Origin of the sequence: Actinoplanes sandaracinus (genome assembly GCF_030009775.1) — a bacterium.
Taxonomy (GTDB): Bacteria; Actinomycetota; Actinomycetes; order Mycobacteriales; family Micromonosporaceae; genus Actinoplanes; species Actinoplanes sandaracinus.
Genome location: NZ_JASCTH010000024.1, coordinates 115,344 through 170,269, shown reverse-complemented (window position 1 = coordinate 170,269; position 54,926 = coordinate 115,344). Strand labels below are relative to the sequence as shown.

At 71.3% G+C, this 54,926-nt stretch carries 59 protein-coding genes, 1 pseudogene and 1 riboswitch (1 of these 61 only partly in view); of the genes and pseudogenes, 38 read left to right on the top strand and 22 right to left on the bottom strand.

Annotation, left to right across the window (positions count from 1 at the left end; genetic code table 11):
• The 3 genes from QLQ12_RS32280 to QLQ12_RS32270 form a co-directional block, all read left to right on the top strand.
• Nucleotides 1–719, top strand: partial view of a chemotaxis protein CheA gene (locus QLQ12_RS32280; RefSeq protein ID WP_282764307.1) — the 3' portion only. It extends 859 nt beyond the left edge of the window; 719 of the gene's 1,578 nt are visible here — the last part of the coding sequence; its start codon lies beyond the left edge, outside the window; the stop codon is at nt 717–719.
• An 82-nt stretch (nt 720–801) separates the two neighbouring features.
• Complete coding sequence (locus tag QLQ12_RS32275) at nt 802–1,380, top strand: HhH-GPD-type base excision DNA repair protein (RefSeq protein WP_282764306.1); 579 nt, start codon at nt 802–804, stop codon at nt 1,378–1,380.
• A 55-nt stretch (nt 1,381–1,435) separates the two neighbouring features.
• Nucleotides 1,436–1,828 carry a DUF3099 domain-containing protein gene (locus QLQ12_RS32270; RefSeq protein WP_282764305.1) on the top strand — a complete coding sequence of 131 codons (393 nt, stop codon included), beginning with the start codon at nt 1,436–1,438 and terminating at the stop codon, nt 1,826–1,828.
• Nucleotides 1,829–1,830: 2 nt separating this feature from the next.
• On the opposite strand, the gene QLQ12_RS32265 is transcribed toward QLQ12_RS32270, so the two are convergent.
• Both QLQ12_RS32265 and QLQ12_RS32260 read right to left on the bottom strand, forming a co-directional pair.
• A complete protein-coding gene (locus tag QLQ12_RS32265) occupies nt 1,831–2,712 on the bottom strand; it encodes a carbohydrate kinase family protein (RefSeq protein WP_282764304.1) in 882 nt (293 codons plus the stop codon).
• 25 nt (nt 2,713–2,737) lie between these two features.
• Nucleotides 2,738–3,688, bottom strand: coding sequence for a pseudouridine-5'-phosphate glycosidase (locus QLQ12_RS32260; RefSeq protein ID WP_282764303.1), 951 nt, complete (start codon nt 3,686–3,688; stop codon nt 2,738–2,740).
• 196 nt (nt 3,689–3,884) lie between these two features.
• On the opposite strand from QLQ12_RS32260, the gene QLQ12_RS32255 reads away from it, so the two are divergent.
• The 5 genes from QLQ12_RS32255 to QLQ12_RS32235 all read left to right on the top strand — a co-directional run bounded on the left by QLQ12_RS32255 (nt 3,885) and on the right by QLQ12_RS32235 (nt 7,364).
• Nucleotides 3,885–4,103 (top strand): DUF3039 domain-containing protein, encoded by a 219-nt coding sequence (locus tag QLQ12_RS32255; RefSeq protein WP_282764302.1) that lies wholly within the window; start codon nt 3,885–3,887, stop codon nt 4,101–4,103.
• A 7-nt stretch (nt 4,104–4,110) separates the two neighbouring features.
• The gene (locus tag QLQ12_RS32250) at nt 4,111–4,725 is read left to right on the top strand and encodes a trimeric intracellular cation channel family protein (protein ID WP_282764301.1); all 615 of its coding nucleotides are present in this window, start codon (nt 4,111–4,113) and stop codon (nt 4,723–4,725) included.
• Nucleotides 4,726–4,819: 94 nt separating this feature from the next.
• Entirely contained in the window at nt 4,820–6,550 is a 1,731-nt protein-coding gene (locus tag QLQ12_RS32245) for a DEAD/DEAH box helicase (protein WP_282764300.1), read from the top strand.
• Between the two features lie 77 nt (nt 6,551–6,627).
• On the top strand, nt 6,628–7,125 hold the full coding sequence (locus QLQ12_RS32240; RefSeq protein ID WP_282764299.1) for a hypothetical protein: 498 nt from the start codon (nt 6,628–6,630) through the stop codon (nt 7,123–7,125).
• A complete protein-coding gene (locus QLQ12_RS32235; protein WP_282764298.1) occupies nt 7,125–7,364 on the top strand; it encodes a helix-turn-helix transcriptional regulator in 240 nt (79 codons plus the stop codon). The genes QLQ12_RS32240 and QLQ12_RS32235 overlap by 1 nt, the downstream gene beginning before the upstream one ends.
• A gap of 74 nt (nt 7,365–7,438) precedes the next feature.
• Here the strand turns inward: QLQ12_RS32235 and QLQ12_RS32230 are convergent, their stop codons facing one another.
• Entirely contained in the window at nt 7,439–7,678 is a 240-nt protein-coding gene (locus QLQ12_RS32230) for a DUF7455 domain-containing protein (protein ID WP_282764325.1), read from the bottom strand.
• Nucleotides 7,679–7,948: 270 nt separating this feature from the next.
• Entirely contained in the window at nt 7,949–9,478 is a 1,530-nt protein-coding gene (locus QLQ12_RS32225; RefSeq protein ID WP_282764297.1) for an RNA polymerase sigma factor, read from the bottom strand.
• A 270-nt stretch (nt 9,479–9,748) separates the two neighbouring features.
• Between QLQ12_RS32225 and QLQ12_RS32220 the strand changes: the two genes are divergently transcribed.
• Nucleotides 9,749–10,555, top strand: coding sequence for an inositol monophosphatase family protein (locus tag QLQ12_RS32220; RefSeq protein WP_282764324.1), 807 nt, complete (start codon nt 9,749–9,751; stop codon nt 10,553–10,555).
• 17 nt (nt 10,556–10,572) lie between these two features.
• Here the strand turns inward: QLQ12_RS32220 and QLQ12_RS32215 are convergent, their stop codons facing one another.
• Complete coding sequence (locus QLQ12_RS32215) at nt 10,573–11,139, bottom strand: LytR C-terminal domain-containing protein (RefSeq protein WP_282764296.1); 567 nt, start codon at nt 11,137–11,139, stop codon at nt 10,573–10,575.
• Between the two features lie 346 nt (nt 11,140–11,485).
• On the opposite strand from QLQ12_RS32215, the gene QLQ12_RS32210 reads away from it, so the two are divergent.
• Nucleotides 11,486–11,782: a DUF4193 domain-containing protein gene (locus tag QLQ12_RS32210; protein WP_014446959.1), complete on the top strand. Its 297-nt coding sequence runs from the start codon at nt 11,486–11,488 to the stop codon at nt 11,780–11,782.
• Between the two features lie 148 nt (nt 11,783–11,930).
• On the top strand, nt 11,931–12,776 hold the full coding sequence (locus tag QLQ12_RS32205) for a hypothetical protein (protein ID WP_282764294.1): 846 nt from the start codon (nt 11,931–11,933) through the stop codon (nt 12,774–12,776).
• Here the strand turns inward: QLQ12_RS32205 and QLQ12_RS32200 are convergent.
• A complete protein-coding gene (locus QLQ12_RS32200) occupies nt 12,739–13,239 on the bottom strand; it encodes a DUF3093 domain-containing protein (RefSeq protein WP_282764293.1) in 501 nt (166 codons plus the stop codon). The two genes, QLQ12_RS32205 and QLQ12_RS32200, sit on opposite strands and share 38 nt — an antisense overlap.
• A 91-nt stretch (nt 13,240–13,330) precedes the next feature.
• On the opposite strand from QLQ12_RS32200, the gene dut reads away from it, so the two are divergent.
• The 4 genes from dut (at nt 13,331) to QLQ12_RS32180 (ending at nt 15,766) form a co-directional block, all read left to right on the top strand.
• Nucleotides 13,331–13,783, top strand: coding sequence for a dUTP diphosphatase (dut, locus tag QLQ12_RS32195; RefSeq protein ID WP_282764292.1), 453 nt, complete (start codon nt 13,331–13,333; stop codon nt 13,781–13,783).
• 27 nt (nt 13,784–13,810) lie between these two features.
• Nucleotides 13,811–14,485, top strand: a complete 675-nt coding sequence (locus QLQ12_RS32190) for a DUF3710 domain-containing protein (RefSeq protein WP_282764291.1) — start codon at nt 13,811–13,813, stop codon at nt 14,483–14,485.
• Nucleotides 14,486–14,573: 88 nt separating this feature from the next.
• Nucleotides 14,574–14,951 (top strand): OB-fold nucleic acid binding domain-containing protein, encoded by a 378-nt coding sequence (locus QLQ12_RS32185; RefSeq protein WP_282764290.1) that lies wholly within the window; start codon nt 14,574–14,576, stop codon nt 14,949–14,951.
• Nucleotides 14,948–15,766: a DUF3159 domain-containing protein gene (locus QLQ12_RS32180; protein WP_282764289.1), complete on the top strand. Its 819-nt coding sequence runs from the start codon at nt 14,948–14,950 to the stop codon at nt 15,764–15,766. Before QLQ12_RS32185 ends, QLQ12_RS32180 begins: the two co-directional genes overlap by 4 nt.
• Here QLQ12_RS32180 and QLQ12_RS32175 read toward each other — a convergent pair.
• Both QLQ12_RS32175 and QLQ12_RS32170 read right to left on the bottom strand, forming a co-directional pair.
• Entirely contained in the window at nt 15,734–16,414 is a 681-nt protein-coding gene (locus QLQ12_RS32175) for a potassium channel family protein (protein ID WP_282764288.1), read from the bottom strand. The two genes, QLQ12_RS32180 and QLQ12_RS32175, sit on opposite strands and share 33 nt — an antisense overlap.
• A gap of 3 nt (nt 16,415–16,417) precedes the next feature.
• Nucleotides 16,418–17,083, bottom strand: a complete 666-nt coding sequence (locus QLQ12_RS32170) for a potassium channel family protein (protein WP_282764287.1) — start codon at nt 17,081–17,083, stop codon at nt 16,418–16,420.
• 113 nt (nt 17,084–17,196) lie between these two features.
• On the opposite strand from QLQ12_RS32170, the gene QLQ12_RS32165 reads away from it, so the two are divergent.
• Nucleotides 17,197–19,224: an APC family permease gene (locus QLQ12_RS32165; protein ID WP_282764286.1), complete on the top strand. Its 2,028-nt coding sequence runs from the start codon at nt 17,197–17,199 to the stop codon at nt 19,222–19,224.
• A gap of 92 nt (nt 19,225–19,316) precedes the next feature.
• The gene (locus tag QLQ12_RS32160) at nt 19,317–20,768 is read left to right on the top strand and encodes a class I SAM-dependent RNA methyltransferase (RefSeq protein ID WP_328518329.1); all 1,452 of its coding nucleotides are present in this window, start codon (nt 19,317–19,319) and stop codon (nt 20,766–20,768) included.
• Nucleotides 20,769–20,933: 165 nt separating this feature from the next.
• Here the strand turns inward: QLQ12_RS32160 and QLQ12_RS32155 are convergent, their stop codons facing one another.
• The gene (locus QLQ12_RS32155; RefSeq protein WP_282764285.1) at nt 20,934–21,794 is read right to left on the bottom strand and encodes a bifunctional 5,10-methylenetetrahydrofolate dehydrogenase/5,10-methenyltetrahydrofolate cyclohydrolase; all 861 of its coding nucleotides are present in this window, start codon (nt 21,792–21,794) and stop codon (nt 20,934–20,936) included.
• Nucleotides 21,795–21,808: 14 nt separating this feature from the next.
• Nucleotides 21,809–21,891, bottom strand: a riboswitch (ZMP/ZTP riboswitch).
• Nucleotides 21,892–22,034: 143 nt separating this feature from the next.
• Here QLQ12_RS32155 and dxs point away from each other — a divergent pair.
• The 6 genes from dxs to QLQ12_RS32125 are packed head-to-tail and all read left to right on the top strand — an operon-like array spanning nt 22,035 to nt 30,007.
• Entirely contained in the window at nt 22,035–23,945 is a 1,911-nt protein-coding gene (gene dxs / locus QLQ12_RS32150) for a 1-deoxy-D-xylulose-5-phosphate synthase (RefSeq protein WP_282764284.1), read from the top strand.
• A 41-nt stretch (nt 23,946–23,986) separates the two neighbouring features.
• Entirely contained in the window at nt 23,987–25,300 is a 1,314-nt protein-coding gene (locus QLQ12_RS32145; RefSeq protein WP_282764282.1) for an outer membrane protein assembly factor BamB family protein, read from the top strand.
• A gap of 19 nt (nt 25,301–25,319) precedes the next feature.
• Nucleotides 25,320–26,684 (top strand): outer membrane protein assembly factor BamB family protein, encoded by a 1,365-nt coding sequence (locus QLQ12_RS32140; protein WP_282764281.1) that lies wholly within the window; start codon nt 25,320–25,322, stop codon nt 26,682–26,684.
• Between the two features lie 53 nt (nt 26,685–26,737).
• Nucleotides 26,738–28,057 carry an outer membrane protein assembly factor BamB family protein gene (locus tag QLQ12_RS32135; protein ID WP_282764280.1) on the top strand — a complete coding sequence of 440 codons (1,320 nt, stop codon included), beginning with the start codon at nt 26,738–26,740 and terminating at the stop codon, nt 28,055–28,057.
• A 58-nt stretch (nt 28,058–28,115) separates the two neighbouring features.
• The gene (locus tag QLQ12_RS32130; protein WP_282764279.1) at nt 28,116–28,790 is read left to right on the top strand and encodes a response regulator transcription factor; all 675 of its coding nucleotides are present in this window, start codon (nt 28,116–28,118) and stop codon (nt 28,788–28,790) included.
• 41 nt (nt 28,791–28,831) lie between these two features.
• Nucleotides 28,832–30,007 (top strand): sensor histidine kinase, encoded by a 1,176-nt coding sequence (locus QLQ12_RS32125; RefSeq protein WP_282764321.1) that lies wholly within the window; start codon nt 28,832–28,834, stop codon nt 30,005–30,007.
• Nucleotides 30,008–30,048: 41 nt separating this feature from the next.
• Here the strand turns inward: QLQ12_RS32125 and QLQ12_RS32120 are convergent, their stop codons facing one another.
• The 4 genes from QLQ12_RS32120 to QLQ12_RS32105 form a co-directional block, all read right to left on the bottom strand.
• The gene (locus tag QLQ12_RS32120) at nt 30,049–30,696 is read right to left on the bottom strand and encodes a hypothetical protein (RefSeq protein ID WP_282764278.1); all 648 of its coding nucleotides are present in this window, start codon (nt 30,694–30,696) and stop codon (nt 30,049–30,051) included.
• Between the two features lie 353 nt (nt 30,697–31,049).
• A complete protein-coding gene (locus tag QLQ12_RS32115) occupies nt 31,050–33,110 on the bottom strand; it encodes a 3-hydroxyacyl-CoA dehydrogenase NAD-binding domain-containing protein (protein ID WP_282764276.1) in 2,061 nt (686 codons plus the stop codon).
• Nucleotides 33,107–34,300: a thiolase family protein gene (locus QLQ12_RS32110; protein ID WP_282764275.1), complete on the bottom strand. Its 1,194-nt coding sequence runs from the start codon at nt 34,298–34,300 to the stop codon at nt 33,107–33,109. The genes QLQ12_RS32115 and QLQ12_RS32110 overlap by 4 nt, the downstream gene beginning before the upstream one ends.
• Before the next feature lie 317 nt (nt 34,301–34,617).
• Nucleotides 34,618–35,931 carry a ribonuclease D gene (locus QLQ12_RS32105; protein ID WP_282764274.1) on the bottom strand — a complete coding sequence of 438 codons (1,314 nt, stop codon included), beginning with the start codon at nt 35,929–35,931 and terminating at the stop codon, nt 34,618–34,620.
• Between the two features lie 146 nt (nt 35,932–36,077).
• Here QLQ12_RS32105 and QLQ12_RS32100 point away from each other — a divergent pair, with 146 nt between their 5' ends.
• Complete coding sequence (locus QLQ12_RS32100) at nt 36,078–37,115, top strand: S1C family serine protease (RefSeq protein WP_282764273.1); 1,038 nt, start codon at nt 36,078–36,080, stop codon at nt 37,113–37,115.
• Between the two features lie 19 nt (nt 37,116–37,134).
• Here the strand turns inward: QLQ12_RS32100 and QLQ12_RS32095 are convergent, their stop codons facing one another.
• Entirely contained in the window at nt 37,135–37,707 is a 573-nt protein-coding gene (locus QLQ12_RS32095) for a DUF3000 domain-containing protein (protein ID WP_282764272.1), read from the bottom strand.
• Between the two features lie 81 nt (nt 37,708–37,788).
• Between QLQ12_RS32095 and hemE the strand changes: the two genes are divergently transcribed.
• The 3 genes from hemE (at nt 37,789) to hemQ (ending at nt 40,965) form a co-directional block, all read left to right on the top strand.
• Entirely contained in the window at nt 37,789–38,823 is a 1,035-nt protein-coding gene (gene hemE, locus QLQ12_RS32090) for a uroporphyrinogen decarboxylase (protein WP_282764271.1), read from the top strand.
• Nucleotides 38,824–38,887: 64 nt separating this feature from the next.
• On the top strand, nt 38,888–40,267 hold the full coding sequence (hemG, locus tag QLQ12_RS32085; protein ID WP_282764270.1) for a protoporphyrinogen oxidase: 1,380 nt from the start codon (nt 38,888–38,890) through the stop codon (nt 40,265–40,267).
• Nucleotides 40,264–40,965, top strand: a complete 702-nt coding sequence (gene hemQ, locus QLQ12_RS32080; protein WP_282764269.1) for a hydrogen peroxide-dependent heme synthase — start codon at nt 40,264–40,266, stop codon at nt 40,963–40,965. The genes hemG and hemQ overlap by 4 nt, the downstream gene beginning before the upstream one ends.
• Before the next feature lie 4 nt (nt 40,966–40,969).
• On the opposite strand, the gene QLQ12_RS32075 is transcribed toward hemQ, so the two are convergent.
• Nucleotides 40,970–41,419, bottom strand: a complete 450-nt coding sequence (locus tag QLQ12_RS32075) for a GNAT family N-acetyltransferase (RefSeq protein WP_282764267.1) — start codon at nt 41,417–41,419, stop codon at nt 40,970–40,972.
• Nucleotides 41,420–41,482: 63 nt separating this feature from the next.
• Between QLQ12_RS32075 and QLQ12_RS32070 the strand changes: the two genes are divergently transcribed.
• From QLQ12_RS32070 to QLQ12_RS32055, 4 genes are read left to right on the top strand one after another with little or no spacing between them, the layout of a single operon-like run.
• Nucleotides 41,483–41,758: an isoamylase early set domain-containing protein gene (locus QLQ12_RS32070; RefSeq protein ID WP_282764266.1), complete on the top strand. Its 276-nt coding sequence runs from the start codon at nt 41,483–41,485 to the stop codon at nt 41,756–41,758.
• Nucleotides 41,759–41,796: 38 nt separating this feature from the next.
• Nucleotides 41,797–42,399, top strand: coding sequence for an NAD(P)H:quinone oxidoreductase (gene wrbA, locus QLQ12_RS32065; protein WP_282764265.1), 603 nt, complete (start codon nt 41,797–41,799; stop codon nt 42,397–42,399).
• 9 nt (nt 42,400–42,408) lie between these two features.
• Nucleotides 42,409–43,206, top strand: a complete 798-nt coding sequence (locus QLQ12_RS32060) for a thymidylate synthase (protein WP_282764264.1) — start codon at nt 42,409–42,411, stop codon at nt 43,204–43,206.
• On the top strand, nt 43,203–43,676 hold the full coding sequence (locus tag QLQ12_RS32055; protein WP_282764263.1) for a dihydrofolate reductase: 474 nt from the start codon (nt 43,203–43,205) through the stop codon (nt 43,674–43,676). The genes QLQ12_RS32060 and QLQ12_RS32055 overlap by 4 nt, the downstream gene beginning before the upstream one ends.
• Here QLQ12_RS32055 and msrB read toward each other — a convergent pair.
• Entirely contained in the window at nt 43,654–44,052 is a 399-nt protein-coding gene (gene msrB, locus QLQ12_RS32050) for a peptide-methionine (R)-S-oxide reductase MsrB (protein WP_282764262.1), read from the bottom strand. The two genes, QLQ12_RS32055 and msrB, sit on opposite strands and share 23 nt — an antisense overlap.
• A 64-nt stretch (nt 44,053–44,116) precedes the next feature.
• Between msrB and QLQ12_RS32045 the strand changes: the two genes are divergently transcribed.
• The 3 genes from QLQ12_RS32045 to ligD all read left to right on the top strand — a co-directional run bounded on the left by QLQ12_RS32045 (nt 44,117) and on the right by ligD (nt 46,350).
• Entirely contained in the window at nt 44,117–44,596 is a 480-nt protein-coding gene (locus tag QLQ12_RS32045; protein ID WP_282764261.1) for a hypothetical protein, read from the top strand.
• A 99-nt stretch (nt 44,597–44,695) separates the two neighbouring features.
• Nucleotides 44,696–45,247, top strand: coding sequence for an LPXTG cell wall anchor domain-containing protein (locus QLQ12_RS32040; RefSeq protein WP_282764260.1), 552 nt, complete (start codon nt 44,696–44,698; stop codon nt 45,245–45,247).
• A gap of 77 nt (nt 45,248–45,324) precedes the next feature.
• Nucleotides 45,325–46,350: a non-homologous end-joining DNA ligase gene (gene ligD, locus QLQ12_RS32035; RefSeq protein ID WP_282764259.1), complete on the top strand. Its 1,026-nt coding sequence runs from the start codon at nt 45,325–45,327 to the stop codon at nt 46,348–46,350.
• Here the strand turns inward: ligD and QLQ12_RS32030 are convergent.
• On the bottom strand, nt 46,339–46,794 hold the full coding sequence (locus QLQ12_RS32030) for a GNAT family N-acetyltransferase (protein ID WP_282764258.1): 456 nt from the start codon (nt 46,792–46,794) through the stop codon (nt 46,339–46,341). The genes ligD and QLQ12_RS32030 overlap by 12 nt on opposite strands.
• A gap of 56 nt (nt 46,795–46,850) precedes the next feature.
• Here QLQ12_RS32030 and QLQ12_RS32025 point away from each other — a divergent pair, with 56 nt between their 5' ends.
• Complete coding sequence (locus tag QLQ12_RS32025; protein ID WP_282764257.1) at nt 46,851–47,306, top strand: potassium channel family protein; 456 nt, start codon at nt 46,851–46,853, stop codon at nt 47,304–47,306.
• On the opposite strand, the gene QLQ12_RS32020 is transcribed toward QLQ12_RS32025, so the two are convergent.
• Nucleotides 47,257–48,819: an alpha/beta hydrolase gene (locus tag QLQ12_RS32020; RefSeq protein WP_282764256.1), complete on the bottom strand. Its 1,563-nt coding sequence runs from the start codon at nt 48,817–48,819 to the stop codon at nt 47,257–47,259. The genes QLQ12_RS32025 and QLQ12_RS32020 overlap by 50 nt on opposite strands.
• 35 nt (nt 48,820–48,854) lie before the next feature.
• Nucleotides 48,855–49,922: an ATP-dependent DNA ligase gene (locus QLQ12_RS32015; RefSeq protein ID WP_282764255.1), complete on the bottom strand. Its 1,068-nt coding sequence runs from the start codon at nt 49,920–49,922 to the stop codon at nt 48,855–48,857.
• Nucleotides 49,923–49,977: 55 nt separating this feature from the next.
• Between QLQ12_RS32015 and QLQ12_RS32010 the strand changes: the two genes are divergently transcribed.
• The 3 genes from QLQ12_RS32010 to QLQ12_RS32000 all read left to right on the top strand — a co-directional run bounded on the left by QLQ12_RS32010 (nt 49,978) and on the right by QLQ12_RS32000 (nt 52,802).
• Entirely contained in the window at nt 49,978–50,811 is an 834-nt protein-coding gene (locus tag QLQ12_RS32010; RefSeq protein WP_282764254.1) for a MerR family transcriptional regulator, read from the top strand.
• A gap of 4 nt (nt 50,812–50,815) precedes the next feature.
• Nucleotides 50,816–51,751 carry a transglutaminase-like domain-containing protein gene (locus QLQ12_RS32005; protein ID WP_282764253.1) on the top strand — a complete coding sequence of 312 codons (936 nt, stop codon included), beginning with the start codon at nt 50,816–50,818 and terminating at the stop codon, nt 51,749–51,751.
• A 106-nt stretch (nt 51,752–51,857) separates the two neighbouring features.
• Nucleotides 51,858–52,802: an SDR family NAD(P)-dependent oxidoreductase gene (locus QLQ12_RS32000; protein WP_282764252.1), complete on the top strand. Its 945-nt coding sequence runs from the start codon at nt 51,858–51,860 to the stop codon at nt 52,800–52,802.
• Between the two features lie 13 nt (nt 52,803–52,815).
• Here the strand turns inward: QLQ12_RS32000 and QLQ12_RS47420 are convergent.
• The 3 genes and pseudogenes from QLQ12_RS47420 to QLQ12_RS31985 form a co-directional block, all read right to left on the bottom strand.
• Nucleotides 52,816–53,216: pseudogene (locus tag QLQ12_RS47420) on the bottom strand (transposase); the annotation flags it as partial.
• A gap of 241 nt (nt 53,217–53,457) precedes the next feature.
• Nucleotides 53,458–53,835 (bottom strand): DUF3037 domain-containing protein, encoded by a 378-nt coding sequence (locus QLQ12_RS31990; protein WP_282764251.1) that lies wholly within the window; start codon nt 53,833–53,835, stop codon nt 53,458–53,460.
• On the bottom strand, nt 53,832–54,554 hold the full coding sequence (locus QLQ12_RS31985) for a HipA family kinase (protein ID WP_282764250.1): 723 nt from the start codon (nt 54,552–54,554) through the stop codon (nt 53,832–53,834). Before QLQ12_RS31985 ends, QLQ12_RS31990 begins: the two co-directional genes overlap by 4 nt.
• Nucleotides 54,555–54,926 lie beyond the last annotated feature (372 nt).

The following is a 54,926-nucleotide window of genomic DNA, read 5'->3' as shown; positions in this document are numbered from 1 at the left end:
GCAACAGCGTGGTCCACGGCATCGAGCCGTCCGCCGAGCGGGTCGCCGCCGGAAAGGCGCCGGCCGGCCGGCTTACCCTCACGGCGGTCGCCGACCGGGACGCGGTGATCGTCGAGGTGTCGGACGACGGGCGCGGGGCCGGCCCGGATTTCACGACGGCGGCGCAGATCCCCGTCCGGCCCGGGCGGGGCGCCGGCATGGACGCGGTCCGGGCGGGTGTCGAGAAGCTGGGCGGAGCGGTCACCATCCGGTCCGAGCCCGGTGAGGGGACGGCCGTCCGGTTGCGGGTGCCGCTGTCCACGGCGGTCACCCGGGTGATGGTGGTCGGCGTGGGCGGGCAGCGCTTCGGCGTCCCGGTCGACCTGGTGGTCGAGACGGCCCGGGTGCCGGCCGGGGAGATGGGCCGGGTGCTGCGCCAGGAGGTGATGATGCTGCGCGGCGACGTGGTTCCGGTGGTCGATCTGGCCCGGGTCCTGGACATGCCGTGGTCCGCCGACGCCGGCGCCGACCGGCGGATCCTCGTGGTGAGCGTGAACGGCCGGCGGACCGGCCTGCTCGTCGAGCGGTTCCATCGTGAGGCCGACGTGGTCCTCAAGCCGATGGAGGGTCTGCTCGCCTACGCCGACGAGTTCTCCGGGACCGCCCTGCTCGGCGACGGCCTGGTCCTGCTCGTGCTCGACATGAGCCAGGTGCTCGGCCGTGCCGCTCGCATCGCGTGAGGAGACGGCCCGCCCCGGTCGGCGTGCCGCGTGTGGGCGTCCACCGCATCGAGGCCGTCGTGGAACCTGACATCATGGTCACGTGACGTTCTCGCTGCCCATACCGGCCGAAGCCAACGATCTGCTCAACCGCGATCCGCTCGCGGTGACCCTCGGCATCGTGCTGGACCAGCAGATCACCCTGGAGAAGGCCTTCACCTCGCCGTGGGTCCTGGCGCAGCGGCTCGGGCACGAGCCGGCCGCCGCCGAGATCGCCGACTTCGACCCGGAGCGGCTGATCGCGATCTTCGCCGAGCCGCCGGCCCTGCACCGTTTCCCCAAGGCGATGGCGCTGCGGTCGCAGGAGGTCTGCCGGGTCATCGCCGACGAGTACGACGGCGACGCCGCCAACCTGTGGCGTGGCGTCGCCACCGGCGCCGAGCTGTACCGGCGCATCCTCGCCCTGCCCGGGTTCGGCAAGCAGAAGGCGCAGATCTTCGTGGCGCTGCTGGGCAAGCTCTACGACGTGCGGCCGGAGGGCTGGCGGGAGGCGGCCGGCGGTTACGGCGAGGAGGGGTCCTACCGGTCCGTCGCCGACATCGTCGACGCCGAGTCGCTGGCCCGGGTGCGCGCCTACAAGAAGCAGGTCAAGGCCGAAGCGAAAGCCGCGAAAGAAGCCTAGCTGGGCGGTGTGGCCCGGTGAGTGCGAGGATGGCGAGGTCGATCGGAGACCTCGCGTGAAAAAGCAACCGGTGTTGATCACCGATGCGGCTCGCAGCCAGGACGCTCAGCTTCGTAGCCGGCAGATCCGCTATGTATCGATGATGGCGGTGCGGGCGGGTTGCCTCATCCTCGGCGGGATCCTGATCAGTGCCCAGGTGCCACTGCTGCCGCTCTGGCTCGCTCTCTGCGCGCTCGGCATGGTCCTGTTGCCCTGGATGGCGGTGCTGATCGCCAACGACCGCCCGCCCAAGAGCAAGGAGGAGCGGGCCGCCGACCAGGCCGCCCGCGAGGACGTCCGCCGGGCCCTCGAGGAGCCGCGCCCCGCCGAGCCGGAGCACGTCACCATCGATTCCGAGATCGTCGAGGACCCCGAGGAGGGGTACGCGACGCGACGCCGCGGCGACTGACGTCAGGCGGGGCGCGCCCCGGTCCGTCCCACCGCGGCGGCGCCCAGCGTGCCACCGGCCCGCAGCGCCGCTTCCGGCGCGGCGCCCGAACACCATGCGGTGAGCAGGCCCGCCGCGAAGGCGTCACCCGCGCCGGTCGGATCCTTCACCGGTACGGCCTCCGCCGGCACCGACCATTCCCCGCCGTCCGGCCCGGCCCACCGGGCGCCGGCCGCACCCTGCTTCACCACCACGTTGCGGACGTGCGCCGCCAGCCGCGCCGCCTGGTCGGCCGACGTGCCCGGCCCGGCCAGCACACCGGCCTCGTCCGCGTTGCACAGGAGCAGATCGGTTCCGCGTACCCAATCCAGGAAGGCCTCTGTCCCGGTGGCGCGCAACGGGGCGGCGGACGCCGCGTCGACGCTGACCGTGATCCCGGCCGAGGCCGCGGCCGCGAGGGCCGCCAGGCCCGCCGGGCGGGACCCCGCGTGCAGCAGCGGATAGCCGGAGAGGTGCAGGTGGCCGCCGGCCGGCGCGGCCTCGATCACCGAGGTGACGTGCCGCGGATCGAGCAGCAGCGACGCGCCCCGGTCGGTGATCATGGTGCGTTCGGACGCACCGGTGAGCACCACCACGCTGCCGGTGGCGGCGCCCGGATGGACCCGCACGGCGCACCGCACCCCGGCCGCCGTGAGCTCCGCCACCCGGTCACGCCCGGCCTGGTCGTCGCCGACCGCCGCGATCAGGGTGACCGCCTGCCCGCAGTGGGCCAGCCAGGCGGCCGTGTTCGCCGCCTGACCGCCACCGGCGACCCGGATGGCGGCGTCCGTGTCCGAGCCGGCCTGGATCGGCCCGTCGTGCTCGACCAGGACGTCGGTGACCAGGTCGCCGACGACGAAGATCATGCGCTGTTCCTCACGCTGGACGTTGTCAGGCCGGGACGGCGAAGCCGACCGGCGCCGTCGATCCGCGGGCCGCGGCGACGGCGATCTCGGCGGCCAGGGCCGCGTTACGCAGGATGATCCGGATGTTGACCGCCAGGCTCCGGCCCTCGGTGCTGGCGTGGAAGTGGCCCAGCAGGAACGGGGTGACGGCTTTGCCGGTGATGTTCTGCTCGGCCAGCAGGTTCAGCCCGGTGGCCAGGGTCCGGTCGTGCAGCGCCGGGTCCAGCTGCTCCTCGGCGGGCAGCGGGTTGGCCAGCACCAGCGCGCCGTCGGTGACGCCGTGCCCGGTGCGGGCCCGGATGAAGCCAGCCACCTGCTCCGGCGAGTCGAGCTGCCAGTCGAGGTCGAAGCCGCCGTCGGTGATGAAGAAGCCGGGGAAACGCCGGGTCTGATAGCCGGCCACCGAGACGCCGAGGGTCTCCAGGCGCTCCAGGGTGGCGCCGACGTCGAGGATCGACTTCACCCCGGCGCAGACCACCACGATCGGGGTGCGGGCCAGAGCGGTGAGGTCGGCCGACTCGTCGTAGGTGACGTTCGCCTCGCGGTGCACCCCGCCGAGGCCGCCGGTGGCGAACACGCCGATCCCCGCGGCCGCCGCGATCGCGCTGGTGGCCGCGACGGTGGTGGCCCCGTCGGCGCCCCGGGCGGCGGCGATCGCCAGGTCCCGGACCGAGAGCTTGGCCACGGCCTCCGCCGACGCCAGGCGCTCGACCTGGTGGTCCTCCAGACCGACGACCACCTCACCACCGATCATGCCGATGGTGGCCGGGACCGCGCCGTTGTCCCGGACGGCCTGCTCGATCTCGCGCGCCACCCGGATGTTGTCGGGGTGCGGCAGGCCGTGCGAGATGATCGTGCTCTCCAGGGCCACGACCGGACGGCCGTCCCGGCGGGCACGGGTCACGTGCTCGCCGTATCGAATCGCGAAGTCAGTCACTGTGTCTCCTTGTCGTGCCCTGCCAGCCCCGGAACAGGCCCCGGCAGGTCGGTGCGGGCGGTCCCGACTGGCAACCGTACGGCGTTCGGCCCCTGCGTTGTCGTTGGACCGACCAGGCGTGAGGTGTCAGACTTGTCGACTGGAGCCCTGGCTCCGTCGTGGCCTCTAGCTTTGATTTCCCGAAGGGCAGACAACCGTGAGCACCCAGATCCTGGAGCGTCCGGAAACACAGGACACCGACACCGGTCCCGAGATGTTCCACTACGTGCGCAAGGAGAAGATCGCGGAAAGCGCGGTCATGGGCACGCATGTGGTGGCACTCTGCGGCGAGACCTTCCCGGTGACCAAAACGCCGAAGCCCGGATCGCCGGTGTGCCCGCAGTGCAAGGAGATCTATCAGGCCATGAAGGCCTGATCAGGCCGTGACGGGCGGATATCTGCTGCTCGTCGCGGATCTTGTCGGTGTGGCGGTGTTCGCCGCGTCCGGCGCTTCGGCCGGCGTCGCGAAACGGCTCGACCTGTTCGGCGTCGCGTTCGTCGGCTTCGCGGCCGCGCTCGGCGGCGGCATCCTGCGTGACCTGGTGATCGGGGCCGTCCCCCCGCTGGCGTTCGCCGACTGGCGGTACGCGGTGACGGCCGTGGCCGCCTCGGTCGCGGTCTTCTGGCTGCATCCGGCACTGCACCGGATGCGGCGTGCCGTGCTGATGCTGGACGCCGCCGGACTGGGTCTGTTCACCGTGACCGGCACGCTGAAGGCGCTCGACGCCGGCGTGCCGGCGGTCGGCGCCTGTCTCGTGGGCATGCTCACAGCGATCGGCGGCGGCCTGACCCGTGACCTGCTCACCGGGGAGATCCCGGCGGTTCTGCAACGAGAGATCTACGCGGTGGTCGCCCTTGGCGGCGCCGTGCTGGTGGCTGTCCTGGACCGGCTGAAACTGACCGGCCTGGTCCCGCTCACCCTCGCCGCGGCCCTGATCACCGGAGTCCGGTTGATCGCGCTCTACCGCCGATGGTCGGCGCCGGTGGCGGTGCCGTAACCGGAGTCCGGCAACAGTCCGCGGCTATGCTGGACCCCGCCTCCGCGCCGATGAATCGCGGAGGTTTTTCCATGGACGAAGGGATTTCGGGAGTTTGAGCCCGCCTGTGCCCAACCTGGATACCTTTCCGACGCTGCGGGACTGGCAGCGCAAGGCGATGGTGACGTACCTTCGTCGCCGTTCCGAGGACTTCATGGCCGTGGCGACGCCCGGCGCCGGCAAGACCACGTTCGCGCTGCGGATCGCCGCCGAGGTGCTCGTCGACGGCACCTGTGACGCGGTCACCGTGGTCTGCCCCACCGAGCACCTGAAGACCCAGTGGGCGCAGGCGGCGGCCCGGGTCGGCATCCAGCTCGACCCGAACTTCCGCAACTCGGACGTGCACTCGTCGCGCGACTTCCACGGGGCGGTGATCACCTACGCCCAGGTCGGCATGGCGCCGGCCGTGCACAAGCGGCGCACCCTCACCCGGCGCACGTTCGTCATCCTCGACGAGATCCACCACGCCGGTGACTCACGCACCTGGGGCGACGGGGTCAAGGACGCCTTCCAGCCGGCCGTACGCCGCCTCTTGCTCACCGGCACGCCGTTCCGGTCGGACGAGAACCCGATCCCGTTCGTGACCTATGAGCGGGGCCAGGACGGCATCCAGCGCTCGCACGCCGACTCGGTGTACGGCTACGCCGACGCGCTCAAGGACCGGGTCGTGCGCCCGGTGCTGTTCATGGCGTACTCGGGCGAGACCCGTTGGCGCACCAACGCCGGCGACGAGCTGGCCGCCCGGCTGGGCGAGCCGATGACGAAGGACCTGATCGCCCAGGCCTGGCGGACCGCCCTGGACCACCGGGGCGACTGGATGCCGCAGGTGATGCGAGCCGCCGACGCCCGCCTCACGAAGATCCGTGAGCACGGCATGCCGGACGCGGGCGGGCTGGTCATCGCCAGTGACCAGCAGGCCGCCCGGGCGTACGCGAAGCTGCTCCACGACCTCACCGGCGAGCCGGCCACCGTGGTGCTCTCCGACGACGAGGGCGCCTCCGGCCGGATCGCCGAGTTCGCCGCCTCGGACAAACGCTGGATGGTCGCCGTCCGGATGGTGTCCGAGGGCGTCGACATCCCGCGCCTGGCCGTCGGCGTCTACGCCACCAGCGCCTCCACCCCGCTCTATTTCGCGCAGGCGATCGGCCGATTCGTGCGGGCCCGGCGGGAGGGCGAGACCGCCACGGTGTTCCTGCCGAGCGTCCCGCACCTACTCGGGCTGGCCAGCGAGATGGAGGCGCAGCGCAACCACGTGCTGGGCGCGCCGAAGGAGAAGGACGGCCTCGAGGACTCCCTGCTGGAGCGGGCTCAGAAGGCGGAGGACGCCCTCGGGGATCTGGACAAGAAGTTCGAGGCGCTGTCCGCCACCGCGGAACTGGACCAGGTCATCTACGACGGCACGTCGTTCGGCACCGGGGCGCTGACCGGGACCGCCGAGGAGGCGGACTATCTGGGGCTGCCCGGCCTGCTCACCCCGGACGAGGTGACCACCCTGCTGAACAGGCGCCAGTCCGACCAGATGGCGGCCCAGAAACGGCAGCAGGCGGAGCAGGCGAAGACCGCGGAGCCGGTGGTTCGGGAGCCGGTCGTGCCGATGAGCGCGGGGGAGCGGCGCAACAGTCTGCGGCGGCAGTTGAACACCCTGGTCGCGGCGCATCACCACCGCACCAACCTGCCGCACGGCAAGATCCATGCGGAGCTGCGCCGGCTCTGTGGCGGGCCGCCGAGCGCGCAGGCCACGATCGAGCAGTTGGAGGAACGGATCGCCACGATCCAGACACTCTGACCGTCGCCGCTGATGTTAAGTCCTCTTGACTGTTAAGTCCTCTTGACGTCAAGAGGACTTAACATCAGAATGGACGCATGACGACGACGCTCATGGATCGATTTGTTCGCTGGAACCTCGACTTCGACGGCGACCTCTACGGCCGCGACGAGAGGGAGCGGCTGCGGTGGTACGAGGGCGCCGCCACCGTCGCCCAGTTGCAGGCGATCACCGTCCCGTGGGCGGCGGCCGGGCTTGTCTGGGTGGTCGGCGCGCCGGTCGCCTGGCCGCTGGCGATCGTGCTCGCCGCCCTGCTGATCCCGATCGCGATCCGCCCGATCTACGTCAAGAGCCGGCAGGTCGAGATCACGCCACGGGAGTGGAGCCGCAAGCGGCTGCTGCTCGGCGCGCTCGCCGGCCTGCCCTACTGCGTCTTCATCGTCGGTCTCTACTACCACGTCTTCCCCGGGTCGGACACGTGGTGGATGGGCATCATCGGTGCCACGTTCGGCCTCGGCGTCGGAGCGGTGATCCAGGGTCGGCAGACCCGCCGGGTTCGCCGTCAGGACGCCCTCGCCGTCGGGGACGAGGACTGATGGCCCCGCCGTCCGGCACGGTGCGGGCCGCTGAGGCCGGCGGCACGACCGGCGCCCGCATCCGGGAGGCCCGCAAGGCCGCCGGTTTCACCCAGCAGAGCATGGCCACCGAGATCCAGGTGAGCCGGCAGACCGTCATCGCCATGGAGACCGGCGATTACGCCCCCTCGGTCTATCTGGCGATCAAGGTGGCCCGGGCGCTGGGCACCACGGTCGAGACGCTCTGGGCCGAGGACTGAGACGACGCAGAGAGGGCGCTCCCGCCGGGAGCGCCCTGTCTTGTCGTCACGTATTAGTCGGGGGACCGCTGCTGCTAGTTGGAGTTCGCCATCATGTCCGCGCCGCGCCAGGTGAATTCCGGATCGGCCTTGTACTGCACGGCGATCTTCACCAGGTCCTTGGCGTACCGGTTGGCGTGGTGGCCACAGAAAACCAGTTCACTGCCACCCGCCAGGGTCAAACGGAGCTTCCCGGCTGCATTGCAGCGGTCGCACCGTTCATCGGCTGCGGGGCCGGCCACACTTCCGGCCGGCGGCGTGAGGGTCGGGGTCATCGCCTTCCTCCTCTGTTCGTCACCGATGAACATGTTCCTCGGCTACTGCTCACACATCGTGCAACACCCTGCACCGTTGCAGCCTTCCCAGAGTGCCCCGGGGGGACCGAAGTCACACGCTGGTCTGGCTAGTGTGCCGTGATCCAAGGGTGCCACGTCAACGATCACTTCTGCACAACGGTCTGATCACCACCCGTTGATGTACGGGTGGTGACCATTCGGACACGTAAAGTTGACCAAACGTCCTAGTCGAGGTACCGCGGAGCGGCCCTAGTCGAGATAGTCGCGCAGGACCTGCGACCGGGACGGGTGACGCAACTTCGACATCGTCTTCGACTCGATCTGCCGGATCCGCTCCCGGGTCACCCCGTAGACCTGGCCGATCTCGTCCAGCGTGCGCGGCTGGCCGTCGGTCAGGCCGAAACGCAGCCGGACCACGCCCGCCTCCCGCTCGGAGAGGGTCTGCAGCACCTGCTGGAGCTGGTCCTGCAGCAGCGAGAAGGAGACCGCGTCGACCGCGACGACCGCCTCGGAGTCCTCGATGAAGTCACCGAGCTGGCTGTCGCCCTCGTCGCCGATCGTCTGGTCCAGGGAGATCGGCTCCCGAGCGTACTGCTGGATTTCCAGCACCTTCTCGGGCGTGATGTCCATCTCCTTGGCGAGCTCCTCCGGGGTGGGCTCGCGGCCCAGGTCCTGGAGCAGCTCACGCTGGATGCGGCCGAGCTTGTTGATGACCTCGACCATGTGCACCGGGATGCGGATGGTGCGGGCCTGGTCGGCCATGGCGCGGGTGATGGCCTGCCGGATCCACCAGGTGGCGTACGTGGAGAACTTGTAGCCCTTGGTGTAGTCGAACTTCTCGACGGCGCGGATCAGGCCGAGGTTGCCCTCCTGGATCAGGTCGAGGAACGCCATGCCACGGCCGGTGTAGCGCTTCGCGAGCGACACCACCAGACGCAGGTTGGCTTCGAGCAGGTGGTTCTTCGCCCGCTCGCCGTCCCGGTTGATCCACTTGAGGTCACGCTCGAAGTTGCGCTCGAGCGCCTCCTCACCCTCGTCGGCGGCACGCAGCCGCTCGGCGGCGTAGAGGCCGGCCTCGATCCGCTTGGCGAGCTCGACCTCCTGCTCCGCGTTGAGCAGCGGAACCTTGCCGATCTGCTTGAGGTAGGCACGGACCGAGTCGGCGGAAGCGGTCAGCTCCGCGTCACGGCGGGCCTGCTTGAGCGCCTCGGACTCCTCGTCGTCCCACTCGAAGTCGCCGTCGGTCGCCGAGCTGGCGGCGTCGGTGGCGGCCGCCGCCACCAGGGCGGGCGGCTCCTCGATCACCACGTCTTCGACCACGGCGGCGAGCTCGGCGGGATCGATCTCCTCGCCGGGGCCCTCCTCGCCGGGCTTCTTCGCCGTGGCGGCCTTGGCGGCGGCGGTCTTGCGGACCGGAGCGGCCTTCTTGGCCGGGCCTGAGGCGTCACCCCCGCCGGCCGGTGAGGCCTGCTTGGGCGCGGGCGCGGCCTTCTTGGCCGCGGCGGTCTTGGCGGTGGTCGCCCGGGAAGCCGGTGTGGTGGAGCGGGCCGCTGCCACCTTGGGGCGCCGGGTGCTGGCCGAACCGTCGACGACGACGGTGATGCCGGCGTCCACCAGCCCGCGCAGGATCTTCTTGGCCTGCGCCGGGTTCACCGCGGCGGACTCGAGCGTGTGCGCGACCTGTGCCGATGTGAGTTGCCCGCCAGCACCCTGGGCATGGGTGATCAAGGCCTCGGTGAGAGAGCGAACGTCGGCACCGTTCTGGTGGGCTTCTGTCACGAATGACCTTCCGGAGGCGATGAGATTGGGCACGGCCACGGTCCAGCGCAGCACGCGAGGGCGACTGTCGCCGGAGTCGGTTTTGGGGACCCCCGGGTCACGGACCGTCCCGCTGGTGAGTGTCCGTGAAGCGTGGGCAGGGGTGAATTGTAGCGCCGCTTACCGAGATCCTCCGCCCACAGCACGCCGCCGGGGCCCGACGACCTCGTCAGAGACGCCTGACGCGAGAATGCTATCGGCGGAAAGGACCCCTACGTGAGCGAGATTCCGATGGTATCGACACCTGGCGAGTTGCTGTCCGTGGCGGTGCGGGTGGCCCGGGACGCGGCCGCCACGGCACGCCGGATGCGGGACGAGGCGATCGGCGACGTCGAGACCAAGAGCACCGACACCGACGTGGTCACCGCGGCGGACAAGGCGGTCGAACGGCAGGTGACCGGCGTGTTGCTGGCGGAGCGGCCCGACGACGGCGTCCTCGGGGAGGAGTACGGCGACGCGGTCACGGTGCGCCCGGGTGCCGTCCGGTGGATCCTGGACCCGATCGACGGCACCGTGAATTACCTTTACGGCCTGCCCCAGTACGCGGTCTCGCTGGCCGCCGAGCGTGACGGCGAGGTGGTGGCCGGTGTGGTCGTCAACGCGGCCACCGGCGACGAGTGGACGGCGACCCGGGGCGGCGGGGCGTGGCGGGCCGGGCGGCGGCTCAGCGGCTCGGTGCGGACCACTCTGGACCAGGCGCTGATCGGCACCGGGTTCGGTTACGACGCGCGGCGGCGGGCGCATCAGGGGGCCGTGATGGCCCAGCTGATCACCCGTGTGCGTGACATTCGCAGATTCGGCGCGGCGGCACTGGACCTGTGCCTCGCGGCCGAGGGGTCGCTGGACGCGTATTTCGAGAAGGGACTGAACCTGTGGGACCACGCGGCGGGTGGCCTGATCGCGGCGGAGGCGGGACTCGTCGTCTCCGGCCTCGCCGGCGCGCCGGCCGGGCGGGAGATGCTCGTGGCGGCGCCGCCGGCGCTCTTTCCGGCCCTGCACGACGCCCTGGTCGAGCTGGACGCGGCCGGCGGGCCGTGAGCCCGCCGGCGGCCGGGTCACTGCCTGGTCTCGGGCTCCGAGGGCTCCTCGGCCGGTTTCTCGGCCGGCTTGACGCAGGCGCCCGGGGGCAGGGTGGGCTCGCCCTCGGCGCCGAGCGACTGGTTCACCTCGGTCGTGGTGGCGAGTGCCTGGAACTTGTCGCCGATGATGATGTCGACCACGTCGCCCTCGCGCTTGGCGTTGTAGACCATCGTCGAGTGGGCCAGGAAGTACGCCTGCAGGAGGTGGGCCTTGCCGACGGTGTCCGGGCCGTACCGGATCTCGGCGACGCCTTCGACCTTGGTCTTGGTCTTGCCGACCTCCTGGACGACGAAGCGGCGGTTCGCGAACTCGTTGCTCACCTGTTCGGCCAGGTCGGCCCGTTTGGTCCCGTTGAACACCTTGATGGTGACCTTCGCCGGATCGTTCGGCAGCCGGATGTCGGCCAGCGGCGCCCCGGCCGGGCAGCCGCCACTCGCGAGGTCACGTTGCGTGTCCCGGAAGAGGGCGACGACGACGAAGACCACCGCGGCCACGGTGAGCACGCCGACGACGACGAGCGCTCGGACGCGCGCAAAGCTCATGGGGCTGGCTCCAGGATCGGACGACGGACCCGGGTAAGGTGCCCGGGCCTGTCGAGAGGTTAGCGTCTGTCCGCCAGGGGCGCGGAAACAGGGAATGCTTCCGGCGCGTTGACGATGATCCAGAGCCTGATGCCCCTACCTTGATGTCGCCTCAGTCACATCGGGAACAATGTGCCGCCGGAGTACGTACAAGCCTGCCGCGACAGCGGTAGGGTTCCGCGCCCGGCGAGGCGGTTTCCAACGTCCTGACGGGTGTCGGAAATCGGCCGGCGGAACCGGGAACCGAAACCCTGCCAATGGCGTTACAGACGCCAAGTGACACATCGATACAGGAGAGTGAAGACCGATGGCCACCGACTACGACGCCCCGCGTCGCGATGAGGTCGACCTCGGCGAGGACAGCCTTGAGGAGCTCAAGGCGCGCCGCGCCGACTCGCAGTCGGGCGCAGTCGACGTCGACGAGGTAGAGGTGGCGGAGAGCTTCGAGCTGCCCGGCGCCGACCTCGCCGACGAGGAGCTCACCGTCAAGGTGCTGCCGATGCAGACCGACGAGTTCCGCTGCTCCCGCTGTTTCCTCGTACACCACCGGAGCCAGCTGGCCACGGAACGCAACGGGGAGCTGATCTGCCGCGAGTGCGCCTGAGCGCACTCGCGCGCAGCGCGGCGTCACCCACCCGATCGCGGTCCCCGCGGTCGGGCGTACGGCGTTCTCAGGGGGGTTTGACAGGGGGGTTTGACCCTGGGTCGTGACCGGGCACAGATAGCCGGTGACGACCACGGGAAGGACGACGATGAGCCAGCCGGATCGCGTGACCGAGCCCGGTACCGAGATCGTGCCCACCGCCGCCCGGACACCGGACGCTGAGCCGACGCCAGGCGCCGAGCCGACGTCGGATGTGGGCCGCACTGTCGCGGCCCTCACCGCGGACGACCTGGAGCCGGGCGGCCGTCGGCGGCTCCTCGGTCGCCTGGCCGGCCAGTTCCGTGCCCGTGACGTCGGCCGGTTGTTCCGGCCGAAGGCGGCGCTGCGCTGGATCACCGACGTGGTCGCCGACGTGGCTCCGCACGTCCCGGTCCGGGACGGCGAGACGCTGCGCCGGCACTTTCCCGGCCTGGACGACGCCGAGCTGGCCGAGCGCCTGATCCGTAACGCCGGGCGGGCGACCGCCGGCGTGGGCGCGGCCGGGGGCGGCATCGCCGCGGTCGAGTGGGTCGCCGCGCCGGCCCTGCTCTCCGCGCCCGTGCTGCTGGCCACCGAGACGGTGGCCGTGGTCGCGATCGAGATCAAGTTGATCGGCGAGCTGCACGAGCTGTACGGCCGCCCGATCACCGGCACCGTCGGTGAGCGCGCCCTGAAGCTCGTCGAGTCGTGGTCAGGCCAGCGCGGGGTCAACCCGCTGGTGCCGGGCGTCGGCGTCGCCACCGTGCTGGGCACGGCGGCCCGCAAGGAGCTGCAGAAGTCGCTGATGAAGCGGTTCGGCCGGAACCTGACCACGCTGGGCCCGATGCTGACCGGTGCGGCGGTGGCCAGTTACCTGAATCGGCGGGCCACCCGGCAGGTCGGCGACAGCGTCCACGCCGATCTGCGCAAGCCGGCGCTCAGGACGCCGCCCGCTCGGCCCGCGCTCGGCGGCTGACCTCGAGCAGGGCGGTGGCCAGCTCGACCGGGTGGCGCGTGCTGACCACCCAGAACGGGGTCGGGTCGGCCGGGTCGTCGAGCAGCACCTGCACGGCCGTGCCGATCCAGGCCCGCTGCACCACGAAGGCCAGCGGGTGCGATCCGACGCCCAGCGCCTCGCGCTTGCCGGCGGCGTCGAGGGCCACCACGTCCGCGATGAACTCGACCGGCAGCCGTGCGTCGTCGACCCGGAACTCCGTGGGCGTGACCTCGACCCGCAGCCGGCCCATCGGGACGATCAGCAGCAGCCCGAGCGGGACCAGCACCGCGAACGGCAGCCAGGTGGGCAGTTCGGGCAGGCCCAGGGCCAGCTCGACGGCGATGACGGCGGATCCCGCGAGGGCGGCCGGCCATGCCCACCACGGGACGTTGAGCCGTTCCTGGTGGGCCGCCACCGTGCGGGCCGGAGACTGGGGTGTCACCCTCGAAGGGTACGGCGCGCCTCCGTGGCCGGGCGAGGCAGGATGGCAGGGTAGGTGCCGCCCGCAGTACCCCAGTGAAGGACACCCCGCCGTGACCGATGTGAACGTCCAGGTCCTCCGGATCGACCCGGATCTGCCCCTGCCGGCCTACGCGCACCCCGGTGACGCCGGCGCCGACCTGGTCGCGGCCGAGGAGGCGGAGATCGCGCCGGGCGCGCGGGTCAAGGTTCGCACCGGCGTCGCGATCGCCCTGCCGGACGGGTTCGTCGGCCTGGTGCACCCACGCTCCGGACTCGCCGCGCGCCTCGGCGTGACGGTCCTCAACGCGCCCGGTACGGTCGACGCCGGATACCGCGGCGAGATCCTGGTGAACCTGATCAATCACGATCGGGAGAACACCGTCAAGATCTCCCGGGGCGACCGGATCGCCCAGCTCGTGATCCAACGGGTGGAGCGGGCGGCGTTCCACGCTGTGGACGCCCTCGACGACACCGCGCGCGGTGCGGGCGGGCACGGTTCGACCGGCGGCCACCAGGCCCTCTGAGCTGAAGAGAAGGAAAGGCTGGCAGTGATGTTCTCCCGTAAGCGCGAGGCTGCGAAGCACGTCCGTGCGGCTGACGCGCCGCCCTCCAAGGCGCTCGCCGAGAGCCTCGCCTCCGACGGCACGGCGCCCGCCCCCGAGTTCGGCCCGTGGGACTCGTCGCACGCCCCCGACGGGGTTCAGCGGCTCGACCTGGGCAGCCTGCTGATCCCGGCGATCGAGGGCGTCGAGGTGCGGGTGCAGGCCAACCCGGAGGGCGGCGTGGAGCAGGTCGTCCTGGTCGACGGGGACAGCGCCCTGCAACTGGGTGTCTTCGCCGCTCCGCGGACCGAGGGCATCTGGGGCGAGGTGCGTGCCGAGATCGCCGCGGCCATGACCGCCGACGGGGTCGACGCCCGCGAGGTCGACGGCAAGTACGGCGTCGAGCTGGTGGCCCGGGTGAACACCCCGGACGGCCCGGCGGACGTCCGGTTCGTCGGCGTGGACGGGCCGCGCTGGATGGTTCGCGCGCTCTACCAGGGTGCGGCGGCCTCCGACCCGGGCCGTGAGGGCGTGCTGGGCGACGTGCTGTCCGGTCTCGTCGTGGTCCGCGACGCCGAGCCCCGCCCGGTGCGTGAGCCGCTGCCGATGCGGCTGCCGAAGGAGATGGCCGAGCAGGGCCAGGCCGCGGCGGAGCAGGCGGCGAACGGCAACCAGATGGCGTGACCTAGATCACCGGAGCGTTTCGGGCGTAGCGTGGGAGTCGGGCGCACGCGCACACTGCGTCGCGTCGACGAAGGGTGACAGCGAAGTCATGACGACCGAAGAGCGCACCGGACTGCGCCGGTTCCTGAGCCGGTTGACAGCGACCGATTCGGAACTCGACGCGGAGGAGTTGCAGCGGGATAGCGCCAAGTGCGGCGCCGTCCCGGCCGGTGACTGCCGCCGCGGGCAGGTCGTCTCCGTGTCGGGACGACTGCGCACCGTGGCGTACACTCCTCGAACCAACCTGCCTACGCTGGAGGCCGACCTCTACGACGGCAGTGACGTGGTCACGCTGGTCTTCCTGGGGCGCCGGTCCATCGCCGGCATCGAACCGGGGCGTCAGCTCACCGCGCGCGGCCGGATCGCCGTCCGGGACGATCGCAAGGTGATCTACAACCCCTACTACGAGCTGGAGGCGCCCCGGTGACAACCGGAAGCGAGCCGCGCCACGCCGCACACGAGTCGGTCGAGGAACGCCTCTCCGAGGTGATCGGATCGGCCGAGGAGAAGCTCGCCGAGGAGATCATCGCGGAGCAGGACCTGCACGAGGTGATGCAGCCCGCGAAAGGCGACGACGAGGAGGAACCCCTCCCGTCGATGAGCGAGCAGATCTCCGAGCAGCTCGGCGGTGTCCGCGGGCTGATCGAGTCCAGCGTTCCGGTCCTCGCCTTCGTGATGCTCAACGTGCTGCTCGGTGACGCGGTCCTGGGCCTGGAGAAACGCGACGCGCTGCTCTGGGCGATCATCGGCTCGGTGAGTTCGGCGCTGGCCATCGGCGGGGTCCGGCTGGTCCGCAGGCAGCCGATCCGGCACGCGGTCAACGGCCTCTTCGGCATCGCGCTCGGCGCCTGGCTGGCCTGGCGCACCGGCGACGCCAAGAACTTCTACCTGCCCGGCATCCTGCTGACCTTCGGCCAGGCCGCGCTGCTGCTGGTCTCGGTGGCGTTCCGCAAGCCACTGATCGGTTACGCCTGGGGCATCATGGCGAACAAGGGACGGCAGGACTGGTTCGCCAACAGCGAACTGTTCCGGACCTTCCAGTGGCTCACCGTGCTGTGGGCGGCCTCGCTGAGCCTGCGGGCCGGCATCCAGGCCTATCTCTACTGGCTGGGCGAGGCGAACGCGCTCGGCATCGTGCGGATCCTGGTGAGCTGGCCGATCTACGCCGCCACGTTCGCCTTCACGGCCTGGGCGATCCACCGGGTGACGTCAGCCCAGCGGCGGGACACCACGGTCGCCTAGCATCACCGAACGGACCTGGTCCTCGACCTCGCTGGTGCACACGAAGATCAGCTCGTCGCCGGGTTCCAGCGAGTCGTCCGGCGTCGGCACCAGGACCCGCTTGCCGCGCAGGATGGCGACCAGCGCGGAGTCCCGCGGCATCGGCAACGAGCGCACCGGCTTGCCCTCGTAAGGCGCGTTCTTCGGCAGAGTGATCTCCACCAGGTTGGCCTCGCCCTGCCGGAACGTCATCAGCCGGACCAGGTCGCCGACCGTCACCGCCTCCTCGACGAGGGCGGCCATCAGGCGGGGCTTGCTCACCGCGACGTCGACACCCCACTGCTCGGTGAAGAGCCACTCGTTCTCGGCACGGTTCACCCGGGCCACCACGCGGGGCACCGCGAACTCGGTCTTGGCCAGCAGCGACACCACCAGGTTGGCCTTGTCGTCACCGGTCGCCGCGACCACCACGTCGCAGCCGGCCAGGTCGGCCTCCTCCAGGCTGCTCAGCTCACAGGCGTCGGCGAGCACCCAGCGGGCCTCGGGGACCCGCTCCGGGCAGAGCTGCCGCGGATGCCGTTCGATCAGCATGACCTCGTGGCCGTTGCCGATCAGCTCCTGGGCGATGGACCGGCCCACGTTGCCGGCCCCCGCGATGGCGATGCGCACCGGTCAGTTCCCTTCCTTGTCGGCGCCCTGGGCGATGTCCAGCACCTGCTCCACGATGTCGTCGGTGACCAGCATGTAGACCTGGTCGCCGTCCTGGAGGACGGCCGACGGCTGGGCCAGGGTGCCCATGCCGAAGCGGGAGAGGTAGGCCACGCGGGCCCCGGTGCGGTCCTCCAGCGACTTGACGGTCCGGCCGATCCAGTCCCGGTGCAGCGGGGTCTCCACGATGCTGACCACGGTGGTCGGGTCGCGGAACACCTCGACCCGGGAGTCCGGCACCAGGAACCGGTACATCCGGTCGGAGGCCCAGCGGATCGTCGCGATCGTCGGGATGCCCAGCCGCTCGTAGACCTGCGCGCGCCGGGAGTCGTAGATGCGGGCCACCACCCGGGACACGCCGAACGTCTCGCGCGCCAGCCGGGCGGAGATGATGTTCGAGTTGTCACCGCTGGAGACGGCGGCGAACGCGTCGGCCCGCTCGATGCCGGCGGACCGCAGGGTCTCCCGGTCGAAGCCGATGCCGTTCACCGTGACGCCGCCGAAGTTGTCGCCCAGCCGCCGGAACGCGTCGGCGTCCCGGTCGATCACGGCGACCTGATGGCCCTGTCCGTCGAGCCTCTGCGCCAGCGTCGAACCGAGCCGGCCGCATCCCATGATGACCACGTGCACGGTTCGTGCCCTCCCGAATCTGTACGGACCAGTGTGAGCCTCCCATGCCCGGTGGACAGCCGCTGTCCGGGGCGGGGCACGCGACGTGAGGTGCGCCCGTACCCTTGGCACTCGTGGCACGTACCACCTCTCTAGCCAAACGGCTGCTGCTCGGGCGGCCTTTCCGCTCGGACAAGCTGCAGCACACCCTGCTACCCAAGCGGATCGCGCTGCCCGTCTTCGCCAGCGACGCGCTCTCCAGCGTGGCGTACGCGCCCGACGAAATCCTGCTGACCCTCTCGATCGCCGGCGCGGCCGCCTACGTGTACTCGCCCTGGGTGACGCTCGCGGTCGCGGTGGTGATGGTGACGGTGGTCGCCAGTTACCGGCAGAACGTCCACGCCTACCCGTCCGGCGGCGGCGACTACGAGGTGGCCACGGTCAACCTCGGCCCGAAGTTCGGGCTCGGTGTGGCCAGCGCCCTGCTGGTCGACTACATCCTCACCGTCGCGGTGTCGATCTCGTCCGGGGTGAGCAACCTCGGCTCGGTCATCCCGTGGGTGGCCACCCACAAGGTGATCATCGCGATCGTCGCGATCCTCATCCTCAGCGCGCTCAACCTGCGCGGCCTGCGGGAGTCCGGGGCCACCTTCGCGGTGCCCACCTACCTCTTCGTCGTCGTCATCGTCGGCATGATCCTCACCGGCCTGTTCCGGGTGCTCGTGCTCGGTGAGGACCTGCGGGCGCCCAGCGCCGACCTGACGATCGTCGCCGAGGAGAACGACTTCACCCAGGCCGGTTTCGCCTTCCTGCTGCTGCGGACGTTCTCCTCCGGCTGCGCGGCGCTGACCGGCGTCGAGGCGATCTCCAACGGGGTGCCCGCGTTCAAGAAGCCGAAGAGCCGGAACGCCGCGATCACCCTGATGCTGCTGGGCGGCCTCTCGATCGTCATGCTCTACGGCATCATCCTGTTGGCGCAGGCGACCCACCTGAAGTTCGTCGAGAACCCGGTGCTGCAGATCATCCCGAACGCCGCGTCGGAGGGCTACGTCCAGAAGACGGTCACCACCCAGCTCGCCGAGACGGTCTTCGGCAGCGGGTCGATCCTGCTGTACCTGGTCGGCGCGGTCACCGCGCTGATCCTGTTCCTGGCCGCCAACACCGCCTTCAACGGCTTTCCGGTGCTCGGCTCGATCCTCGCCCAGGATCGCTACCTGCCCCGCCAGCTGCACACCCGTGGCGACCGGCTGGCCTTCAGCAACGGCATCCTGTTCCTCGCGGCCGCCGCCATGGTGCTGATCGTGGCCTTCGAGGCCGAGGTGACCAAGCTGATCCAGCTCTACATCGTGGGTGTCTTCGTGTCGTTCACGCTGTCCCAGGCCGGCATGATCCTGCACTGGAACCGCCTGCTGAGGACGCAGCGCGACCCCGCCCGCCGACGGCGGATGATCCGGTCCCGGGCGATCAACACGTTCGGCATGATCCTGACCGGCGCCGTCCTGATCGTCGTCCTGATCACCAAGTTCCTCCTCGGCGCCTGGATCGCCATCGCCGCCATGATCGTCATCTACGCGCTGATGGTCGCCATCAACCGGCACTACACCCGGGTCGCCGAGGAACTCGAACCCACCGACGAGCGGCCCATGCTGCCCTCCCGCAACCACGCGGTGGTGCTGGTCAGCAAGGTGCACCAGCCGACGCTGCGGGCGCTCGCCTACGCACAGGCCACCCGCCCCGACACGCTCACCGCCGTCACCGTGAACGTCGACGACAACGACACCCGCGCCATCCAGGCCGAGTGGGAACGTCGACAGCTCCCGGTGCCGCTCACCGTGGTCGACTCGCCGTACCGGGAGATCACCCGGCCGATCATCGACTTCGTCAAGAGCGTGCGCCGCAGCTCACCGCGCGACGTCGTCACCGTCTTCGTCCCCGAGTACGTGGTCGGCCGCTGGTGGGAGAACCTGCTGCACAACCAGAGCGCGCTGCGGATCAAGGGCCGGCTGCTCTTCGAGCCCGGCGTCATGGTCACCAGCGTGCCCTGGCAGCTGCGCTCCAGCCAGGACCGCGATCTCGACCGCCTCGACCGGGTGCTGAGCCGCGCTCCCGCCCGCGGGCCCCGCACGCATGCCGGCTCGACCGACGACGAGGAGCACTCGTGAGCGCCCATTCCGAAACCGCTCCCACCAGCACCGGCAAGGACCTGCCCGGCGGAGAGACGGCCGCCGCCGGGAGCCTCGCCGCCGACGAGGACCTGATCGAGGGCGACCGGGTCGAGGTCACGGTGGGTGCCCCGGCGCACGGTGGGCATTGCGTCGCCCGGATCGGCGGCCCGCACGGCCGGGTCGTCTTCGTCCGGCACGCGCTGCCCGGCGAGCGGGTCACCGCCGAGATCACCGAACTGCATCGTGGCTACCTCCGGGCCGACGCGGTGGAGATCCACGAGGCCTCCCCGGACCGGGTCACCCCGCCGTGCCCGTACGCCCGTCCCGGCGCCTGCGGAGGCTGCGACCTCCAGCACGCCTCCGGCGACGCGCAGCTGCGCTGGAAGGCCGCGGTGGTCCGGGACCAGCTCACCCGCCTGGCCGGCTTCACCCCAGAAGATCAGGACCAGATTTTCGTACGGGTGGAACCGCTACCGCCGAACCCGGCCCGTCCCACCACATCCCGCCCGCCATCCGTCTCGCCGAGCGAACCCGTCCCGCTTTCCGCGTCGTCGTCTCCGTCCGTCTCGCCGAGCGATTCCGTCCCGTCCGCCGCGTCGTCGTCCCCGTCCGTCGTGCCGAGCGAGTCCGTCGCGGCGGCCATGGGCGGCTGCGGTGTTGACGAGGATCCGGAGCGGCTGCTCGGCTGGCGGAGCCGAATCCGCTACGCCATCGACGCGGCCGGCCGTCCCGGCCTGTTGCAGCACCGGTCCAACCAGGTGGTGCCGATCGACCGCTGCCGGATCGCACATCCCGCGATCCAGGGACTCGACCTGCTCGCCAACGACTGGCCCGACCTCGCCTCCCTGCAGGCGGTCGCCTCCACCGGCGGGGACGTCGCCGTCCTGGCCCGGCACGCGGGCTCGGCCGCCCCGCCGTCCGGTGACGACCTGGACGAGGCCGCCGAGGGTGGGCCGCTGATCCGCCTCGCCGGCCCCGTCGAGGTGACCGAGCACGCCGGGGGGCGTGCGTGGCGCGTACCCGCGCAGGCTTTCTGGCAGGTGCATCCGGCCGCGGCCGGCACGCTCGTCGACGCGGTTCTGGAGATGCTCCGGCCCGCCGAAGGCGAGATCGCCTGGGACCTGTACGGCGGCGCCGGCCTCTTCGCCGCGGCCCTCGCCGAACGCACCGGAGCCCGCACCACCGTCGTCGAGTCCTCCTCGACCGGGGTGGCCGCGGCCCGCGCCAACCTGGCCGACCTGCCGCAGGCCGAGATCGTCGAGGCGCGCGTCGAGGCGGCCCTCGCCCGGCGGCGGGTGACCGGCCCGGTCGACCTGGTGGTCCTGGACCCGCCGCGGTCCGGCGCGGGCGCCCGGGTGGTCCGGGCGATCGCCGCCGCCCGTCCCCGGGCCGTCGCCTACGTGGCGTGCGACCCGGCCGCGCTCGCCCGTGACCTGAAGACGTTCCGCTCGCTCGGCTGGCGTGTCGAACGGCTGCGTGCCTTCGACTGTTTCCCGATGACCCAGCACATCGAGTGCGTGGCCCACCTGGTCCCCGCCTGAGCCCACCCACCGCCGTACCACGCGGGTGGTGTGGCCGTGGTGGGCGACGGCGGGAGAGGTGGGTGGTGGTGGGCAGCAGCCCGGCGGGGGCGCTGCGGCCTGGAGCCGCAGCGACGCCGCGTGGGAGGCACGGTGCTGAGGCGTAGCCGTACCGGAGGAAGGGTTTTAGGGGTTTGCTCGTTCGGCGGCGGTGACCGCGTTGCGGAAGAGCATCGCGACCGTGGTGGGGCCGACGCCGCCGACACGGGGGGTGATGGCGCCGGCGACCTCGGCGCAGGACTCGTCGACGTCCGGCAGCAGGCGGCGGCCCTCGTAGCGGACGCCGGCGCCGATGACGACCGCGCCCGGCTTGACGTGTTCGGGCTTGATGATGCCGGGCACGCCGGCGGCGGCGATCAGGATCTCGGCACGCTGGGTGTAGCGGGGCCAGTCCTTCACGCCGGTGTGCACGACGGTGACGGCGGCGTTGGCGGTGGGCCGTTTCTGGGCGAGCAGCATGGCGAGCGGCCGGCCGAGGGTGGCGCCGCGGCCGAGGATGACGACCTCGCGGCCGGAGACCTCGATCTCGTGGTGGGCGAGCAGCGCCTCGATGCCGGCGGGGGTGCAGGGGAGTGGGCCGGGCAGGCCGACGGCGAGGCGGCCCATGTTGAGCGGGTGCATGCCATCGACGTCGGAGTCGGGGTCGAGGGTCTGCAGAGCGGCGTCGTAGTCGAGGTGGGCGGGGATCGGGTACTGGATGAGGACGCCGTGGACGTCGGAGTCGTCGTTGAACCCGGCGATCACCTTGAGCAGGTCGGCCTGGGTGACGTCGCCGCTCAGGTGCTCGTGCGGGGACTCGAAGCCGAGCTCGGCGGCCTGCTTCTGTTTGATTCGGATGTAGCCGGCGCTGGCGTCGTCGTCGCCGACCAGGATGGTGGCGAGGCTGGGCCGGATGCCGCGTTCCTTGAGCTTGGCGACCCGCGCCTTGACGTCGTCGAGGACGGCTTCGGCGACGGGGGCGCCCGGAAGAAGACGAGCGGTCGACATGTGCGACTCCTTCGGCGGGGAGCCCAGGCGGTCGACTCCTCGTGACGAGCTCCCTGATGGTTCGACCATCCTCGTGCCGCCAGTCGCTGCGTGCCTTCCAGGATGCCGGACGGCTCCACCCATCGGCCAGCCGGGGTGGGGTGGCACGCCGGTCGGATGAGGTCGCGATTGTGTGGAGGATTGGTGACGGTCCGTTTGCTCAAGTCGCGTCCGGGCGTGGCGCGGATAGACTCTTCCCTCATGAGCGACTCCCCCTCGACCCCGGCCGGCCTGCTGTCCAGCATCACCCACCCGAGTGATCTGAAGCGACTGTCCGCGGAGCAGCTGACGCTGCTCGCGGCCGAGATCCGTGACTTCCTCGTGGCCAAGGTGTCGCGGACCGGGGGTCACCTCGGGCCCAACCTCGGTGTGGTCGAGACGACCCTCGCGCTGCACCGGGTCTTCGACTCCCCACGCGACAAGATCCTCTTCGACACCGGCCACCAGGCGTACGTGCACAAGATCGTCACCGGCCGGCAGGACGGCTTCGACCTGCTCCGTCAGCGTGGCGGCCTCACCGGCTACCCGAGCCGGGCCGAGAGCGAGCACGACCTGGTCGAGAACTCGCACGCCTCCACCGCCCTGTCCTACGCCGACGGCCTGGCCAAGGCGTTCACGCTGCGCGGCGAGGAGCGGCACGTGGTCGCGGTCGTCGGTGACGGCGCGCTGACCGGTGGCATGTGCTGGGAGGCGCTCAACAACATCGCCGCCACGAAGAACCGTCTGGTGATCGTGGTCAACGACAACGGCCGCTCCTACGCGCCGACCATCGGCGGGCTCGCCGACCACCTCTCCACGCTGCGCCTCAACCCGGGTTACGAGAAGGTGCTCGACCTGGTCAAGGACGCGCTGGGCCAGACGCCGGTGGTGGGCAAGCCGGTCTTCGAGGTGCTGCACGCGGTCAAGAAGGGCATCAAGGACGCGGTCAGCCCGCAGCCGATGTTCGAGGACCTGGGCCTGAAATACATCGGCCCGGTCGACGGTCACGACCAGCAGGCGATGGAGTCGGCGCTGCGGCGGGCCAAGGGCTTCAACGCGCCGGTCATCGTGCACGCGGTGACCCGCAAGGGCTACGGATACCGTCCCGCCGAGCAGGACGAGGCCGACTGCTGGCACAGCCCCAGCGCGTTCGACGTGGAGACCGGCAAGATGCTGCCCTCGTCGGCGCTGAAGTGGACGAAGGTCTTCGCCGAGGAGCTGGTGCGGATCGCCGACGAGCGTCCCGACGTGGTGGGCATCACCGCCGCGATGGCCGAGCCGACCGGCATCGCCGCGCTGGCGAAGAAGTACCCGGAGCGGGCGTACGACGTGGGCATCGCCGAGCAGCACGCGGCGACCAGCGCGGCCGGCCTGGCGATGGGCGGCCTGCACCCGGTGGTGGCGGTCTACGCGACCTTCCTCAACCGCGCCTTCGACCAGGTCCTGCTGGACGTGGCGATGCACGAGCTGCCGGTGACGTTCGTGCTGGACCGGGCCGGCATCACCGGGCCGGACGGGCCGAGCCACTACGGCATGTGGGACATGAGCGTCTTCGGCGTGGTGCCCGGGCTGCGGATCGCCGCCCCGCGTGACGCCTCGACGCTGCGTGAGGAGCTGCGCGAGGCGGTCGCGGTCGACGACGGCCCGACCATCGTGCGGTTCCCGACCGGCGCGGTCCCGGCGGACACCCCGGCGATCCGCCGGGTGGGCCAGATCGACGTGCTCCGCGAGGACGAGCGCAACGACGTGCTCCTGGTCGCCGTCGGCTCCTTCGTGGGCATGGCGCTGGACGCCGCGGAGCGGATCGCCGAGCAGGGGTACGGCGTGACGGTCGTCGACCCGCGCTGGGTCCGCCCCGTGCCGATCGAGCTGACCGGTCTCGCCGCCCAGCACCGGCTGGTCGTGACGCTGGAGGACGGCGTCCGGGCCGGCGGTGTCGGTGACGCGGTGGCGAGCGCGCTGCGGGACGCGGGCGTGTCCACGCCGCTGCGCGATTTCGGCGTGCCGGTTGGCTTCCACCCGCACGGCACCCGCGCCGAGATCCTTGCCTCGCTGGGCCTGACCGCGCAGGACATCGCCCGTGACGTGACCGAGTGCGTGTCCGGTCTGGAGGAGCGTGACATCCGGGTCTGAGCCCCTGGGCAAAGGTCGTTACGGAACCGTAACTTGAAGGGATGGGAGCGGACACCGCCGGCGTGCCAGTCGTCATCGACCTGGGCATGGATCGGGGTGAGCCGACGGCGTACCACCGGGGCGGTCAGCTGACGCCGTCCTGGTTCGCCCCAGCCCTGATCGCGGCGCTGCTGCTCTTCTCCGTGACGGCCTCGGGGCCGCCCCCGCCCCCGCCGCTCGCGGCGTTGCTACGGGTGGTGATCGGTCCCGGCGATCCGTACGTGGTGGCGGACACCGGCCAGTTGGTCGTTCAGGCGGCCGGTGAGCTCACCGCGTACGACCTGGAGACCGGCGAGCGGCAGTGGCGGGTCGCCCAGGCCGTCCCGACCTACCGGCTGCGGACCGGCGACGGGCTGTTGCTGCTGCGCCCCTGGGGCGCCGGCAACACCGAGCCGGGCACCACCGCGGTCTCGCTGCGCGACGGCGCCCAGCAGTGGCACAACGAGCGCAGCGTGGTGAGTCTCGACGGCACCGGGCTGATGTTCGCCGTCGACGGGGTGCGTAGCCAGTCGTTCGGCACCGGTCGGCGGGTGGAGCGGGCGGTGGAGGCGCTGGACCCCGACGGCGGGCTGGCCCGATGGCGGCTCTGGGTGCCGTCGACCGCGGTCCTGCTCAGCGTGCCCGCGCCGGCCGGCGCTTCGGCCCGGATCCTGCTGGTCCGCGACGACGCCACCGCCCATCTGTACGACGGCCGGACCGGCGCCCTGCTCGCCGTCCGGGACGTGCCGGCCGCCAACTACGACCCCGGCAACCCCGTGGTCGCCGGCGACCAGGTGCTGTTGCGGCACCCCGGGCCGTCCGGGATCGAGGTGACCGCGTACGACCCGGCGACGTTGCGGCCGATGTGGACCGAGCCGTCGGTCGGCACCCTGGAGATCGTCAAATGCGGCGAGCTGGCCTGTCTGGTCGGGCTGGACGGGGTGCGCGCCATCGACCCGGCGACCGGCGACGCGCGCTGGCACCGTCCCGGCTGGCGTTCGGTCGAGACGGTCGGCGACCGGGTGGTGGCGTACGCGGACGGGCCCCAGGCGCCGACCGGGCTGGTGGACCCGGCGACCGGCCGGCTGCTGGTGGACGTGACCGGCTGGCGGCTGGTCGGCGGGATCACGGGCGGCGGAGAGGTGCTGGTCACCAGGGATATCGCCCCGGGCCCGCGTACCATGGTCGCCGTCGCGGCCCCGGGTCTGTCCCGGCCGCGTCTGCTCGCCGAACTGCCCGCCGGCACGCGGGAGTGCCAGGCCGCGCCGGAACGCCTGATCTGCCGGTCGGTCTACGGCGAACTGATCGTCTGGTCCTACCGGACCGAGGCGGGTTGATCTTCAGGAGGGTACGGGCGTGGCGTTGATCGACCTGGATCTGGACGCCCCGCCCGACCGGTCCGGTGGGCGTCGCCCGCCCCCGTGGCGTTACCGGCATCTCGGTCTCGTGGTGGCCGCGGCGCTGCTGCTCGCCCTCGGCGGAGCGGCGCCCGGCGGCGGCACGTTCTGGCGTCCTCTCGGCCTCATACCGGCCGAGGCCGGCACCGAGGCGCCGATCCAGATGGCCGGAGGGCGGGCGTTCACGGTCGCCTCGGCCGGGCGGGCCCGGATCCTGACGGCGTGGGCGCTGGAGCCCGCGCCGCACCGGCTGTGGACCGCCGAGGTGCCGATCAGCGCCTCGTTCGACCCGGTGAACGGCGTCTTCGGGGTGGTCCGCGTGGAGCGGTTCGGCGGCCTGCTGGTGCTCACCGCAGGCCTGTCCAGCAGTGTCCTGGACGCGGAGACCGGCCGGGTGCGGTGGACCACCCCGATGCGGATCACCGCCTCGTCCGGTGGCACCGCGCTCGTCACCGAGCGGATCTTCCGGCCCGGGACCCTCTACGACCAGGACTCCGGTGATCCGGGGATGCTCTACTTCTCGGCCGACGGGCAGCCGCACACCGAGCCGCCGCTGCGGACCGAGGTGCGCGGCCTGGACCTGGCGAGCGGCGCGGTGCTGTGGACCGCCGCGCCGGGGGGCTCGGTGACCGCCGAGCCGGTCGCCGGTGACCGGCCGGCCGTGCTGATCACGGCCTCGGACCGGATGACGCTGCGGGACGCGCGGACCGGCGAGGTGCTGCGCGAGGCTGGCCTGCCGGAGATGGCCGGCGCGGGGCCGGGCAGCAGCGAGGTTCTGGACGACGTGGCCCTGATCGGCTATCCGGAGGCCGGGCTCGAGGTGGGTTACGACGCGCACACCCTCAACCGGCTCTGGACCCGGGACCTGAACGCCGGGGCCGATCCGGTGAACTGCGCCGGGTTGCTCTGCAGCGGCAGCGGCGAGGTCGCCGGGGGCGGCGAGGTGCGGGTGCTGGACCGGCGGACCGGCAAGACCGCCTGGACGCGACCCTACGACGTCGCCCTGGCCGTTCGGGCCGGGTGGGTGCTCGAGTCCCGGCCGGCCTCGGGCGCCCCGGTACGGCTGGTGGACGCCACGACCGGAGAGCCCCGGCTGGAACTGCGCGGCTGGACCGGTCAGGTGGACGGTTTCGCCGCCCACGTGCTGCTGGTGTGGCGCGGCGACCGGAGCGGCGGGCGGGTCTTCGGGGCGGTCCTTCCGGGGCAACCGGAGGTGCGGGTGCTGGGAACAGCCGAGGGCCTGGGCGGGGAGTGCGGCGGCGACGAGAGGTACGTAATCTGTCGGGACGTCCGAGGCCTACGGGTCTGGGCCTACCGGATCTGAGCCCGTCGCGATAAAACCCTGGGGGCAGTCGTTTGCTGGAGCGGGAGACCGGCGTGCGGGACGCCCTGATCGACCTCGGTGAGGTTCCGGCCGACGGCCCGGAGGAGCCCTCCCTGCCGACGGCTCCCGTGCCGTACCGCTGGATCCTGGGTCTTCTCGCGGTGATCCTGCTCGCCGTGCTCGGGGGCGCCGGGCCGCCTCCGCCGCCACCGCCGGCCCCGGTCGTGCTGCCGCTGGCCCTGGGCGAGAGCGTCCACGTCGTCGGTGACCGGCTCTACGTGATCGGATTGAGCGACCCGTTCGGCACGGTGGCGCGGACCCACACGATCCGCTCCTACGACTTGCCCGGAATGAATCTGCTCGGCACCTACACCGTCCCGGTGACCGGCGACATCTTCACCGTCAACGACGGTGGTGACGGCACGCTGGTGGTCAGCTACAACGACTACGAGTTCGGGACGCCCGGGACGGTCGCCGTCCGGGCCGGCGGCGGGCAGCCGGTCTGGAAACGCGCCGTGACGGTGTACGGCCGCTCGCCGGACGGCGGTCTGTTGCTGGCCAGCGAGGAACCCGAGGTGCGGACGGAGGAGAGCCGGTCGGTCTGGCATGCCCTCGACCCGCGGACCGGAGCCGTGCGCTGGTCGGTGGAGCAGCCGGAGAACGGCCAGCTGGCGGTGGAGTCCGGGTACTTCTGGGAGGGATACCCGCAGTTCCTCTACACGTTGCACGGTGACGGCCGGTTGGAGGCGCGCGACGGGCTGACCGGTGCGATCACCGCCACCGGCCGGCACAGGCAGCCGGTCGGGCCGGGCACGTCGTTCCAGGTCGCGGCCGGCCTGCTGCTGATCGGCCGGGACACCGGGGAGATCGTCGCCTACGACGAACGGACCTTGACCGAGCGCTGGCGGCGTGACGACCCGGTCCTGCCGGAGGAGGGTTATCAGCTCGACTGCGGGCCGGTGATCTGCGCCGTCGCGATGCAGGACGGCCTCGTCGGCATCGATCCGGCCACCGGGCGGGAGATCTGGCGCGCCGACCCCTATGACACCAGCGAGGTCATCGGCGACCGGGTCCTGGTGTCGCACTCGCAGGAGGCCGAACCCGTGCTGGACGTGCTCGACCCGGGCACCGGCCGCATCGTGGCCCGGATCGGCGCCTGGGTCAGTGGTGGCCCCGGCCCGGCGCCGGGGACCGCCTACGTCCACCGGATCCGCCGCTCCGACGGCTCCGTCCGGTACGGCGTCCTCGACCTCGGCACCGGCCGGGTGCGGGTGACCGGCGCCGCCGACCGGATCGCCGGTGACTGCCAGTTCGGGAAGGGCGTCCTGCTCTGCCGCCGGCTCGACTCGTCACTCGCCGTCTGGCGGCTCTGACGCTCCTGGCAACCGGTCGGTAACCTGCACCTACGGCCCGGATGTGTGGAGGTCTGCGGTGCGCGTGCTGGTGGTGGAAGACGAGCGGGACATGGCTGACGCGATCGTGCGTGGCCTGCGCCGCAAGGGGATGGCGGTGGACGTCGCCTACGACGGCCTTCAGGGGCACGAGATGGCGTACGTGACCCGGTACGACGTGGTCGTGCTCGACCGTGACCTGCCCGGCATGCACGGCGACGAGATCTGCGCGGCGCTCGTCGAGTCGGGCGCGCTGACCCGGGTGCTGATGCTGACCGCCAGTTCCTCGGTCGAGGACAAGGTGGAGGGCCTGGAACTGGGCGCCGACGACTACCTGGCCAAGCCGTTCGACTTCAAGGAACTGGTGGCCCGGGTGCAGGCGCTGGGCCGGCGCGCCACCCCGGCCGCTCCGCCGGTGCTCACCGCCGGCAACCTGGCGCTGGACCAGGCCCGCCGGGTGGTGACCCGTGGCGGGGTGGTGCTCGAACTGACCAACAAGGAGTTCTGCGTCCTGCTGGAGCTGCTGAAGGCCAAGGGCGGCGTGGTGTCCAGCGAGGAGCTGCTGGAGCGGGTGTGGGACGCCAACATGGACCCGTTCACCACCACCGTCCGGGTCACCATCAACACGCTGCGCAAGAAGCTGGGCGATCCGCCGCTGATCGAGACCGTGGTGGGCGCCGGCTACCGGGTGCCGGAGCCGGTCGTGGCGTCGTGACCGTCTATCCGGGCCGGGCCCGCCGCCCGCTGCGGTTCGAGATGCCCCCGACCCTGCGGCTGCGGCTCACCCTGCTCAACGGGATCCTGCTGGTCGGCGCCGGCGCGGTGCTGGTGCTGCTGGCCTGGCTGCTGGTCAGCGAGTCGCTGCACCCGGTCGACGAGTTGCGCGCCGGGTCGACGGTCACTCTCGCCGACGGCACCACCCGGGAGGCGCTGACCTGGCAGGCCAAAATGGTCGCCGACGCCTCCCGTGAGCTGCTGTTCAAGGGGTTCAGCGCGCTGGCGGCGGTGGGGATCATCGGGATCGCGCTGGCGTACGCGGTGACCGGCCGCGCTCTGCGCCCGCTGCGTGACGTCACCCAGACCGCCCAGCGACTCGGCGAGGCGACGATGGACCAGCGGATCCGCTACACCGGCGCGGACGGTGAGGTGGCCGAACTGGCCCGCACCTTCGACGCCATGCTGGACCGGCTGGCGGCCTCGTTCGAGTCGCAGAAACGGTTCGTGGCGAACGCGTCGCACGAGTTGCGCACCCCGCTCGCGGTGATGCGCACCGAGATCGACGTGACGCTCAGCGACGACGAGGCCGACGTCGCCGAGTACCGGCGGATGGCCAAGGTGGTCCGCAACGCCTCGGAGCGGGCGAACGGACTGGTCGACGCGCTGCTGGTGCTGGCCCGCTCGGAGGCGCAGTCCGGGCGCCGGCTGGCCCGCAAGGTGCCCGCCGACCTGGCGATGAGCGTTCTGAACGCGCTGTCCGCGGTGAAGGCCGAGGCGGAGCGCCTGAAACTGGAGGTCACCACCGAGCTGGAACCGGCCCCGGTGGTCGGCGACCCCAGTCTGCTGGACCGGCTGGCCGGAAACCTGATCGAGAACGCGATCCGCTACAACCATCTGATGGGCCGGCTGTGGCTGCGCACCGAGTCGGCCGGCGGGCAGGTCCGGCTGATCGTCGGCAACACCGGTTACGAGGTGGAGCCGGCCGACGTGCCCGGCCTGTTCGAGCCGTTCCAGCGGGGTGGGTGGGAACGCACCGGGTCACGTGGCTCCGGCCTGGGGCTCTCGATCGTGCGGGCGGTCTGCGACGCGCACGGCGGCACCGTCTCCGCGGTCGCCCTGGAGGGCGGCGGCCTGGAGGTCACCGTCGTGCTGCCGCCCGCCGAGGCCACCCCGGTCGTCGCCGCGACGGCGAGCATCCCGCGTCGGCGGTTCTGACGCCGTGCGGGGCGGGCACGCCGGCCCGCAACGGCTCGGCATCACTTCGAAGTCTTCGTCTCGATCTCGGCACGCAGTTTCGGGAACTCGGCCTGCACGTCGGGGGCGGACTTGAAGAACCACATGACCATGCCGACGCTGCCCTTGTCGGCCCAGCCGCAGATCGCGACGTCGATCTGCTCGATGGAACTGGTGCCGCACTGGGCCACACCACCCAGGGTGCCGGTGTCGGCGTTGGTCAGGCCCTCGACCTTCGCGCTCTGGCCGAAGGTCTTGAACGAGGCGTCCAGTTCCTTCTGCGGGTCGGCGATCAGGGCCTTGGTGGCCAGGGCGGCGACCATGTTCTCGTCGGCGGGCGAGCCGTAGATCGCGCCGAACGAACTCTCCGCGCCCGCGTAGGAGCTGAGGCTCTTCTCCATGTCCGCGGTGATCGCCTCGAACTCCTTGCTCTCCTGCTTGGGGCGGCCGCCCAGGGTCGCCGGCTCGGTGATGGTGATCGCGGCGGCGTCGTCCAGGGCGTTCTTGCCGAACAGGTAGAGCGCGGTGCCGCCACCGATGCAGAGCACCATCACGATGCCCAGCGAGATCAGCACGATCGGCAGGGTCCGGGACTTCCGCGGAGGCGGGGGGACCGGGAAGCCGGGCGGCGGGCCGAAACCGGGTGCGCCGAACTGCGGCTGGGGCGGCACGGGCTGTCCGTACTGAGGAGCCCCGTACTGCGGGGGCTGGGGTTCCCCGTACTGCGGGGGCTGGGGCTGCCCGTACTGCGGGGGCTGGGGGGCTCCGTATGAGGGCGCGGCCGGCGACTGGGGCGCCCCGTACTGCGGGGGCTGGGGCTGCCCGTACTGCGGCGGCTGGGGTGGCGGGTATGAGGAAGGAGTGGGCTCACCGGAGTGAGGGGGGTACGTCATCGACGCTCCAGAACTTGTGATGTCGGTGGATCCTATCGGCGATCCGCAGCCCTAGCCGACCGCTGTCGGGTGAAAAGAGAAACGCCCCCGCACCTCACGGGTGCGGGGGCGTTTCGCCGTCTGCGAGATGATCAGGCGGGTACGTTCGCCACGCCGTCACGCAGGAACCGCTTGCCGGTGACCTTCTCGGCGGTGCCGCTCCGGTCCAGGTACGGCGTGACGCCGCCCAGATGGAACGGGTAGCCGGCGCCGAGGATCATGCACAGGTCGATGTCCTGCGCCTCGGCGACCACGCCCTCGTCGAGCATGATGCGGATCTCCTCGGCCAGGCCGTCGAGCGCCTTCTGGCGCACCTGGTCGGCGGTCAGCGGGGAGTCGCCGACCTCGAGGAGTTTCACGACCTCGGGGTTGATCTCCTTGTCGACCATGACGGGCAGGCCGGCGTCGACGATCCTCTTGAGGTTGGGGGAGTCGACGTAGCGGTCCGGGAAGGCCGCGTGCAGCGTCTCGCCCACGTGGTACGCCACCGCGGGGCCGACCAGCTGCAGCAGCGCGATCGGGCGCATCGGCAGACCCAACGGGTCCATCGCGACGTTGACCACGTCCAGCGGGGTGCCCGCGTCGACGGCCTGGAAGATCTCGCTGGTGACCCGGGTGAGCAGCCGGTTGACCACGAACGCCGGAGCGTCCTTGACCAGCACCGACGACTTCTTCAGGGTCTTGCCGACCTCGAACGCGGTGGCCAGCGTCGCGTCGTCGGTCTTCTCGCCCCGGATGATCTCCAGCAGCGGGAGGACGGCGACCGGGTTGAAGAAGTGGAAGCCGACGAGCCGTTCCGGGTGCTGCAGGTCGGCAGCCATCTCGGTGATCGACAGCGAGCTGGTGTTGGTCGCGAGGACCGCCTCGGGCTTGACGATCTTCTCGAACTCGGCCCAGATCTGCTTCTTCAGGTCGAGGTTCTCGAAGACCGCCTCGATCACGAAGTCGGCGTCGGCGAAGACGGACTTGTCGACCGAGCCGCTGATCAGCTGACGCAGCCGGGCCGCGGTGCCCTCGTCCATCCGGCGCTTCGAGACGAGCTTGTCGATCTCGGCGTTGACGTAGCCGACGCCCTTGTCGACCCGCTCCTGGTCGAGGTCGGTCAGCACGACCGGCACCTGCAGGCGGCGCAGGAACAGCAGCGCGAGCTGGGAGGCCATCAGACCGGCGCCGATGATGCCGACCTTGGTGACCTTGCGGGCCAGCGACTTGTCCGGCACACCGACCGGGCGCTTCGCACGACGCTGGACCAGGTCGAACGAGTACAGGCTGGCGCGTGCCTCGTCACCCAGGATCAGGTCGGCGAGAGCCTCGGTCTCGGCCGCGGTGCCCTCTTCGAAGGACGCGGTCTTGGCCAGGGCCAGCAGTTCGAGGGCCCGGTTGGCGGACGGGACGGCGCCGTGCAGCTTCTCGTCCAGCACCGCCTTCGCGAACTCCAGGACGCCGTCCCAGTCCTTGCGGTCGATCTCCGGGCGCTCCACGGTGACGTCGCCCTTGACGACGCCGGCCGCCCAGGCCAGTGAGTCCTCCAGGAAGTCGGCCGCCTCGAACAGGGCGTCCGCGACACCCCACTCCTTGGCCTGCTTCGGGCGCAGCGTCTTCTGGGTCAGCGGGTTCTGCAGGATGACCGTGGCCGCGTTGATGATGCCGATCAGGTTCGGCAGGATCTGGCTGCCGCCCCAGCCGGGGATGAGGCCGATCGCGACCTCGGGCAGGGCGAGCGCCGCCGCGCCGGTGGAGACCGTGCGGTAGTGGCAGTGCAGCGCGACCTCGAGGCCGCCGCCCATCGCCGCGCCGTTGACGAACGCGAACGTCGGGATCTCGCTGTTCTTGAGGCGGGCGAAGACCTTGTGGCCCAGCTCGCCGAGCGCGAGCGCCTGCTCGCGGGTCTTGATCAGCGGCATGCCGGTGATGTCCGCGCCGACACAGAAGATGTACGGCTTACCGGTCAGCGCGATGAACGCCGGGTTCGCCGCGGTGGCCGCGGTGATCGCCTCGTCGAGCGACGCGAGGCCGCCCGGGCCGAAGCTGTTCGGCTTCTTGTGGTCGAAGCCGTTGTCCAGCGTGATCAGGGCCGCGGGCTTGTCCAGCCCGGGTACCTGAACCAGGCGGAGGATCGCCTTGGTGACTACCTCGTTCGGGTTCTCGATCACTTGGCGCCCTCCCAGTACGGGTTCTCCCAGATAACGGTGCCGCCCATGCCGATACCGATGCACATGGCGTTGACGCCGTAGCGGACGTCGGGACGCTCGGCGAACTGCCGGGCGAGCTGCGTCATCAGGCGGATGGCCGAGGACGCGAGCGGGTGACCGATGGCGATCGCGCCGCCCCACGGGTTGACCCGCGGGTCGTCGTCGGCGATGCCGTAGTGGTCCAGGAAGGCGAGCACCTGCACCGCGAAGGCCTCGTTCAGCTCGAACAGGCCGATGTCGTCGATCGTGAGACCGGCCTTCTTCAGCGCCTTCTCCGTCGACGGGATCGGGCCGTAACCCATGATCTCCGGCTCGACGCCGACGAACGCGTAGGAGACCATGCGCATCGCGACCGGCAGACCCAGCTCACGGGCGGTCGCCTCGTCGGCCAGGATGGCCGCGGTGGCGCCGTCGTTGAGGCCGGCCGCGTTGCCCGCGGTGACCCGGCCGTGCGGGCGGAACGGCGTCTTCAGGGTGGCCAGCTTCTCCAGCGACGTCTGGCGCGGGGCCTCGTCGACGGTCGCCAGGCCCCAGCCGAGCTCCGCGCTGCGGATCGCGACCGGCACCAGGTCGGGCTGGATCTTGCCATCGGCATACGCCTTGGCGGTCTTGATCTGGGAGTTCAGGCCGTACTTGTCGGCCCGCTCCTTGGTGATGTGCGGCAGGCGGTCGTGCAGGTTCTCCGCCGTCGAGCCCATGACCAGGGCGGACGGGTCGACCAGCTTCTCGGCCAGGATCCGCGGGTTGGGGTCGACGCCCTCGCCCATCGGGTGCCGGCCCATGTGCTCGACGCCTCCGGCGATGGCGATGTCATACGCGCCCATCGCGATGCCGCCGGCGACATTGGTCACCGCGGTCATGGCGCCCGCGCACATCCGGTCCACCGAGTAACCCGGAGTGGTCTTGGGCAGGCCGGAGAGCAGAGCGGCGGTCCGGCCGACGGTCAGGCCCTGGTCGCCGATCTGGGTGGTGGCCGCGATCGCGACCTCCTCCACCTTCTCCGGCGGGAGGTTGGGGTTCCGCTTCAGCAGTTCTCGCATGCAGCGGATGACCAGGTCGTCGGCGCGGGTCTCGGCATACATGCCGCCCGCCTTGCCGAACGGGGTGCGGACGCCGTCGACGAAGACGACCTCGCGTACTTCACGGGGCACAGCAAGCCTCCTTGCGGGCGTGAACCCAAATGTGTCGGCAATGCTACTCGCCGGTAACTAGTAGCTGCCAGGGCCTCCGGGGAAACGTCACATCTCGGAGTCAGCCTGATCAATCGGCGTTGCAAACCGGGACTGAAAGGAAAATCCCCTCGCATTTGGTCGCGCTCCGACGAGGCCGGCGGACGCCGGGCGCCGGCGAACCGGTGCGTGGCAGCCCTGCCCGAAGGGCGCGCCGGGGCCGTGAGCAGCGGCCACGTCGCGTGGACTCCACGGGACGTGGCCGATGCGGTCGGCGGCGGGGTGACCCGTACGCCCGCTTAAAGGGTCTTGGGTTCGGGAAGGACCTCGGCGAGCTGATCGGCGAGCAGGCCCACCTGCCAGTTGCGGGCCCCGAAACCGAGCAGCGTGTCGCCGACCGTGCGCGGGGTGACCTCGTCCGGCGGAGACCACGCCAGGCGGCGGATGAAGTCCGGGCTGACCAGGTTCTCCGGCGGCAGGTTGTACTGCTCGGCGGTGCCCACCACGACCTGCCGGCAGCGAGCCAGCCGGGCCGCGGCGACCGGGTCCCGCTCGGCCCAGCGGTGCGGCGGCGGAGGACCGTCCACCGGCTGGTTCACCGGCAGCGCCTCGTCCGGCAGGGAACGCGCCTGGTCCAGGGCGTCCAGCCAGATCCGGGCCAGCCGGCGCACCGAACGGCCCCCGAAACCGGGAATGCCGAGCAGGGTGCGCTCGTCTTTCGGGTCGAGCTCGGCGGCCGCGACGATCGCCGAGTCCGGAAGGACCCGGCCCGGCGCCGAGTCACGGCGGGACGCGACACCGTCGCGCGCGTGCCAGAGCGCGCGCACCCGGGACTGGGCGCGGGCGCCGCGGACCCGGTGGATGCCGGAGGTGCGCCGCCACGGGTCGGGCCGCGCCTTGGGCGGGCGGTCCGCGCCCGCGACCAGGGCGGCGAACTCCTCGGCCGCCCACGCCGTCTTGTCCTGCCGCTCCAGTTCCGCGGCCAGCACGTCCCGCAGGTCGGTGAGCAGCTCCACGTCGAGCGCGGCGTAGGTGAGCCAGGAGTCCGGCAACGGGCGGGTCGACCAGTCGGCGGCCGAATGGTGTTTCTCCAGCGAGAAGCCGAGAAGCTGCTCGGTCAGCGCGGCCAGGCCGACCCGCTCGAACCCGGCCAGCCGGGCGGCGAGCTCGGTGTCGAACAGCCGGCGCGGCCGCATGCCCAACTCGGCCAGGCAGGGCAGGTCCTGGCTGGCGGCGTGCAGCACCCACTCGGTGTCGGCCAGAGCGATGTCCAGAGTGCGCAGATCGTCCAGCGGAAGCGGGTCGATCAGCACCGTGCCCGCACCGGCCCGGCGCAGTTGCACCAGATAGGCGCGCTGGGTGTAGCGGTAGCCGGAGGCGCGCTCGGCGTCCACGGCGATCGGCCCGGTGCCCCCGGTCATCCGGGCGACGACCTCGGCCAACTCCTCCGATGTCTCCACCGGAGGAGGCGTGCCATCACGGGGTGCGGTCAGCGGTGTCGCGGGGCGGGAATCCTCGGGACCGCCAGATGTCGGGTCGGGCGGCACAAGGTGCGGTCCGTCCCCTGCCGTGTCCGGCGAGTCCCGACGGCGCAGGGGTGCTTCGTCGGTCACTCCGTAACCGTACGGGGGTGACACCCCCGCCGTGCGCAGCAGGGGTTCCGGCGCGTCGATTCTCGATCTTCCGGGGGGTTCATCCGTTCAGCGTTCCCGTGCGTATCACCTGTCGCAGCGCCGAAACCTGGGGAGGCCGCGCCGGTATGACCGCACCGTTTGAGCCCTTTACGCCCGCTAACGGAACCGGCGGAGCGCGGCGTCGCGCCCAGGAGTGGGACTGGCAGGAGGACCGATCCTGGAACACCCAGCAGGCGGTGGACCCGTGGAGCCAGCCCCAGCAGCAGCCCCAGCAGCAGGAGTGGCCCCAGCAGCAGTGGGCGCCCGAGCAGCAATGGCCTCAGCAGCAGCAGTGGGCGCCCGAGCCGCAGTGGTCCGCCCCGCCCCAGCAGCCGGTCTACCCCCAGGTTCAGGTCCCGGACCCGGCCCCGGAACCGCGGCGGCGGGTGAACCGGAGCAGGCCGATCATCATCGGCCTGGTGGCGGCCCTGGTGCTGGTCGCCGGGTGGCAGGCGTTCCGGGTGGAGAGCATGATCCAGAGAAGCGGCGATCTCGCCGAGGCGGTCGACGCCTCGCAGGGCCGCACGCAGGAGCTGGAGAAGAAGCTCACCTCGGTCTTCGACTCGGAGGGCGTCGCGTCCGGGGTGCTGCCCAGCGTCTTCCGGGTGCGGGCCGGTGAGTTCACCGGCACGGCCTTCGCGATCGGGCAGGCCGGCGGGCGGACCAACCTCTTCACCAACTTCCACGTGGTGGAGGAGGTGTTCAAGAGCGGCGCCAAGCAGGTGACGCTGGAGCGTGGGACCACCCGGATCGAAGCGACGATCGTCAAGGTGAACCAGGGCAAGGACCTGGCGCTGCTGCGCGCCAACCGGGAGATCAAAGCGCTCGAGGTCGCCGCCGGTGCGGTGAAGTCCGGTCAGCAGGTGATGGTGGTCGGTGCGCCGCTGGGCCTGGAGGACTCGGTCACCACCGGGGTCATCAGCGCGTTCCGTGACACCGAGGACGGGCCGACGATCCAGTTCGACGCCCCGATCAACCCCGGCAACTCCGGCGGGCCGGTGGTCAACGCGAACAAGCAGGTGGTCGGGCTGGCCACGGCGAAGGCCCGGGACGCCGAGGGCATCGGCCTGGCGATCCCGATCCAGACCGCCTGCGAGACGCTGGGCGCCTGCGGCAACGAGTAGGCCCGCGGCGATCGATGGATCAGCCGGCCGGGGCGCGGTGCCGGTCGGCCAGTGAGGCGACACCGGGCGGAGGCAGGCCGGCGGTGGACGACAGCATCGCGCACCAGCCCCGCAGGTGGGCGCCGAACTCGCCGGAGGTGGGCGTCCAGGAGGCGCGCACCTCCAGGTCGGCGGTGGGCGCCGGGCCGGCCAGCTCGCCGAACCGGGTGGACGCGGTCTGGGTGACCGTGCCGCCGATCGCCGTGTACGCCGCCGCGTGCTGCTCCAGCCCGTCGGTCAGCCAGGTCCAGGCCACCTCGGGCAGCAGCGGGTCGGAGGCCAGGTCCTCCTCCAGCTCCGCGGTGATCAGCGTGACCAGGCGCAGGTCGCCCCGCCAGGCGTCGTGCCCGGCCGGGTCGTGCAACAGGATCAGCCGGCCGCTGGCCACCTCGTCACCGCTGCGGAGCACGGTGGCGCTGAGGGCGAACGAGTACGGCGCGAGCCGCTGGGGCGCGGCGATCTCTTCGAGCAGGATCTCCGGCCGCGGCGACTCCGCGCGCAACCCGGCAACGGCGCGGGTGAACGCCTCGGGGGAAGCGGAGGGGGACGCCATGGGGGCAGCCTATGCCGATCTCGGCGCGGCCCGTGCTCGGCGCGCCGCCGGGTCCGATCCGTCGCGTGGCACGATGGCCCGGTGACGGTTCTTGAGGATTCCCCCTTCGTCCGGGCGTGTCGTGGTCTGAGCGTCCCGCACACGCCGGTCTGGTTCATGCGGCAGGCCGGGCGATCGCTGCCCGAGTACCGCAAGATCCGTGAGGGCGTCGGCATGCTGGAGTCGTGCCGCCGGCCGGAACTGGTCACCGAGATCACCCTCCAGCCGGTGCGCCGGCACAACGTGGACGCGGCGATCCTCTTCAGCGACATCGTGGTGCCGATCGCGGCGGCCGGCATCGACCTGGACATCGTGGCCGGCACCGGCCCGGTGGTGGCCGAGCCGGTGCGCACCGCCGCCGACCTGGGCCGGCTGCGCCCGATCACCCCGGCCGACGTCGATTTCGTCACCGAGGCGGTGAAGCTGCTGGTCGCCGAGCTCGGCGCGACGCCCCTGATCGGCTTCGCCGGCGCGCCGTTCACGCTGGCCAGCTATCTCATCGAGGGCGGTCCCTCCCGGACCTACCTCAAGACCAAGGCGATGATGTACGGCGAGCCCGACCTGTGGAACGCCCTGCTCGCCCGTCTCGCCGAGATCACGCTGACGTTCCTGCGGGTCCAGGCGGACGCCGGGGTGAGCGCGGTCCAGCTCTTCGACTCGTGGGCCGGCGCGCTCTCCGAGGCCGACTACCGCCGCTACGTGATGCCGCACTCGGCGAACGTGCTGCGGGGCCTGCTGGACCTCGGGGTGCCGCGCATCCACTTCGGGGTCGGCACGGCCGTGCTGCTGGAGGCGATGGGTGAGGCCGGCGCCGACGTGGTGGGCGTCGACTGGCGCACCCCGCTGGACGTGGCGGCGAAGCGGATCGGCCCGGACCGCGCGGTGCAGGGCAACCTGGACCCGGCGATCCTCTTCGCCGGCTTGGAGACCGTGGAGCGGGAGACCCGCCGGGTCCTGGAGCAGGGCCGGGCCGCTCCCGGCCATGTCTTCAACCTGGGCCACGGCGTGATGCCGGAGACCGACCCGGACGTCCTCACCCGCCTGGTCGCTCTGGTCCACGAGGCCTCGGCCCGCTGACCGCCGCGTCACAGCGGCCCACCCCGGTGGGCGGGGTGTGGCGCGACCTGGGAGTGTGAAGAGCGTGCGGAAGCGGATCGCGATCATCGGCGGCGGCATCGCCGGCCTCGCGGCTGCCGTGCGCCTGCGAGACGTCACCCCGCCCGGAACCGAGATCGTGGTGTACGAGCAGAGCAGCGCCCTGGGTGGCAAGCTCCGCACCGGTGACCTGGGTGGACTGCCGGTGGAGCGGGGCGCCGAGTCGTTCCTGAACAGTGCGCCCGGCGGCGGCGAGTCGGCGGCGGTGGCCCTGGCCCGCCGGCTGGATCTCGGGGACGCGCTGGTGCATCCGGCGGCCCGCCCCGCGGCTCTGGCCTTCGGCGGTGGGCTCGTCCCGATCCCCGGCGGCACCCTGGTCGGGGTGCCGGGCGACCTGTCCGCACTGGACGGCGTGGCTCTGGCGGCGAGCGACGCCGACGTCGACTCCGGCCGCCCGCTGCTGGCTCCCGGCGAGGACGTCGCGGTCGGCGCCCTGGTCCGCGAGCGCTTCGGCGACGAGGTGGTGGACCGGCTGGTCGACCCGATGCTCGGCGGGGTCTACGCGGGCCGCGCCGACCGGTTGTCGCTGCGGGTCACGATGCCCCAGTTGGCGCACACCGCTGAGACCGAACACACCCTGGCCGGCGCGGTCCGGGCCGCGCAGGCGCGCGGCCGGCGGGTTCCCGGGCAGCCGGTGTTCGCCGCTGTCGAGGGCGGGATGAGCCGCCTGGTCGCGGCCGCCGCGTCGGCGAGCGGGGCCCGGGTCCGGCTGGGGCTTCCGGTGCGTGAGCTCACCCGTACCCCCGGCGGTCGCTGGAAGTTGATCTTTGGGCCGGTGCCCGCGCCGCGGTCCGACGAGGTGGACGCGGTGATCCTGGCCGTGCCGGCGTCGCCGGCGGCGCGGCTGCTGGGGGACCCGGAGGTCGCCGAACTGGAGTACGCGAGCGTGGCGCTGGCGGGTCTGGCCCTGCCGCCCGGCACGCGGCTGCCGGATCTGTCCGGGTTCCTGGTGCCGCCCGGGGAGGGGACGTTGGTCAAGGCCGCGACCTTCTTCACCACGAAGTGGCCGCACCTCGCCACCGCGCGGGGGCCGGTGATCGTGCGGGCCTCGCTGGGCCGGGCCGGCGAGCAGGAGCGGCTGCAGCTCGACGACGCGTCGCTGATCGCCATCGCCCGGCGTGAGCTGGGCGCGCTGATCGGCGCGGAGCTGCCGGAGCCGGTGGAGTCGTGGGTGCAGCGCTGGGGTGGTGGCCTCCCGCAGTACGCGCCGGGTCACGCCGACCGGGTCGCCCGGGCGCGGGCCGCGCTGCCGGAGGGGCTGGCGCTGGCCGGGGCGGCGTTCGACGGTGTCGGCATCCCGGTGTGCGTGGCCAGTGGTGAGCGTGCGGCGGACGAAGTGTGCAAGTTCTTGGAGGAGAATCGATGACCGAGCAGACCAACGCAGCCCGTATCAAGGAGCTGAACGCCACGATCCGCTACACCATGTGGTCGGTGTTCCGGGCGTCGTCGCCGCTGCCGGCGCTCCGCGACGAGCTGGCCGGCGAGGTGGACGCGCTCATCGAGCAGCTCGCGAGCAAGGACGTGGTGGTCCGCGGCACCTACGACGTGTCCGGCCTGCGCGCCGACGCCGACATCATGGTGTGGTGGCACTCGGAGTCGCCGGACGCGCTGCAGGACGCCTACGGGCTGTTCCGCCGCACCGGGCTGGGCCGCCACCTGGAGCCGGTCTGGTCGCAGATGGCGCTGCACCGCCCGGCCGAGTTCAACCGCAGTCACCTGCCGGCGTTCCTGGCCGGTGAACAGGCGCGGCCGTACATCTGCGTCTACCCGTTCGTCCGCTCCTACGAGTGGTACCTGCTGCCCGACGAGGAGCGCCGCGCGCTGCTGGCCGAGCACGGCAAGATGGCCCGGCCGTACCCGGACGTGCGCGCCAACACGGTCGCCTCGTTCGCGCTCGGCGACTACGAGTGGATGCTGGCCTTCGAGGCGGACGAGTTGCACCGCATCGTCGACCTGATGCGGGACCTGCGCGCGTCGGGAGCCCGGCGGCACGTCCGCGAGGAGGTCCCGTTCTACACCGGCCGGCGCCGCTCGGTCGCCGAGCTGGTGGCGAACCTGCCCTGACTCCTCAGGCGTCCCTCCGCATGGGCACGTGCGGGATGCCGTCCTCCAGGAACTCCGGCCCGGTCGGCTCGAAGCCGTACCTCGCGTAGAAACCGGCGAGGTGCGCCTGTGCGTCGAGCACGGCCGGCCGGCCGCCGATCACCGTCAGCGCCTCTTTCATGAGCCGTCCGGCGAGTCCGGCGCCGCGGGCGCCCGGGGCGGTCACCACCCGGCCGATCCGCTCCACCCCGCCCTCGTCCGCGAGGATGCGCAGGTAGCCGGTCACTTCGTCGGCCCGTTCGCACCAGATGTGCCGGGTTCCGAACTCGATGTCCCGTCCGTCCAGGTCGAGATAGGCGCATTCCTGCTCGACCACGAAAACCTCACTGCGCAGCTTGAGAATCTTGTAGAGAGTAGTGGTGTCGAGATCTCGGAAGGACGCCACTCGCAGCTCGTCGTGGGGTTCGGGATGCATCGCCACAACATACGTGGCAGTCCTGCCGTTGTACCGACGAAGCCAGGCTCGGTGGAGGACGACATGATCAAGCGCAGCAAGCTGTTCGGCAACAAGACCCGGGTCACCTTCTCCCTGCCGGCCGAGGAGCCGGCGGGCCAGGTCAGCGTGGTCGGCGACTTCAACGACTGGCAGCCCGGACGGCACGAGATGCAGGTGCGGCGCAACGGCACCCGCACGGTCAGCGTCCCGCTCGATCCGGGGCACTACCGGTTCCGTTACCTGGCCACCGACGGCGTCTGGCTGGACGACGAGCAGGCCGACGCGGTCGGGCCGAACGGGAGCGAACTTCGCCTATAAGCGTTTCGGCGGCGCCGTCGAGGAGATCTGCTTGAGTCATGGCTGACGTCAAGCTCGCGATCATCTATTACTCGTCGACCGGCACCATCCACGCCATGGCCCAGCGGCTGAGCGAGGCGGCCGAGAAGGCCGGCGCCGAGGTGCGCGTGCGCCAGGTCCCGGAACTGGCCCCCGCCGAGGCGATCGCCTCGAACGCGGCCTGGAGCCAGCACTTCGACCGGACCAAGGACGAACCGAAGGCGGCTGCGGACGACGTGGTCTGGGCCGACGCGGTGCTCTTCGGCACACCGACGCGGTACGGCAACGTCTCCAGCCAGCTCAAGCAGTTCATCGACTCGCTCGGCCCGCAGTGGGCGCAGGGCCGGCTGGCGAACAAGGCGTACGCCGGGTTCACCGCGTCGATGACCGAGCACGGCGGGCAGGAGTCGACGCTGCTGGCGCTCTACAACACCATCTACCACTTCGGTGGCGTGGTGGTGGCGCCCGGATACACCGATCCGCTGAAGTTCGCCGACGGCAACCCGTACGGCGTCTCGCACGTCACCGGCGGCAGCAACGACGCCCCGCTGACCGAGGTGCAGTTCGCCGCCCTGGATCACCTCGCGCGCCGGGTCGTGAGCATCGGCGGGAAGCTCCGCTAGTTTTACGGCATGGCTGTCGACACCCAATACGAGGCTCTCCTGCGGCGCGTCCTGGAGACGGGCACTCCCAAGAGCGACCGCACCGGGACGGGGACGCGCAGTGTCTTCGGCGAAACCCTGCGATACGACCTGTCGCAGGGTTTCCCGCTGATCACCACCAAACGGGTGCACTTCAAGTCGCTGGCGGTGGAGCTGCTCTGGTTCCTCCGCGGCGACACCAACGTGCGGTGGCTGCGCGAGCAGGGAGTCACGATCTGGGACGAGTGGGCCGGCGCCGACGGTGAGCTGGGCCCGGTCTACGGCAAGCAGTGGCGTTCCTGGCCTTCCGCTCGCGGGGACGTCGACCAGATCTCCGAGGTCCTCGACACCATCCGGAAGAACCCGGACTCACGGCGGATGATCGTCTCCGCCTGGAACGTCTCCGACATCCCGGACATGGCGCTGGCGCCGTGCCACGCGCTGTTCCAGTTCTACGTGGCCGACGGCAAGCTCTCCTGCCAGCTCTATCAGCGCAGCGCCGACCTGTTCCTGGGCGTGCCGTTCAACATCGCCAGCTACGCCCTGCTGACCCGGATGATGGCGGCTCAGGCCGGTCTCGAACCCGGTGACTTCATCTGGGTGGGCGGCGACGTGCACATCTACGACAACCACGTCGAGCAGGTGCGCGAGCAGCTCACCCGCGAGCCGTACCCGTTCCCGCAGGTGGAGATCGCGCCGCGGGCGAGTCTGTTCGACCACGAGTTCGCGGACTTCACCGTGGTCGACTACCGGCATCACCCACTGATCAAGGCCCCGGTCGCGGTATGACGATCCACATGATCTGGGCCGAGGCCCATGACCGGGTGATCGGCGCCGGGAACACCATCCCCTGGCGGGTGCCCGGCGAGCAGCGGATCTTCAAGGAGCGCACGACCGGAGCCACGGTGGTGATGGGCCGCGCCACCTGGGACTCGTTGCCGGTCCGGCCGCTGCCCGGCCGGGAGAACGTGGTGCTCACCCGGGACCTCTCCTGGGCCGCGCCCGGCGCCACGGTGGCGCACTCCCTGGACGACGTGAAGCAGGACGACCTCTGGGTGATGGGCGGCGCGCAGATCTATGCCGCCTTCCTGCCGCGGGCCGGACACATCGTGCGGACGAGGATCGACCTCGCGGTGCCGGGTGACGTCTTGGCGCCGGAACTCGGCGCTGACTGGGTGGTCACCGGCACCGCCGAGTTCGAGGCGCCGACCGGCGTCGCTTACGTCGTGGAGGACCTCAGACGGCGGGATCCAGCCTGATCGAGAGGCTGTTCACGCAGTGCCGGGTGTTCTTCGCGGTGAAGCCCTCACCCCGGAACACGTGGCCCAGGTGCGAGTCGCAGCGGGCGCACCTGATCTCGACACGGACCATCCCGTGCGTGCGGTCCTCGATCTCCTTGACCGCGCCCGGGATGGCGTCGTCGAACGACGGCCAGCCGCAATGGCTGTCGAACTTGGTGTCACTGGGGTAGAGCTGCGCGCCGCAGGCCCGGCAGTCGTAAACCCCCTCGGTCTTGGTGTCGACGTACTCGCCGGTCCACGGCGCCTCCGTGCCGGCCTCGCGGAGCACCCGGAATTCGGCGGGCGTGAGACGGATCCGCCACTCGTCCTCGGTGGTCGGTAGATCGGTTGTCATGCCATCAACCGTACGTCGCACGCCCGGTGCGCCGGCGGCGACGGTCACGCCGGTTGAGACCTCTATGGAAGGTGCATCACCGGCGAAGTTCCGGCCGACCAACCAGCAGGTTCTCGGCCACGGTCTCTACCTCGGCGCCCTCGGCGCGGTGGCGAGCCTCACGACGGGGGTGACCGTCGCGCTCTTCGGGTCGGGGCCACCCGGATGGATGTGGGCGGCACTGGTCCTCGGGCCGCTCCTGCTCGGGGCCGTGGCCGGCATGGTGGCCGGGCGGCGGACCGGGGTCGAGGTCGGGGAGGGCGGCATCCGTACCTCGTCGGTGTTCGAGGAGGGGGAGGCCCCCTGGAGCCGGGTGGTGGACCTGCGGGCGGAGCGGCGGGGCCGGCGCACCGTGGTCTCGGTCTACCTGGATTCCGGCGCCAGTGTGCAACTGCACGCCCCGTACAGCGGGGGGCTCTTCGCTGCGGATCCGCAGTTTGAGTTCAAAGTGTTCGCTCTGTCCCATTTGTGGCGGAGTCACCGTTTCGGTGGTCTTCCGGGCTGAAGACCCGCCGTAGGATGTTTCCGGGTAAAACGGGCGATTACCGCTAAGCTCCCGTGCGAACATGGAACGTACCTTCCGCGACAGAACGGATACTCCCTCATGAGCTTTACGCGTCGGCTCCCCACCGTCGGTGCCACTGTTCTCGCTGCACTCGCCCTCGGCGGCGCCCCCGCCATGGCAACTGATGCGGCTCTGAAGCCCGCGCACGCGTCCACGGTGCCCAGCCCTGATACCGGCGACCAGCGCGGCAACCCGGGCTATGGCGGCACCGTCAAGGAGGCCCCGCAGGCGCCGGGCGGCCCCGCCGCCACCACCCCGGCCCCCACCGGATCACTCAAGGCCGCCACGCCCACCACCACCGGACCGACCCGGGGACGTCCCGGCTACACCCCGGGGATCATCTCCAGCCCGGGCCCGTCGGAGACGGCCACTCCGCCCACCGGCACCGTCAAGGAGATCCCGCCCGTCGGCGTCGCCTCCGAGGCCGTCACGCCGACCGCGACCCGCACCGCCGGCGGCGCCGGCGTCAGCTCGGGCGGGACGCTGCCGCTCACCGGGGCTCCCCTCGGTGGCACTCTGGCCCTCGGCGGCCTGATGCTCGCCGGTGGCGCCGCGGCCGTCTGGTACACCCGTCGCCGCCGCAACGCCTGACGAAGTCGCATACTCAGCGCCAGGCCGCCCGGTTCGCCGGGCGGCCTGCAGGCGTTCGGAGGGCATAGGCTCGGGGCATGCCGAAAGCCGCTGCCGAAGAACACCAGATCGCCGGCCACACGGTGCGCCTGAGCAGCCCGGACAAGGTGATCTTCCCCGGGCGTGGATTCACCAAGCGAGACGTCTTCGAGTACTACCTGGCGGTGGGCGACGGCATCCTGCGAGCGCTGCGGGACCGCCCCACCACCCTCCAGCGCTTCCCCGACGGCATCGAGGGCGAGGCGTTCTACCAGAAACGGATCCCCACCCGCGGCGTTCCCGACTGGATCCACACCGCGACGATCACATTCCCCAGCACGCGTACGGCCGACGAGCTCAGCCCGGCCGACCTGGCCCACGTCGCCTGGGCCGCCCAGATGGGCACCGTCGTGTTCCACCCCTGGCCGGTGCGCGCCGGCGCCCCCGACGAGCCCGACGAGCTGCGCATCGACCTCGACCCGCAGCCCGGCACCGGTTTCGGCGACGTGGTCGCCACCGCCGGCGTGGTCCGCGAGGTGCTCGCCGACCTCGGCTGGACCGGCTATCCGAAGACCTCCGGCGGCCGGGGTGTGCACGTCTACGTGCGGATCGAGCCCCGCTGGTCCTTCGTGGACGTGCGGCGGGCCGCCATCGCCCTGGCCCGCGAGGTGGAGCGCCGTAACCCGGCCGGCATCACCACCTCCTGGTGGAAGGAGGAACGCGGCGAGCGGGTCTTCCTCGACTACAACCAGATGGCCCGGGACCGCACCATCGCCTGCGCGTACTCGCTGCGCGCCAACGCCCGGGCCACCGCCTCCGCCCCGGTCACCTGGGACGAGCTCGCGCAGGCCGAGCCCGACGACTTCGACCTGCGCACCATGCCCGACCGGTTCGCGAAGGTGGGCGACCCGCACGCCGGCATCGACGACGTGGCGTACGACCTCAGCCCGCTCCTGGAGTGGGTCGAGCGCGACGAGCGGGACGGCCTCGGCGATCTGCCGTACCCGCCGGATCATCCGAAGATGCCCGGCGAACCCAAGCGGGTGCAGCCCTCCAAGGACCGCGACCTGAAATCACAGCGTTAGCTTCATCCCCTCGTGGGAGGCCTCGAAGCCGAGCGCGGCGTAAAAGCGGTGCGCGTCGGTCCGCCGCTTGTCCGTGGTCAGCTGCACGATCCGGCAGCCGCGCTCCCGGGCCCGCTCGACCGTCCACCGGATCAGGTCCCCGCCGAGTCCTCGCCCGCGCTGGTCCGACCGGATCCGGACGGCCTCGATCAGCAGGCGCTCGGCGCCGCCCCGGCTCAGCCCGGGGATGAAGGTGAGCTGGCAGGTGCCGATGACCTCGCCGTTCTCCTCCGCGACGACCAGTTCGTTGCGGTCATCGGCGTCGATGGCCTCGAAGGCGGCCCAGACGGCGGCGTCCACCTCCTCCGGTACGACTCCGAAGCCCCGGTCCCTGCTGATGTCGTCGTCGGCGAGGAGGTTGAGAACGGCGGGGACATCGGCGCGGGTGGCGATCCTGATCTGCATGATCGAAAGCCTGTCACGGGCTGCCGGGAGCCGTTCGCCTCGGGCACGATGACGGGATGAACGCGCTGCTCATCCTGCCCCGGCTGCTGTACGGCGGGCTGGTCTGGCTGGCCAACTCGCCGAAGAGACTGCTTCTCACCTACTCGGTCCTGATCCTGATCTGCGGCACCCTCTACGCCCCTCTCGAGGACGAGACGTTCGGGGACTCGATCTGGTGGGCCGTGGTCACCGCCTCCACCGTCGGGTACGGCGACCACTCGCCCGAGACCTGGCAGGCCCGGATCATGGCGGCGATCCTCATCTCGGCCATGGTCCTGCTCGTGATTCCGCTGATCACCGCCCACTTCGCCAGCAAGCTGATCGTGAACAACGACGCGTTCCACCACGAGGAGCAGGAAGAACTCAAGGAGAACCTGCGGGTCACCAGGGCGCTGCTGGAGGAGTTGGCCGCCCGTCAGAGGATCACTTCAGAGGGCAGCGCAGGCCCTCCTGTGGCACCTTCAGATCGATGAGGTAACTGTCGACCGCGGTCTTGATGCAGGTCGTCGACGGGTAGGCGGTGTGGCCCTCGCCCTCCCACGTCAGCACGTGGCCGACACCCAGCATCTTCGCCAGGTCGGCGGTGTTCTCGTACGGCGTCGCGGGGTCACCGGTCGTGCCCACCACCACGATCGGCGGGGCGCCCTCGGCCTTGCCCACCGGGTACGGATCGCGCTGCCCCGACCAGTAGGTGCACGGCAGCATCCCGACCGCCAGGGCCGCACCGAACAGCGGGTACTTCGTGCGCCACTCGCCCTGCAGCCGCCGGACCTCCTCGGCGGTCGGCGCGGCGTCGGTGTCCGCGCAGTTGACCGTCAGGTTCGCGTCGAAGAGGTTGGAGTAGGTGCCGTCCAGTTCGCGTTCGGCGTACTGGTCGGCCAGCTCGAAGATGCCCTCGGCGTCGCCGGTCTGCAGGCTGTCGATCGCCTCGGCCAGGCTGGTCCAGCCGGTCTCGGTGTAGAGCGACGAGATCAACCCGACGAAGATCCAGCCCGCGGTCGCCTCCCGCCCGTCCGAACCACGCACCGGTGACGCCTTCGCCTTGGCCAGCGCGTCGGTCACCGCGCCCCGGGCGTCCGGTGCGATCGGGCACTTGCCCGCGTTCTGCGAGCACCACTTGGTGAAGTTGGTGAACGCCCGCTCGAAGCCTTTCGCCTGCTGCTCGGAGCCGGAGACGAAACCCTCGGTCGGGTCGACCGCGCCGTCCAGGACCAGAGCCCGCACGTTCTTCGGGAAGAGCTGCGCGTAGGTGGCGCCGAGCAGTGTGCCGTACGAGTAACCGAGATAGGTCAGTTTCTCGTCGCCGACCGCGGAGCGCAGCGCGTCCAGGTCGCGGGCCGCCTGCTCGGTGGAGAAGGTGCGCAGCCGGTCACCGTACTTCTGCGCGCACGCGTCGGCGATCCTCTTGTGAAGCGCCGCGATCTCGTCGAACGCGGCCTGGCTCGCCGGGTCGGGCTCGGCGGCGAAGTAGGCGTCCTGGTCCTTGGAGCTGATGCACTTCACCGCGTCTGACTCGCCCACCCCGCGCGGGTCGAAGCCGACGATGTCGAACTTGTCGGTGACCGCGGTGGGCAGCCCGCCCATCTTCTCCCCGAACGACAGGTAGACCGCGACGTCGATGCCGGAGCCGCCGGGGCCGCCCGGGTTGAGCAGCAGCGAGCCGATCCGGTCCCCCGCCTTCTGCCGGTCGGACCGGATCCGGATGAGGTCGATGCCGTAGGTCTCGCCGCCCGCCGGCGCCGCCCAGTCCCGCGGCACCGTCACGGTCGCGCAGTCGTATCTCATCCCCGGCGCGGCCCGGCCGACCCGGTCCTCGGGCACGTCGGGGCACGGTTTCCACTTCGCCGCCGGCGCGGACACGGCGGGGCTGGCGCCGCCCGTCGCCGGCTCGTCGGAGCCCTCCGGCGCGAACGACGGCAGGGTGCACCCCGCCGCCAGGAGCAGGACGGAGAGGAGAGCGACCACCAGGCGCGAGCGACGATCCACGCAACGACCCTATCCGGTCGCCGGCGCCCGGCCGGTCAGCGGCTGGTCAGCACCTCGGCCAAGTCGAACCGAACCGGCCGCTCCAACTGCTCGTAAGTGCAGGTCAGCGGGTCGCGGTCGGGTCGCCACCGTTCGAACTGGGCGGTGTGCCGGAAACGGACGCCCTCCATGTAGTCGTAGCGGACCTCGACCACCCGCTCCGGCCGCAGCGGCGTGAACGACAGGTCCTTGCCCGCGTTCCACCGGCTCACCTCGTTCTTCCGCGGAGTGCGCTCGCCCTGCTCGTGCGCCGCCCAGTTCCACGGATGCCCCTCGAACGTGGTGACCAGCGGCTGCAACTGTTCGAACAGCTCCTCGCGCACCTTCACCGAGAACGAGCCGATCACCCCGACACTCACCAGGACGCCGCGCTCGTCGTGCAGGCCCAGCAGCAGCGAGCCGATCCGGTTCTCCGCCGACTTGTGCACCCGGTAACCGGCCACCACGCAGTCGGCCGTCCGCTTGTGCTTGATCTTCGTCATCACCCGCTTGTCCGGTTGATAGGTGAGATCACCGGCCTTCGCGATCAGGCCGTCGAGCCCGGCGCCCTCGAACTGGGCGAACCACCGGCGGGCGGTCTCCAGATCATCGGTCGCGGGAGTCACGTACACCGGAGGTTTCGCGTCCTTGAGGATCTCCACGAGCCGGTCACGCCGCTCGCTGAACGGCCGCTCGGTCAGGTCCTCGTCACCGAGCGCCAGCAGGTCGAAGGCGACGAAGCTCGCCGGAGTCCGCTCGGCGAGCAGCTTCACCCGGCTGGCCGCCGGATGGATGCGCTGCTGGAGGGCCTCGAAATCGAGCGAGTTCCGCGCGGTGTCGGCGACGATCACCTCGCCGTCGATCACCACCCGCTCCGGGAAGTTCGCCAGCACCGCCTCCACCACTTCCGGGAAGTAGCGGGTCATCGGCTTCTCGTTGCGGCTGCCGATCTCCACCTCGTCGCCGTCGCGGAACACGATCGACCGGAATCCGTCCCATTTGGGCTCGTAGACCTGGCCGGGCGGGATCTCCGCGACGGGCTTGGCGAGCATCGGCTTGACCGGCGGGTTCAGCGGAAGACGCATCCGCTCAGTCTGCCCTCTTTACCCGTCCCCTGGGGAAGACTCCATCATCGACCCTATGACATCGCGGGGGATCGAGTCGATGACCATCGGCGAGTTCGGCAGACGGTCCGGGCTGTCGATCAAGGCGCTCCGACTCTACGACGTCTCCGGCCTGCTCCCACCCGCCGAGGTTGACGCCGCCAGCAACTACCGGCGCTACACCCCCGCTCAGTTGGAGCGCGCCGGGCGGATCAGCCTGCTGCGCCGGCTCGGCATGCCGCTGGCCGTCATCACCGAGATGCTCGACCTCCCCGACGCCCAGGCGGTCCGGCACCTGGACCGCTGGTGGGCCACCGAGGAAGCGGCCGCCGCCGCCCGCCGGGAGAGCTACACCTGGCTGCGGACCAGGCTCGCCCACGGTGACGAGCCGGAGCGGCGATATGAGGTACACACGATGCTGCGGCCGGCGCGCAAGGTGGCCACGATCCGCGCCGAGACCGACCAGCAGAGCCTGGTCACCGTCCTGGGCGCGGCCGAGTGGGAGGTGCGCCGGCATCTGGAAGAGCAGGGCGCCACCACCACGGCGGAGCACTGGGCGATCTACCACAACACGGTCACCCCGGACAGCGAGGCGGTCGTCGAGGTCTGCGTGCCGTACTCGGGCCGGGTGGAGCCGGTCGATCGGCTCACCCTGCGCATGGAGCCGGAGCGCCTGGTGGCCTACACCACGGTGATCCGCGACGACTGCTTCTACCCGCGCATCACCCAGGCCTACGAGGCGGTGTGGGAGCACGTGACCGCCGGTGGCTTCCTCCTGGCCGCCCCGCCCCGGGAGATCTACCTCGACTGGTGGGCCAGGCTCCGCGGCACCGACCCGTTCGTGCACGTCGCACAACCGATCGAAGGGTGAGGACATGGACTACACACGACAGACCGGATACTCCGATCCCCGGCACCATCGGGCCCGTCTCGCGGCGTTGCCCGACGACCCGGCGGGCATCGCCACGGTCGTGCGCGGCCTCGTGTCGCACTACCGCGCCTCGGGCATCGATTTCCCGCCGCACCGGCTGGCCGAGATCGACAGCCGCTGGGTGGACCGGCTGCTCGACGCCGACGCCTCCCGCTTCACCGCGCCGCTCGACGAACCCCGGCCGGCCGAGCAGCGGATCGTCGGCTGCTGCCGCGACTTCGCCCTGCTCACCGTCTCGGCGCTGCGGGCGAAAGGTGTCCCGGCGCGCAGCCGGGTCGGCTTCGCCGACTATCTGGAGCCCGACTACCACGCCGACCACGTCGTGACGGAGTACCACGACGGCACCCGCTGGATCGCCCTGGACTCGCAGATGGACCCGGCCGACGACCACGGGGTGGACGTCACCGACCTGCCCCTGGGTCCCGGCGGCCTGCGCACCGCGGCCCAGTCCTGGGCCGCCTGCCGCCGCGAGGGCGACGACCCCGAGACGTATGGGGTCGGCCGCGGGCATCCCTTCCGGGGCCTGCCGGTGGTCGGCAAATACGTGCTGACCGAGCTGGCCCACCGGCAAGGCGACGAGCTGCTCCTCTGGGACTTCTGGGGCTGCCCCGCCGGTCTCGCCGCCGACCTGGCCGGGCGCACCCTCGCGGAAGCCTGGAGCGAGCTGCCACCGTGGCGGCCCGGCGAGATCGCCCTCATCGACGAGATTGCCGACCTTCTGCTGGCCGCCGACTCCGGTGACCGGGCCGCCGAGAGCAAATTGGCCGCCCGCTATGCCGAGGACCCTCGCCTGCGTCCGGGCGCGACCGTCACCTGTCACTCGCCGGCTGGCCGGAGTCTCGAAGTCGATCTGCGGCGGCGTGCTGCCACGACGGCCTGAGGCGGTCGGCTCGTGCCCGTGCCCGGCCTTCGTGCCCGGCCATCGTGCCCGGCATCTCGGATCCCTGGTGCGTTCACGCCGGCCGATGAAGGGTAAGAGCAGCGTCATGTCAGGGCGTGTAGTGGTGGTGACCGGCGCTTCCGGGGGAATCGGCAAGGCCGCGGCGATCGCCTGCGCCGCTCGCGGCGACCGGCTGGTCCTCGCCGCCCGTGACCGGGCCCGGCTGGAGTCGGTCGCCACCTCGTTGGGCACGGAGACACTCGTCGTTCCGGCCGACGTGGCGCGCGACGCCGACATGGCGGCGCTGGCGGACGCCGCCGTCGAACGGTTCGGGCGGATCGACGTCTGGGTGCACAGTGCGGCGGTGATGGCCTACGGGCGTTTCGAAGACCTGCCGGCCGAGGTCTTCGACCGGGTCGTGACGACCGACCTGCTGGGCGCGGCCAACGCGGCCCGGGCCGCACTGCGTGTCTTCCGGCAGCAGAGCCGGGGCACGCTGATTCTCTGCGGCTCGCTCGTCGGGCATATCGCGGTGCCGAACATGGCGGCGTACACCACGTCGAAGTGGGGCCTGCGGGTCCTCGCCCGGACACTGCGCCTGGAGACCCGCGACGCGCCGGACATCCAGGTCTGCACGCTGACGCCCGGCAGCGTCGACACCGCGGTCTATCGGAGCGCCGCCAACTACGCGGGCTTCGTGGGTCGTCCACCGCCTCCGGTCGACACCGCCGAGCGGGTCGCCGCCGGAGTGTTGCGGCTCATCGACCGACCTCGGGGCGAGCTGTCGATCGGGCTGACCAACCGCTTCATCGAGTTCGGGTTCGTCGCGCTGCCACCGATCTACGACGCGCTGGTCGGGCCACTGATGGGCCGGCTCGGACTGTCCCGGGAGCGGATCGACCCGCACCCCGGCAACGTGTTCGTGCCGGTTGACCCGGTCGAGGGCGGCCCCGGCCGATGGGGCCGCGGCGCGCTGCTCGCCGTGCTCGCGGGTTCGGCGGCCCTGGCGGCCGGATCCACCGCGGTGCGGCGCCGGGCCGTCCGCCACTGACACCGTCGCCAGTGGACAGTTGCTTGACGCCGAGTCGCTCCACCAGACTCTCCGTCCGCCGGACCGACACCCCGAGCAGATAGCTGCTGGCGACCACGTTGATCACGGCCTGTTCGGCCCGGGGACGGTGTGCCAGCAACCAGTCCGGGACGTGGCTGCCGGACCGTGGCTTCGGGATGGCCAGGCCGATGGTGCCGGCCCGGGTGTCCACTCGTGCTGCTGGTGGCTGTTGCGCGAGTCCGCCCGCTCGGCGGAGCGTTCGCCGTAACCGGCCCCGCAGAGCGCGTCAGCGTCGGTGAAGGGTTTCTCCATCGCCCGCAGTGCATCAGGGCTCGCCGATTCCCGATGCTCGCCCAGCGGCTCAGCGACGTTCAAACTTTGTGGTGCGGCCGTCGCGGGCCTCTCCTTCGTGATCTTCAGACAATCCGAAGGATCTGCGATGGCCGCCTCTTTCGTCCTGGGAAGTCCAGGTCATACACGACTTCGGTGGGCGTGACCTTGGGCTGCCGGTCGTGCGCCGGTTGCGGTGCCTGGTGCCGGCGCCGTTCGGTATTCGGCTTGGAAGCGGTCCGACTCCCGGCCGGCGGCTTGCCTTGTGACGCTGTGCCCCGGTCCGCCCCGGGCTCACTCCCGCCTTGCCGGGTGGCGACTCCCGTCAGCGGACGAGCAGCTCGACAAGCCTTCCCAGCTCGGCCGCGGGATCGGCGGTCAACCCCATGTGGACCGGGCCCGCCCGCAGAATCGTGCTACGTGGCGCCACCAGCCAGCGGAACCGCTCACCCAGCCGCATCTGCTCGGAAGCCCCACCGCCGTTGCAGGTCAGATCCCATGCGTCCAGCGCCGCCCGGATCGCCGCCACATCAGCCGCGGGATCCAGCGCCCGCAGCCGGGTCTCGTCCAGATGAGTTCGTGCGCTCAGGAAGTCGTGTCGCTGGCTGTACAGCAACACCCCTACATTGATCAGCTCGCCGCGTTCGATCCGGGGCACCGCCTGGATGATCGCGTACTCGTAGGGGGTCAGTTTGGTCGTCACGGCAGCCACGCCTCCGGCCGTTCCGCCCGGCGCGACAGGTGATTGAGGTAGGCATCCCGGTCGCCCTCCTCCAGCCACTCCTCCGGGACCAGGGCGATCACCTCACCCAGCAGCTCCGGAGTGATCTTCGCGGCCAGCGCCGGGCCCTCGGTGGCGAGGTCGTGCGCGTACGGCTTCAACACGTGGTCGTCCCACCGGTAGGACCGGTGCACCACGCTCTCCGCTCGCGGCCAGTTGTGATGGAAGTAGAGGGTCGCCCCGTGATCGATCAGCCACAGGCCGCCGTGCCAGATCAGCAGGTTCGGATTGCGCCAGCTGCGGTCGACGTTCTCCACGAACGCGTCGAACGCCACCACCCGGCTGGCCAGGCCCGGCTCGATCTGATGGGCCACCGGGTCGTAACCCAGCGCGCCCGGCAGGAAATCCATTCCGAGGTTGCTCCCGGCGCTGGCCTTGATCAGCTCCTGGACTTCCTCGTCAGGCTCCGCACGGGCGACCACCGGGTCCAATTCCACCCGGGCCAACTCCGGCATCGGCAGCCCCAGTCGCCGGGCCAGCTCACCGGCGATCACTTCGGCGACCAGCGCCCGAGGCCCTTGGCCCGCGCCGCGGAACTTCACCACATAGGTGCCGAGATCGTCCGCCTCGACGACGCCGGGCAGCGACCCGCCCTCGCGGAGCGGGGTGACATATCGGATGGCGGTGACTTCACGCAGCACGCCGCTCACCCTACGGCCGTGCTCGCGGTCACCCACCCACCCACACCCACCCACCCGGCCCAAAGCCGGCCGCCGCATCCATCGGCCCAGCCTGGCCCACACCCAGCCGCCCAGCCCGGCCCGCACCTGGCCGACGGCTGGTGTTTGCCGGCGGCCGTTGGAGTTGCCAGCCGTCGCTGGGACGCCGGTTCACGCGCGGTTGACGGGCCTGGGCGACGGCTGGCGCTTGTCGGAAGTAGTGGGATGTGGCCCGGCCGTCGCTGGAGCGCGGATTCCCGCGCGGTTGACGTATCTGAGCTACGGCTCGGGCAGGCGGTGGGGACGGATGGGCTCGGTCACGTCCGCTCGGCGGGGCTGACGGGCGGGCGGCTG

What these genes read in the sequence shown, in the direction of transcription:
- QLQ12_RS32265 (WP_282764304.1), bottom strand. Translation starts at nt 2,712, where the DNA reads ATGATCTTCGTCGTCGGCGACCTGGTCACCGACGTCCTGGTCGAGCAC.
- QLQ12_RS32240 (WP_282764299.1), top strand. Translation starts at nt 6,628, where the DNA reads ATGACGACGACGCTCATGGATCGATTTGTTCGCTGGAACCTCGACTTC.
- QLQ12_RS32235 (WP_282764298.1), top strand. Translation starts at nt 7,125, where the DNA reads ATGGCCCCGCCGTCCGGCACGGTGCGGGCCGCTGAGGCCGGCGGCACG.
- QLQ12_RS32230 (WP_282764325.1), bottom strand. Translation starts at nt 7,678, where the DNA reads ATGACCCCGACCCTCACGCCGCCGGCCGGAAGTGTGGCCGGCCCCGCA.
- QLQ12_RS32220 (WP_282764324.1), top strand. Translation starts at nt 9,749, where the DNA reads ATGGTATCGACACCTGGCGAGTTGCTGTCCGTGGCGGTGCGGGTGGCC.
- QLQ12_RS32215 (WP_282764296.1), bottom strand. Translation starts at nt 11,139, where the DNA reads ATGAGCTTTGCGCGCGTCCGAGCGCTCGTCGTCGTCGGCGTGCTCACC.
- QLQ12_RS32210 (WP_014446959.1), top strand. Translation starts at nt 11,486, where the DNA reads ATGGCCACCGACTACGACGCCCCGCGTCGCGATGAGGTCGACCTCGGC.
- QLQ12_RS32205 (WP_282764294.1), top strand. Translation starts at nt 11,931, where the DNA reads ATGAGCCAGCCGGATCGCGTGACCGAGCCCGGTACCGAGATCGTGCCC.
- QLQ12_RS32190 (WP_282764291.1), top strand. Translation starts at nt 13,811, where the DNA reads ATGTTCTCCCGTAAGCGCGAGGCTGCGAAGCACGTCCGTGCGGCTGAC.
- QLQ12_RS32185 (WP_282764290.1), top strand. Translation starts at nt 14,574, where the DNA reads ATGACGACCGAAGAGCGCACCGGACTGCGCCGGTTCCTGAGCCGGTTG.
- QLQ12_RS32155 (WP_282764285.1), bottom strand. Translation starts at nt 21,794, where the DNA reads ATGTCGACCGCTCGTCTTCTTCCGGGCGCCCCCGTCGCCGAAGCCGTC.
- dxs (WP_282764284.1), top strand. Translation starts at nt 22,035, where the DNA reads ATGAGCGACTCCCCCTCGACCCCGGCCGGCCTGCTGTCCAGCATCACC.
- QLQ12_RS32145 (WP_282764282.1), top strand. Translation starts at nt 23,987, where the DNA reads ATGGGAGCGGACACCGCCGGCGTGCCAGTCGTCATCGACCTGGGCATG.
- QLQ12_RS32125 (WP_282764321.1), top strand. Translation starts at nt 28,832, where the DNA reads ATGCCCCCGACCCTGCGGCTGCGGCTCACCCTGCTCAACGGGATCCTG.
- QLQ12_RS32100 (WP_282764273.1), top strand. Translation starts at nt 36,078, where the DNA reads ATGACCGCACCGTTTGAGCCCTTTACGCCCGCTAACGGAACCGGCGGA.
- QLQ12_RS32095 (WP_282764272.1), bottom strand. Translation starts at nt 37,707, where the DNA reads ATGGCGTCCCCCTCCGCTTCCCCCGAGGCGTTCACCCGCGCCGTTGCC.
- hemQ (WP_282764269.1), top strand. Translation starts at nt 40,264, where the DNA reads ATGACCGAGCAGACCAACGCAGCCCGTATCAAGGAGCTGAACGCCACG.
- QLQ12_RS32075 (WP_282764267.1), bottom strand. Translation starts at nt 41,419, where the DNA reads ATGCATCCCGAACCCCACGACGAGCTGCGAGTGGCGTCCTTCCGAGAT.
- QLQ12_RS32070 (WP_282764266.1), top strand. Translation starts at nt 41,483, where the DNA reads ATGATCAAGCGCAGCAAGCTGTTCGGCAACAAGACCCGGGTCACCTTC.
- wrbA (WP_282764265.1), top strand. Translation starts at nt 41,797, where the DNA reads ATGGCTGACGTCAAGCTCGCGATCATCTATTACTCGTCGACCGGCACC.
- QLQ12_RS32060 (WP_282764264.1), top strand. Translation starts at nt 42,409, where the DNA reads ATGGCTGTCGACACCCAATACGAGGCTCTCCTGCGGCGCGTCCTGGAG.
- QLQ12_RS32055 (WP_282764263.1), top strand. Translation starts at nt 43,203, where the DNA reads ATGACGATCCACATGATCTGGGCCGAGGCCCATGACCGGGTGATCGGC.
- msrB (WP_282764262.1), bottom strand. Translation starts at nt 44,052, where the DNA reads ATGACAACCGATCTACCGACCACCGAGGACGAGTGGCGGATCCGTCTC.
- QLQ12_RS32045 (WP_282764261.1), top strand. Translation starts at nt 44,117, where the DNA reads ATGGAAGGTGCATCACCGGCGAAGTTCCGGCCGACCAACCAGCAGGTT.
- QLQ12_RS32040 (WP_282764260.1), top strand. Translation starts at nt 44,696, where the DNA reads ATGAGCTTTACGCGTCGGCTCCCCACCGTCGGTGCCACTGTTCTCGCT.
- ligD (WP_282764259.1), top strand. Translation starts at nt 45,325, where the DNA reads ATGCCGAAAGCCGCTGCCGAAGAACACCAGATCGCCGGCCACACGGTG.
- QLQ12_RS32030 (WP_282764258.1), bottom strand. Translation starts at nt 46,794, where the DNA reads ATGCAGATCAGGATCGCCACCCGCGCCGATGTCCCCGCCGTTCTCAAC.
- QLQ12_RS32025 (WP_282764257.1), top strand. Translation starts at nt 46,851, where the DNA reads ATGAACGCGCTGCTCATCCTGCCCCGGCTGCTGTACGGCGGGCTGGTC.
- QLQ12_RS32015 (WP_282764255.1), bottom strand. Translation starts at nt 49,922, where the DNA reads ATGCGTCTTCCGCTGAACCCGCCGGTCAAGCCGATGCTCGCCAAGCCC.
- QLQ12_RS32010 (WP_282764254.1), top strand. Translation starts at nt 49,978, where the DNA reads ATGACATCGCGGGGGATCGAGTCGATGACCATCGGCGAGTTCGGCAGA.
- QLQ12_RS32005 (WP_282764253.1), top strand. Translation starts at nt 50,816, where the DNA reads ATGGACTACACACGACAGACCGGATACTCCGATCCCCGGCACCATCGG.
- QLQ12_RS32000 (WP_282764252.1), top strand. Translation starts at nt 51,858, where the DNA reads ATGTCAGGGCGTGTAGTGGTGGTGACCGGCGCTTCCGGGGGAATCGGC.